We start from the raw sequence: 56027 nt of genomic DNA on the forward strand, positions 1-56027 counted from the left end.
GGTGCCGCCGCTAAGGGGAAGGCCACGGGCAAGGCGACGACCAAGGCCACGGGGAAGACGGCCAAGGCGGCCAGCTCCGGGAAGAGCGCGACCTCGAAGACCAAGGCCAAGGCCGCCAAGGCGTCCGAGGACGGGAGTGCGGACACCGACGGCACGACCGGGTCCGGTTCGCCGCGTGGTCGCAAGGCGGCGTCGGGGCGTTGATTCTGGCGGCGTTGATCTGGGGAGCGTTGATCTGAGCGGGGCGGGCGCCTGCGGTTCGGTCGCCTTTCAGAGGCGGTCGCCGGTGCCCAGTGGGCCGCCCCGCTTGCGTCGAGCGACCTCGGCCGCGATGATGGCGACCCCGCCCTCCCTATTCCCAGCCGCCGCAGGGTCATGGATTACCCGTTGCTTTTGAAGGGACTCGTGATCGGGTTCGCCATCGCCGCGCCTGTTGGTCCGGTGGGCGTGTTGTGCATCCGGCGTGCCCTGGCGGACGGTCGGGTGGCCGCCTTCGTCGCCGGGCTCGGTGCGGCGGTTGCGGACACGTTCTATGGCGCCGTGGCGGCGCTGGGGCTGACTCTGGTCACGGATTTTCTCACGGACCATCAGACCCCGCTCAGCCTGGTCGGCGGCCTGTTCCTGCTGTACCTGGGCTGGAACACGATCCGCGCCCCCTCCGACACGAATGTGGAGGCGGAGACGCACAACGGCCTCCTGCGCGACTTTCTGTCGACGTTCCTGATTACGCTGACCAACCCCGCCACCATTCTGGCCTTCATGGCCGTGTTCGCTTCGATTACGGCGGTGCAGATCAGCAATCCGATGTCGCTGGATGCCGGGCTGCTCATCGTCGGGGTGTTTGTCGGGTCGGCGGCGTGGTGGGGCCTGCTGTCGGCCGTCACAGGCTCGGTGCGGTCGCGGTTTTCGCCGCGCTGGCTTGTCTGGCTGAACAAGGGGTCCGGCGTGGTCCTGGTCCTGTTCGGCCTGGGTGTGCTGGTCAACGCGGCGCTCTGAACAGGGGTCGCCGCGATAGCGCCGGCATCGGTTCCGGTACACGTTTCGTGACCCGGCGGAGGCCCTTGAACGGACGAATCCGCTCAAGGGCCGATCCGTATCACGGGTTATCGGTTGTCCGGTTGGGCGCGTACGGCCAGCCGTCCCTCCCGCGAGATGCGGTAGGGCTGGCCGTTGACGGACGTGATCAGGCGCCGGGCTTTCAGTCGCTTGAACACCGGCAGGTCGCAATCGGCCAAGCCGTATCCGTCGCGGGTGAAGCAGGTGACGTGAACGATGCGCCCGGACGGGTCGCGGTCATGGCGGATGCACCCGCCCTGTGCCAGCACGTGCAGCACGCGCTGTTCGGTCCTTGAGATATTCATGGGGTGGGGTCTCGTGCGAGCTGTCGCCAAACGCGCACACACCCTCAGCGCCGCGCAAACGCGCGGTCGGCCGGTGTGATGCGGTGAGACGCCTCGCCGAGGCGAGGCGCTTAGCGGCGACCCGCAAGCTCTGACATAAAGACCCCACGAAAACGGCGACCGAAACGGCAGCGCAAACGGCGGCAAAGGGCCGCACAACGGACGTACGCTATACCCGCATTATGCGCGGGGTCAAGCGGGTCGCGCGTGTGCGTTCAGACGTCGTTGCGGACGTCTGTTCGCGCGACAGGCGGCGTTTCCACGGGGCACGCCGCCCGCCGTCGGTTTCGTGATGTCTGGTGGGCCGGAGCCCTCAGGCCACGACGTGGCTGAGGAGCTGCGACTGTTCCTCGGACAGGCCCAGAAGCCGGGCCGTGAACCGGCCGGTGCGGGGGTGGGAATCGGCCACCGTGATTTCGATCGGCTCGATTGGGTCCTGTCCCACCGCCTCATCCGGCGTGGTGACCAGTTCCAGCATGGCGCGCCGGCCTTTCGGCGGCAGAGGGACCTTCGCCCCCGCCACGGGAGTCACGGCCACCTGGCCGCTCAGAACGCTGTCCTCGGTCACCGAGACAAGGCACGGCAGACCATTCAGGCGCGCGCGCACGCGCCGGGCCTGTGACGGCGATTGGGACGGGTGGTTGGTGCGCGCGGAGCCATGCGTGGTCTCGGCGCGGCTGTCGGACTCCCGATGGTCGTCCATGCGGTGAACGGTGGCATCCATGGCTGAACCCTCTTGCCCCAACTGAACTCGCGTCGGCTCAGAGCCCGCCGACGCCCGTTTTTCTCCGACGTGGTGTGCTGTCGGTCCTCCGTCCCGCATCCGAATCCCCTCAAGACTCGGTGGGCGGCGGTTTCGACGACACGTCTGTTACGATACCAAGGCTGCGTTCGTCCAAGGAGTCCGAACGGCGGTCAGCATCGTTCTTTCGACTGTTGCGTCGCTGCATCGCGACCCGGTGCCCACAGGCACGCTGGCATCGCGAATGCGAGTCGACCACGAATTGGCCGTCCGTGGCAACTCGGCCAAAGGGCGATCTGACGTTTGGCAGGGGGGCGACCGGCCGCCGTCTGCGGTGTCGGCGCGGCGGCGCTGCGGTGAGCCTTAGGCGGCCGCGGACCCGTTCGGGTGCATAGTGGTCGTGCAGCCCTCGACGTCAATCAAGTCGCTGACGTGCGCCTGCTCCAGAATCGACCATGCCGCCGGTCCCACCCCGCGCAGGCGGCACTGCCCCTCCCGATGTTCGGTGAGTTCCTGGGCCATCAGCAGCATGCCGATGCCGCTGGAATCAATGAAGGTTACGTCCGTCATGTCGAGAACGACACATTCTGGCTCGGACTGGTCCAGTTGGTCGAGAACGGCACTGAATCGTTCGAAATCAGCGTGAGTCAGGGATCCACATAGGTGCACAAGTGCCGTTTCGTCCCGCTGTTTCACGATCATTGCGTTGCCCCTCAGCTCCAATCCTGCTCTCCACGGGTCGGTCCGGTTCGACCGTCCGTTAGAGTGCCGCATGTCGGTGCGACTCAGCAACAGTACCCGAGTGCCTTTGTGGCGCACGGCCATGGCGTGTGTCTGTGATACACTAAATTTAAAGGAACGCCTACTCCTTCGAAAGGCGCAGACTGGGGGGTGGGTGTGACGCGGCGGTCGACAGCGGCTCTGGAGTCGCGCCAAAGGTCCGCGCGACGGCACGCGAAACCGCGCTTTCGAGACCGACGGTGCCCGCGCGGCCTCGGGGTCCGGGTCACAGCACGCCCCATGCGCGGTTCATGCCGCACCTGGCGTGTCAACGACCGAGGTGCACGTCATGAGGGCGGTGGATACGCCAACGCGACCCGCGTGGCGCCCCAACCGCCCGCACGATTCGACGCGCGCCGGTGCATCGCCCTAAAATACGGCGCGGGCGAGGAGCTGGATCACGCCGGTCGCCTCGGGGGGGCGTGGAGTTGTGAGGGTCGCGCTGCGCGGATGGGGCGGATGGGGAAGAGCTGCCCGGTCGGGGGGGCTTCGATGGGCAGGAGTTGCCGGGACCGCGTTGGACGTCCAGGTTTCTTGGGCCGAAAGGTGGCCCTGTACGGTCCGATTCGACAGGCACGACCGTTGCATTGACCGAATGACGATTCTGTATCGTCCTGTGAGGAGCGATCATGTCCGTGACCCAGTTTGCTGATCTGGCCAGCCTGCGTGAGGCACGCCGCGCCCAAGCCGCCGCGTCCCGAGAGTCGGGTGCGCGCGAGTCCGACAGTCTTCCGACCGGACGGCTGACGACCAAGCAGTTCAACCGCCATCTCGCCCATGTGCTGGAGGAGCAGACCCGCTCGGCCATCGCGAAATATGTCGGCGACGTCCATCCGACCGAGGTGCTGGACCTTGCCCGGCGTGTGGCGAAGCTGCGTGCGCGCTATGTCGCCACGGCGTTGGCGGCGGGTGGGGCCAGTGCCGCGCCGACCAAGGCTGAGATCGAGGAAATGCGGTTCATGCGCGAGCGGATCGAAGAGCTTGAGTACGCGCTGGCGACGGTCCGCGAGGCCATTGCCAACGAGGTGGTGCAGGTCGAGAACGTGATTGCCGACTGATAGGGTAAGACGGGTGCGGCCAAAATAATCCGATCAGGCTGACCCGTCCGGGCGCGAGTCCCGGCCGTGTGGCGCGGCGGTCGGGTAAACAGGCCCGTGAGTCGCCCGATCGGCAAGTGCAGCCGAGCAGTCGTTTTGAAACCATAATCAACGGCCTTGCGGACTGTTCGGAGACGCAAGTTGAGGTTTCGTCGTCGTGTGTCGGGTTCCGATCGCGGCGGCCAAACTGTTACGGTGATACCCTCGCGGCGTTTCGGGACGTCACAGAAATGCCCAATCATGGGCATCGAAAACGCCGGATTGATCCCCATCCTCTTACTCAACAGGCCCGATGCGGTTCCTGCACCAGCCTGCAACAGAAGGAGGATGACATCATGCGTCGATCCACCACCGCGTTGACACGCACCGCCGCCGTGACCGCCCTCGCTTTCGCGCTGGGCGCCGGGGGCATGGTAAACTCGGCCTGGGCCCAGAACGACGCACCGGCACCGACGTCCGACGCCGGCTGGATCCCGGTCACCTTCACATCCGAAACGCCCGACGTGGGGCAGGCGGATCTGTGCCAGGGCGCGCTGGAGGCGGTTGCGACCGGCCAGCCGGTGCCCTTCGCGGCCGCTGGGTGCCTGCGCGCCTTCGTTCTTGAAGCGAACAGCGCGGCCACCGTGGCCATGCCTGCGCCGGAGGCCTGCGAGGCCCTTCTGCCAAGCCTCGCCATCGGCGAACCGGTCCGGATGGGCGCGGCCGTCCCCTGTGTTGAGGAGTACGTTCTGACCGGGGGCCGACAGGTGGCGCACCGCTAAGGGGGGCGCCCTCCCATAGCGGTGCGCCCATCCCATGATGCTGTGCTCAGAACGGGGCGCCCAAGGCCCGGTAAAAATACGCTGGGCTTTGACGCCTCGGAGACGGTGCTCGACTAGGCGGCGATGCCAGCCTGCGGTGCTCTCTTGAGATGTCGGGGCGCGCCGCAGGCTGGGGCCAGTGCGCCTCCCAAGCGGGGCGCCTATGAGCGAGTGTCCCCGGCTCGGTGGCGGACGGTAAGGCCGGACCGACAAGGCCGACGTTGGGGCCGGGGGCACACACCGGGGCCGGGTTCACACACCGATGTCTCTGTTCGCCTGGAGAGGTAGGGGCGAAACCCGTAGGGGTTGGGCCGGAGGGTGTCAGGTTCCCAAAAGAGCCGGCTGCGCGCGCCGCGACAGGCGAGCGGCGCCCGAGAGCCTTGCCGCCGCCGGTCCCCGAGGCTATGGTCCGCGCACCATGAAGGACACTCTTTTTCCCCACCGGGATCTCCTCGGCATCCAGGGTCTCACGCCCCCGGAAATCGGACATCTTTTGGATCTCGCGGATGGGCAGGTGGACCGCTGCCGGGGCCTCGAAAAGGCCACAGACGGTATGGCGGGCCGCACGGTCATCAACCTGTTCTTCGAGAACTCGACCCGCACCCGCACCTCGTTCGAACTGGCCGCCAAGCGCCAAGGCGCCGAGGTCATAAACATGCAGGTGTCGACCAGCTCGGTGTCGAAGGGCGAAACGCTCATCGACACGGCGGTGACGCTCAACGCCATGCACCCCGATGTGCTGGTGGTGCGTCATCCCGAATCGGGGGCGGTCAAGCTGCTGGCCGAAAAGGTGAACTGCGCCGTCGTCAACGGCGGCGACGGCAGCCACGAGCACCCCACCCAGGCGTTGCTTGACGCGCTGACGATCCGCCGCCGCCGGGGGCGGCTCGACGGCTTACGCGTGGCGATCTGTGGCGACGTGCTGCACAGCCGCGTCGCGCGCTCCAACATCATTCTGCTGACGACCATGGGCGCGGAGGTCCGGCTGATCGGTCCGAACACGCTGGCGCCGGGATCCTTCGCCGCCATGGGGGTGGAGGTCTTTACCAACATGCGCGAGGGCCTGAAGGACTGCGACATCGTGATGATGCTGCGGCTTCAGACCGAGCGGATGCGCGGCAACTTCATTCCGTCGGTGCGCGAGTACTTCCGGTTCTACGGCCTGGACCGCGACAAGCTGTCCCAGGCGCGGCCGGACGCGCTCATCATGCACCCCGGCCCCATGAACCGCGGCGTGGAGATCGACTCAGACGTCGCCGATGACTTCGAGCGCAGCGTGATTCGGGAGCAGGTCGAGATGGGCGTGGCCGTGCGCATGGCCGTTCTGGCGCGACTGGCGGACAACCTGGACCACGCCCGCCGCAACCAGCCGTTTGCCGGTCGGGGAGGCGTCTGATGGGAATCGGAGCGCCGGGCCGTGTCGCCTATGTGAACGCCCGCCTGCTGGACCCCGCCTCCGGCCTGGACGCGCCGGGCGGCCTGCTGACCGAGGGCGAACACATTGTCCACTTCGCGCCCGGCCTGTTCGACGACGGACCGCCGGTCGGGGCCGAGATCGTGGACTGCGGCGGGGCCTGCCTCGCCCCAGGCTTGGTGGATATGCGCGCCCAGTTGCGCGAGCCGGGCCAGGAGCACAAGGAAAGCTTCAAGAGCGCGGGCCGCGCCGCGGTGGCCGGCGGCATCACGTCGATGGTGGGCCTGCCGAACACGAACCCGGTGATCGACGACGAGGCGACCGTGGAGTTCGTCGCCCGCCGCGCCCGCCTGATCGGGCTGGCTAAGGTGTTCACCTACGCCGCCGCCACCAAGGGGCTGGCGGGGCAGGAGTTGGCCGAGATCGGCCTGTTGCGGCAGGCTGGCGCGCTGGCCTTCACCGATGGCGTGAAGGCGATCGCCGACGCCCAGGTCATGCGACGCCTTCTGGCCTATGCCGCCAGTCACGATCTGCTTGTGATCCAGCATCCGGAGGAACCGAGCCTCGCCACCGGCGCGATGAACGCCGGCGAGTTGGCGACACGGCTTGGCCTCTCCGGCATTCCGCGCGAGGCGGAAATCATCATGCTGGAACGGGACATGCGGCTGGTCGCTATGACCGGCGCGCGCTACCACGCGGCCCACGTCAGCACCGCCGAGGGTGTCGCCATCCTCCGCAAGGCCAAGGCGGCGGGCCTGCGCGTGACCTGCGATACGGCCCCGTTTTACTTTGCGCTCAACGAGTTGGAGGTGGGCGAGTACCGCACCTTCGCCAAGCTGTCGCCGCCACTGCGCGCGGAGGAGGACCGCCGCGCCATCGTCGCGGGGCTGGCGGACGGCACCATTGACGTCATCGCGTCCGACCATTGCCCGCAGGACCAGGATACCAAACGCCTGCCGTTCAATCTGGCGGAGTTCGGCGGCATCGGGCTGGAAACGCTGCTGCCGGTGACGCTGAAGCTGGTGCAGAACGGCGCGCTGTCGCTGTTGGAGGCACTGGACCGCGTCACCCGCGCGCCCGCCGATCTGTTGGGGCTGGAGGCCGGGCGGCTGCGCACGGGGGCGCCCGCCGACCTCGTGGTGTTCGATCCGGAGGCGCCGTGGAAGGTGGTGGCCGACACCATGCGCTCCAAATCCAAGAACTCGCCGTTCGATGGCCATCTGGTGCAGGGCAAGGTGATCCGCACCGTGGTGGACGGCCGCACGGTCTTCCCCGAACCCGCGCGCTGATCCTGGGAGGCTCCGCCATGGCCGACTTCACGCTGGCTCTGCCGTTGGCCGCCATCGCCGGGTATCTGCTGGGCGCGGTCCCCTTCGGTCTCGTGCTGACCCGTCTGGCCGGGCTGGGCGACATCCGGGCCATCGGCTCCGGCAACATCGGCGCGACCAATGTTCTGCGCACCGGGCGCAAGGATCTGGCGCTGGCGACCCTGCTGCTCGACTCGGGGAAGGGCGCTATCGCTGCCCTGGGGGCGCGTGCCCTGGCCGGCTGGGACGGGGTGGATCCGGCGCTGGCCGTGGTGGCCGGTGTCGCCGCCGTCATCGGGCACAACTATCCGGTCTGGTTGCGCTTCAAGGGCGGCAAGGGGGTCGCGACCACGCTCGGCGTGCTGCTGGCGACGGCGTGGCCGGTGGGCGGATTGGCCTGCCTGACGTGGTTGCTGATGGCCGTCCTGTTCCGCTATTCCTCTCTGGCGGCCCTGACCGCGCTGGCGCTGGCGCCGGCCTATGCGTGGGGTCTGGCCGAACCGGTGCATGTGACCGGCTTCGGTGTGCTCGCGGTGCTGGCGTGGTGGCGCCACCGCGACAACATCCGCCGACTGATCGCGGGGACGGAAACCCGCATCGGGCATAAGGCGAAGGCGTAAGGTTCGTCCTTCAATACGGGTGTGAGGCCCGGTGTGCGCGGGGTCGAACCAAGGGATCCCCTGCCAAAAGCCATGGATGGAGCGGTGAGCCAACGGCCTTGACTGGCCGTATGGTGGGGCGACGGCCCATGAATTACCGTGTAAAAAACGCTCATGGTTTCCACATCCCCCGCCGGTTACACGGCGCGACCGGCGGCGGTCCACGCGACCGCCGTCCGATGGCGCGCGGTAATCATGACTGTTTTGATCATCCTGATCGGCGTTACGGCCTGTGTCGGGGTGGTCGGCGGCGCGTTTGCGCATCCGGATCAGCGGGACACCACCGTCGCCGCCCCGCTGGTGCTGACGGAGCAGGAACAGGCGTGGATCGCCGCGCATCCGGAGATTCGGATGGGGATGGTGGGGGACAACGCGCCCTATTCGTTTTTTCACGACGGCGCATTCCAGGGGTTTTCGGTCGATCTGGTGCGGCGCGTCGAGGACTTGACCGGCCTGCGCATCACTGTGCGCATGGGAAGCTGGGCTCAGATCTACAACGAGGTCGTGGCGGGCCGCCTGGACGCCATCGAGGCGATGTCCTACACCGAGACCCGCTCCGAACACATTCTGTTCACGGAGCCGTACTACCTCCGCCGAACTATGGTGTTCCACAACCTGGACCACCCCATGCCGCCGTTGACCGATCCCGAGGCCTTCGACGGCCAGCGTGTCGGTGTGATCCGCGATATTTATTACGCCGAGGATCTGGCCGCGCGCGGCCTCAACGTGGTGCCCTATGACGGCTACCGCGACCTCGTCGCCGCGTTGGCGTTCGACTGGATCGACGCGGCTCTTGCGCCGGAACTGACCGGTCGGTTCTTTGCCCGGGAAAACGGGTTCTCGTCCGTGGATGTGGCCGGTCCGCTGCCATTGACCGATCTGGTGCTGGAGGATTTCCGGTTCGGTGTCCTGCGCACGGAGCCCGTTCTGCGCGACATCCTGGACAAAGCAGTGGCCGCGATTCCCGATTCCGAACTCAACGCCATGGTGGACCGGTGGCGCACGGCCCGGCCGGGGCTGACGCTGACCTCGGGGCCGCTGCGCCTGCTGCCGCAGGAGCGGGCGTTGATCGCGGAACGTCCGGTGGTTCGGGTCGGGTTCATGCCCGACTATTGGCCGTTCAGCTATCTGGAGGATGGCCGGGTCGCCGGGTTTGCGGTCGATGTGGCGCGCGAAATCGCCGAACGCGCCGGCATGACCATCGATCCGGTGTTCGATACATGGCCGCGTCTGATGGAGGGGCTGCGCGACGGCAGACTCGACATGATCTCCAACATCTCGATGACCGAGGAGCGATCGCGGTCCTTCCTGTTCACCGATCCCTACCATCAGGTCCCGGTCACGGTCTTTGTGCGCGCCGGCTTCGGCCGGTACCAGGATCTGTCGGATCTGGACGGATTGCGCGTGGGGGTGCCTCGGGCCGTCTACTTCCAGAAGCCCCTGGAAGCCCGCCTTGGGGCGGATTTGGTCGTGCCGTTCCCGCGCACGGTGGACATGATGCAGGCGCTGGCGGAGGGAGAGGTCGACGCCGTCGTGGCCTCGCTGAGCCATGGTCTGGCGCTGATCCGTATGCAGGGGCTGATGTCCATCGAGATCGGTGGCGAGTTCCGGCTGAATGGTGTCTCCACCGAGGATCTCCGTTTTGCTGTGACCTGGGACAAGCCGGTCCTGCGTGGTCTGTTTGGTCGGGTGATGGCGTCCATCCCGGCGGCGCGCTGGTTGGAGCTGGAGAACCGCTGGCTCGGCCCGAGACGGGCGGTGGAGCGCGCACCGATGGTGCCGCTCTCGCCCGAGGAGCGGGCGTGGCTGACCGAGCGCGGTGTTGTGCGCGTCTGCGGTGGGGCGGCCGTGGACCCCTTCGAACGCACGGGGGAGGGCGGCACGTATGCGGGAGTGGCCGGGGATGTGCTGCACGTGCTGTCGCGTCGGGTCGGGTTCGCCTGGGAGGTCGTGCCGGCCGACAGTCGCGCGGAGGCCCTGGCCAATGCCGAGGCGGGACGCTGTGACCTGCTGCCGTTCGTCGTGGGCGTGCCGGAGGAGCTGTCGGGCTGGTTGGCCACACGGCCCTATCTGCGCATGCCGACCGTTGCGGCGACCCTGTTGGACCGGCCGTTCATGAGCGGTATGGCCTCGCTGTCCGGCAAGACCGTGAGTGTGGTCGGGTACTCGCCACTGCGCTGGACGCTGGAGGCACGCTATCGGGATGTGAACGTCGTGTCTGTGGACACCGAAGAGGCGGGCCTGGACGCCCTCCGCCATGGCCGCGTGGATGCCGCGATCGGATCCTTGCCCCGGCTGGGCTATCTGATCGCCCGCCAGCGCACGCCGGAGTTCAAGATCGCCGGACAGATCCCCGAGGATCATACCGTCCGGCTCGCTTTGTCGGCCGATCTGGAACCGCTGGCCGCAATTCTGAACCGACTGATTGCCACTTCGGACGATGCGGAAATGCAGGCGATCCTCGACCGCTGGGTCAGCGTGCGGTACGAGCGGACCGTTGACCGCCGGGTCGTCTGGGGTGTGATCGCGGCCTCGGCTGTGCTGGTTCTTCTGGCGCTACTGTGGGTCCGGCAACTGCGCCGACTGAACGCGCGCCTGAACTCCGCAAACGCGAAGCTGCGTGAGCTCAGCGTGACGGACGGCCTGACGGGGCTGCCCAACCGTGGCTTCCTGGAAAACCGCATGGCGGAGACGTTTGCGGTCTGCCAGCGCAACCGGCTGCCGTTCGCCGTGGCCATGATCGACGTGGACCACTTCAAGGCCGTCAACGACGAGTTGGGACATGCGTTCGGGGACATCTGCCTGCGGCCCATCGCCGACCGCATGGCGGCCCATTTTCGGCGCGGCGGGGATACGGTCGGGCGCTACGGCGGTGAGGAATTCGTGGCGTTCTCCGCCGGCGCGGGTGCCGTGCATCAGCCGGAGCATCTTGAGGTCCTGCGCCAGACGATCGCCAAGCATGTGGTGGAGAATGAGGGGACGCGACGGGGCGTGACCATCAGTGTCGGGTGCCACGTTGCGCGACCGGATCAGGACGACACCCTGGCGGCGTTCCTGGCGGTGGCGGACCGCAATCTGTATCGGGCAAAGCAGGCTGGCCGGGACCGGGTGGTGTGCGGACCGGAGGGCGATGGAACGGCTGGTGCCGGTATCGACGGGGAGGCTGACGCGCGTGAAGAGCCGGTCGCGGACGCGCCGTGACACGCGACGCAGTTTCTTACGAAAGCGTCATGTCGTGGCAAATCTCCGGTCACATGCGCCGTGGCATAAAGGGATCATCAGAGGCGGACGGAACACCGCCGACGATCTCAGCCCAAGGGCCTCAGCAAAGAGCCTGACCCTCCGATCCGAAATCCAGCGTCCCGTTTTGGGTCCTACCGCTTCAGCCACGGTTCGATCCCGCCAAGAGCACCCTCCGAACCCCGCGCTTCAGCCACGCGACGGTTCACACCAACGAAGCAACGCCCGCCCCGCTTTCCCCGCGCGGCGGGCGTTTCGCTGTCCGGGTCCTGGCGTGCCGCTGAACATCGCTTTCTGACGAAAGCGTCATGTCGCGGCAAATCTCCGGTCACATGCGCCGTGGCATAAAGGGATCATCAGAGGCGGACGGAACACCGCCGATGATCTCAGCCCAAGGACCTCAGCAAAGAGCCTGACCCTCCGATCCGAAATCCAGCGTCCCGTTTTGGGTCCTACCGCTTCAGCCACGGTTTGGTCCCGCCAAGAGCACCCTCCGAACCCCGCGCTTCAGCCACGCGACGGTTCACACCAACGAAGCAACGCCCGCCCCGCATTTCCCCGCGCGGCGGGCGTTTCGCTATTTGGGTTTTGGCATACGGTACCGCCTGCCAGGTTACGCATGCGTTGCCGTGCTGCCCTGTTCCGTGTCGAGAAGGATGCGGCCGTCGGCGGTCAGCGGAAAGTCGGCTACCCACGTGATCTCCCACGGATGTCCCTCCGGATCGGCGAAGTAGGCGGTCACACCACCCCACGGCATGGTCCGAACCGGCCGCAATACACGGGCTCCGGCGGCCACGACCTCGGCGAGGCGGGCTGCGACGGCCTCCGGCGTGGCCACGTTGAGGGCCAAGGTGATTCCGCCGGGGCGCGGGTCCGTCAGACCGGTGTCGTGGGCCAGGTCCGCGCTTCCATACAGACTGAGGACGACTCCGCCCGCGTCCAGGAAGGCGACAGCATCGGTGCTGTCCGGCGTGGCTCGGAAGCCCAAGGCTTCATAGAACGCGCGGGCGCGTGCCATGTCGCTCACGGCAAGGGTGATGAGGCTGATGGCGGTCATGGTCATGTCTCTCCTCGGTGGGCCGGACGCGCGGACGCATGAGTCGGTCGGCCTAGTGAGGGATGGTGCCCCGACGTTTGGCCCGCTTCCCTGAATTCTTACGAAAGCGTCATGTCGTGGCAAATCCCCGGTCACATGAGGTCTGCATAAAGGGATCATCAGAGGCGGACGGAACACCGCCGATGACCTCAGCGAAGAAAAACCTGACCCTCCGATCCCGATAGCCAGCGTCCTGTTTTTGGGACTTACCGCTTCAGCCGCGGTTCGATCCCGCCAAGAGCACCCTCCGAACCCCGCGCTTCAGCCACGCGACGGTTCATACCAACGAAGCAACGCCCGCCCCGCTTTCCCCCGCGTGGCGGGCGTTTCGCTGTCCGGGTCCTGGCGTGCCGCTGAACATCGCTTTCTGAAGAAAGCGTCATGTCGCGGCAAATCTCCGGTCACATGCGCCGTGGCATAAAGGGATCATCAGAGGCGGACGGAACACCGCCGACGATCTCAGCCCAAGGACCTCAGCAAAGAGCCTAATCCTCCGATCCGAAATCCAGCGTACCGTTTTTGGGACTTACCGCTTCAGCCACGGTTTGCCCCGCCAAGAGCACCCTCCGAACCCCGCGCTTCAGCCACGCGACGGTTCATACCAACGAAGCAACGCCCGCCCCGCTTTCCCCGCGCGGCGGGCGTTTCGCTGTCTGGGGTGCGCTCTCACATTGAGGAAGAGGGGGGCGGCCAGCCGGTATCGTGCACCATTAGGTCGGCCACGGTTTGGGCGCGTCGGATCACATGGTCGCGACCCGCCGAATCCAGCATGACGACGGCCGGTGCCGGGCGGCCGTTGTAGGCCGTCACCTGATCGACTCCGTAGGCGCCGACGTCCAGCAGGCAGAGGACATCCCCGACGTCCGTGGTGGCCGGCAGGGCGCGGTGGCTGGGCAGGCGCACAAGCAGGCGCCGCAGCAGCGCGCTCTGGTCGGCCAGATCGGGCACGGCGTCGAGCAGGGCCGCGAACTGCGTCTCTCCGTCCACATCGAAAAACACGTCGCCGCCGTCGCACAGGGGGCCGCCGACGCGAAACGGCGTGTCGTGGGGGCGATCGGCGCGAGTCGCGTTGATCATGTGGAAGTACCACTTGTACGCAAATTGATCGCCCATGACGTTGAACCCCGCGTCGAGCAGCAGCCAGCGGGTGCCCTCCCGCGCCTTGGCGTTGACCACCCGGGTCAGCAGAACCGCCGCGTCGGCGACCAGGGACCGGCCCGGCTCGACGATCACGGTGACATCCGGTCCAAGGCCCTCGCGAATCGGCTGCAGCAGCGCGGCGGCCACGGCCTCGGCGTCAATCGCCGCGTGCAGGTAAGCCGGCACCGCGTCCGGCGCGGGGGCCGCGATATAGCCGACGGGAAGGCCGCCGCCGACGTTCACGCTGGGGACGCGCAGCCCGGTCGTGTGCGCCACGAGGCGTGCCAACTCCACCACACGGGCGCCGATGGCGGCGAAGGTCGCGGTGACCGTGATCTGCGAGCCGGCGTGGACGTGCACGCCGACCAGCGTGATGTCCGCGCCGGCATCCTTCAGCACGGCGGCCAGGGCCGGAAGCTCGCCTGGCGTGCAGCCGAACTTCGTGGCCGCACCGCCCGTCTCTTGCCCTGGAGCGGTGCCGCCGGTCAGGTCCGGGACCAGACGCAGGGCAACATTGGCCGCCCGTCCGATTGCGCGGGCGAGGGTGGCGACGCGCCGCAGCTCGTGCACCGAATCGATGTTGATCGCGCCCACGCCGCCGGCGATGGCCGTGGCCAGCTCGGCGTCCGTCTTGGCGACGCCGTTGAAGACGATCTGGTCCGCGTGGAATCCGGCGAGCCGCGCCTTTTCCAACTCCCCGCCGGAGTTGACTTCGATGTCGGCGCCCTCGGCGCGCATCAGCTCGAGCACCGCGCGTAAGCCACAGGCCTTGGCGGCAAAAGCGATTCGGGTGGCCGGATGGTGGCGGTCCAGCGCCGTGCGGAGCCGGCCCAGCGAGTCGGTTATACGGGCCGCGTCGTACACGAACAGCGGCGTTCCGTGGCGCTCCGCCAGGAATTGCCCCGTTTGGCCCCGGAGAGTGAGCTGTCCGCCGATGCAGGCAGGAAAGGGCGGGCGGGCCCAGGGCTCCCCCGGAACGACGGTGGGGGCCAGGGTGCGCGGGGTGGGTCCGGTCATGGAGATGCCCCCGGGGCGACGGAACACAGGGTCCGACCATAGAACACGTCTAGTGGCCGAGAATGGTGTCGATTTCGGACTGATCCATAGTCGTTTGGGCACCATGGATGATGGCGCTGGCCATGTCCATCAGCCGCTGCAACGCCCGGCTCGCCAGCCGGGCGGTCTGGGTCACGCTGTCGGTGTTGCCCTCGGCCAGGGCCGTCTGCATCTCGGAGACCGTCGTCAGCGCCAAATCCTCCATTTGCGCGATGGTCGCGTCGAACGGCTCGCGGAAGCGCGCGGGACAGTAGTCATAGGCCTCGATGGCGAGGTCCTTGTCCCGGAACGTGCTGTCGGCGAAGTGCGCCGGGTAGGATTTCGGCTGCCATTCCGCGCAGTCCTCGACCAGATCCGGCATATCCGGAACCATGTCGAGCATCATGATGATCTCGTTAAAGTGGTTGAGATAGTCGGTCGCCAAAAGGGTGTCCGGACTGATATTCGTTCCCCGAACGCGCGCCTGCATCGCCAGGAACGCAGGGTCGTCATCGTCCGCCATGGTGCCGGTCTCCACTCCGGACGTGGGTGCGTCCGCCTTTGCGGCGCCCGGTTCCGTCATGCGTGCTATCCCCGCTTTGTGTCCGCAGGTTGTGTGTCCGCACCGTGTCACCGTTGATCCTATCACCATCCCCGCGCCGTGGGAAACGACCGCCGTGGGTCGGATAGGGAGCGTTGGGCGCCAAAAATTGTGCGCTGCACAAAATACCGTTGACACGGACGCGAAACGGCGTAGATTAGGGATATACCGCAGTGCAGCAAAGCCCGGAACCCGAAGACCTCCGAAGCGACTGCCCGGCGGACGAAACAGACAAACGCCCATAGGACGGGCGCTTATCCACCTGGGGGCCGGCACTTGCCGGTGTGGGGCTCCCACCGGACGACCCAGAGACAGGAAAGGTCAAGGCCATGATCCGCTCTTACGAAGATCTGATGACGTTCAACAAGGACAACCTCGACGCCGCGACCGCCGCCAGCAAGCTCCTGGCCAAAGGGTTCGAGGATATCAGCAAGGAAGCCGTCGCGTTCTCGTCCAAGTCCATGGACGGTGCGGTGGCCGCCGGCAAGCAACTTGGCGCCTGCAAGACCCCGGCCGACTTCACCAACCTTCAGACCAAGCTGGTCAAGGACAACTGGGACGCCATGATCGCCCAGTCGAAGAAGATGGTCGAGCTGTCGAACACCGTCATGCGCAGCGCGATGGAACCCGTTCAGGCCCGCACCAAGGTGGTGCTCGACGGCTTCGCCCGCGCCTGATCGAACGGCGAGGGCCGGACAGCCAAGGCGTGATGCCTCGGCGGACACGCAACAAAGCCCCGCGTCGACGTGACGCGGGGCTTTTTGTGTTCGGTGTCACGGTGTGCGGCGCGGCAGAAAAAGGCCGGTCGTGCCGTGTGGTGTTATGCCGGATCGCCGGTGTCGGCCTTCAGGCCAGCCGCCTCAATGGCGTGCACGGCGCAGAGCTCATCGTTTTCGGACACATCGCCGGTCACCCCGACGGCACCCAGGATTCGGCCCTCTGCCGAGCGGACCAGCACGCCCCCCGGAACCGGTACGGCCAGACCGCCCGCCAGATCGGACAGCGCGTTCATGAAGCCCGGCATCTTTTGCGAGCGCCGCGCCAGTTCGCGGCCCCCCATGCCGAGGGTGAGCGCGCCGAACGCCTTGCCCATGGCGATCTCCGGCCGCAGCACGCTGGCGCCGTCGCCCCGCTTCAGCACCTTCAGCCGGCCGCCGTCGTCCAGCACGGCGACCGTGAGCGGCTGAAAGCCTTCGGACTGGCCCTTCTCCAGGGTGGCGGTGGCGATGGCGTCGGCCACGGCGAGGGACAGGGAATGCTCGAACATCATCGGAGTCCTTTTTCAGCGATCACAGGTCAGCGGGGTGACGGAGCCGGTCGTGCGCGTCAGGCGGCCAGGGTCGGCTGGCGCGCCTTGGCGGTGCGGCGATGCCGGTGCAGCAGCGGTTCGGTGTAGCCGCTGGGCTGGCGCGAGCCCTCGAAGATCAGGTCCCGCGCGGCCTGGAACGCCACGCTGTCGTCGAAGTCCGGGGCCATCGGTTGGTAGGCGGGATCGCCCGCGTTCTGGCGGTCCACCACGGCGGCCATGCGGCGCAGCACCTCCAGAACCTGCTCCGACGAGCAGACACCATGGTGCAGCCAGTTGGCGATATGCTGGCTGGAGATGCGCAGGGTCGCCCGGTCCTCCATCAGACCGACGTCATTGATGTCCGGCACTTTCGAGCAGCCGATACCCTGGTCGATCCAGCGCACGACATAGCCCAGGATGCCCTGGCAGTTGTTTTCCAGCTCCTGGCGGATTTCGTCCTCGGACCAGTTCACGCCCGCCGCCAGCGGCAGCGTCAGGATGTCGTCAAGGCTGGCGCGCGGGCGCTGGACCAGCTCCGCCTGCCGGGCCATGACGTCGATTTCGTGGTAGTGCAGGGCGTGCAGGGTGGCGGCGGTGGGGGAGGGCACCCAGGCCGTGTTCGCGCCCGCCTTCGGGTGCGCGCCCTTGGCCGCCAGCATGTCGCCCATGCGGTCGGGCATGGCCCACATGCCCTTGCCGATCTGGGCGCGGCCGGGCAGCCCCAGGGCGAGTCCCACGTCGACGTTCCAGTCCTCGTAGGCCTGGATCCACGGCGTGCCCTTCATGTCCGCCTTGCGGATCATCGGGCCGGCCTCCATCGATGTATGGATTTCGTCCCCGGTGCGGTCGAGGAAGCCGGTGTTGATGAAGACCACGCGCGACCGCGCCGCCGCGATGCAGGCGGGCAGGTTGACGGTGGTCCGCCGCTCCTCGTCCATGATGCCCATCTTGATGGTGTTGCGCGCGAGGCCAAGGGCATCCTCCACCCGGGCGAACAGGGTGTCGGCGAAGGCGACTTCGTCCGGGCCGTGCATCTTCGGCTTCACGATGTAGATGGAGCCGGCGCGGCTGTTGCGGAACGTGCCGTTGCCCTTCAGGTCATGCAGCGCAATCAGGCTGGTGAACAGCGCATCCAGGATGCCTTCCGGCGCCTCCGACCCGTCCGGCAGCAGCACCGCGTCGCTGGTCATGAGGTGGCCGACATTACGGATGAGCATCAGGGAGCGGCCGGGCAGGATGACCTCGCCGCTGCCGTCGGCGGCCGTGAAGATGCGGTCCGCGCTCAGGCGACGCTCCACGGTGCGCCCTCCCTTGTCGAAGGAAGCGCTCAAGGTGCCCTTCATGAGGCCGAGCCAGTTGCGGTAGGCGGCCACCTTGTCCTCGGCATCCACGGCGGCGATGCTGTCCTCGCAGTCCTGGATGGTCGTGATGGCCGATTCCAGAACCACGTCGGCGACGCCGGCCGGGTCGTCCGCGCCGATGGGATGTTCGCGGTCGATCACGATCTCAAGGTGCAGCCCATGGCGGCGCAGCAGGATGGCGGCCGGGTCGTCCGGGGTGCCGGTGTAGCCCACCAACGCCTTGGGATCGGCCAGACCGGTGCGCGTGCCGTCCGCCATCACGGCGGCGAGCTGCCCGCCCGCGAGGGTGTAGCGCACGACGTCGGCGTGCGACCCCCGGCTCAGCGGCACCGTCTGGTCCAGCCGCCGGCGGGCTTCCGCGATCACGGCGGCGCCCCGCTTCGGATCATACGCGCGGGACGCGGCGGCGGGCGCATCGGGCAGCGCATCGGTGCCGTACAGGGCATCGTACAGGCTGCCCCAGCGGGCGTTGGCGGCGTTGAGGGCAAAGCGTGCGTTCATCACCGGCACGACGAGCTGCGGCCCGGCGACGGTGGCGATTTCCGGATCGACGCCTTCCGTGGTGACGCGGGCCTCCTCCACCGGCGGTTCCGGCTTCAGGTAGCCGATCTCGCGCAGGAACGCGGTATAGGCGGCGGGGTCGTGCGGCTGGCCCCGACGCTCCCGGTGCCATGCGTCGATGGCGGTTTGCAGCCGCTCCCGCTCCGCCAGAAGCGCGCGGTTCTGCGGCACCAGGTCCACGAGGATGGATTCCAGGGATGCCCAGAGCGCTTCCGCGTCGATGCCTGTTTGCGGCAGGATATCGCGCGACACGAACCGGTCCAGGGCGTCGGCCACGCGCAAGCCACCCCTGTTCTGGTATCCCGTCATGGTTCCAGCGTCCTCCGTTGTGTGATAGCGGCCGGGCCAGCCGGTCGCGCCTCCGTGGTGTAAATCCGACATAGCAAGCTGATATGGCGAGGCGCGGGGGGCGGCGAAACCGGTGTTTCCGTATGACGGAAAGCCTTGCCGCAGATTCAATCCGGCGGCTCCGGCCGATCCACGCGGCGCCGCTGCGCGTACCGTGCCCGTATCCGTCACGCCTGTCCCCTGCGTTCCACCCCTGATCGGGAGCCCATACCCGCCATGACCGAGTCTTCGACTGCTCCCGTCCTGCTCTGGTTCCGTCGCGACTTGCGGCTGGCCGACCATCCCGCGCTCACGGCGGCCGTCGCAACGGGACGGCCGATCGTGCCGGTCTACCTTCTGGACGGGGACGACCCGGGCGGGCGGCCCCTGGGCGGCGCGGCCCGCTGGTGGTTGCACGAGTCCCTGGCGGCGCTGGGGCATGCGCTGGAGGCGCGGGGATCCGCGCTGATCCTGCGGCGCGGTCCGCCGGGTGAGGCGTTGGTCGCCCTGGCGCGGGAGACCGGGGCGGATACGGTGTACTGGAGCCGCACCGTGGGCGTGGACGAGGCCGCCCTGGCCGCTCGGTTGGAGGATCAGGGGGTGGCGGCGCGCCGGTTCGGGGGCTGTCTGTTGTTCGATCCGGACGCCGTCCGGACCCAGCAGGGCCGACCCTTCCAGGTGTTCACGCCGTTCTGGAACCGCGTGCTCGCGCTCGACCCGCCGCCGCGCCCGGAGCCCGCACCGTCCCACATTCCAGCGCCCTACGACTGGCCGGCGGGGGATGCGCTGGAGGACTGGGCGCTGCAGCCCACACAGCCGGACTGGGCCGGGGGCCTGCGGGCCACCTGGGCGCCGGGGGAAGAGGCGGCGAACGCGGTGCTCGACGGGTTCCTGGACGGCCCCATTGATTGCTATGCCGAAGCCCGGGATGCCTTGGGAGTCGATGGGACCTCGCGCCTGTCGCCCTACCTGCGCTTCGGCGAGGTCGGGCCCCGGACCCTCTGGCACGCCGTGCGCGACCGGCCGAACGATCCCAGCGCCGAGGTGTTCCTGCGTGAACTCGGCTGGCGCGAGTTCTGCCACCATCTGCTGCACGAGCATCCCGCAATGGCCGAGACGCCGTTGAAGGAGTCCTTCGCCGCCTTTCCCTGGCGGGACGATCCGGCGGGCCTGGAGGCCTGGCAGACCGGCCGCACGGGCTATCCGGTCGTGGACGCTGCCATGCGGAAGCTCTGGCGCACCGGGTGGATGCACAACCGGGCCCGCATGATCGTGGGCTCGTTCCTGGTCAAGGATCTGCGTATCGACTGGCGCGAGGGCGAGCGCTGGTTCTGGGATACGCTGGTGGACGCCTGTCCGGCGAACAATCCGTGCTCCTGGCAATGGATCGCCGGCTGCGGGGCCGACGCCGCGCCGTATTTCCGCATCTTCAATCCCGTGCTTCAGGGGGAGAAGTTCGACACCACCGGCCGTTATGTCCGGCGCTGGGTGCCGGAACTGGCGCGCCTGCCCGACCGGGTGCTGCACAAGCCCTGGAGCGCGTCCGCGCCGATCCTGCGCGAGGCGGGCGTCCAGTTCGGCGAGACCTATCCCGGCCGCATCGTGGACCACGGAGAGGCGCGCGATGCCGCCCTGAAGGCCCTGGCCACCATCACGGACCGCGTGTCAGGGTGAACGGCCCGGCGTCGTACACCGCGCGCACCGCCGCCAGAGCCCCCCGCAGGCGGTCGAGGTCGGGTTCCCCGCCCACGCAGAGCCGCACACCCTCCGGCATCCGCCCCGGGCCCACATGGAACACGGCGGCCGGCTGCACCAGCACGCCGCGTGCGGCGAGGATGTCGCGGAAAGCCTCCGCCCGCCAGGGGGCGGGCAGGGTAAGCCACAGGTGCAGCGTGTTCGGTCCGCCGTGCCACGGCAGATCGCCCAGTTCCTCCGCCGCGATGACCAGCCGTTCCGCCACCGCGCGCCGCTGCGCCGCCACCAGCGCGTCGGCCGTGCCGTCTTCGATCCAGCGGGTTGTGATCTCCACCATCAGCGGTGCGGCCATCCAGATCGTGGCCCACACGGTGGCGACGAATTGCGCGCGCAGGGTGGGAGGGACCTGGGCGAACCCGGTGCGCAAGCCGGGCGCCAGCGCCTTGGCGGTTCCGGTCAGGAATACGGTCCGGTGGGGGATCAGCGTGGCGAGTGGGGCCGGGCGTTGCTCCGGCAACAGGCCATAGATGTCGTCCTCGATCACCGTCAGGTCGCGGCGCTCCGCCACCTCGGCCAGCGCCGCCCGGCGCTGCGGCGACGACACCGCCGCCGTCGGGTTCTGGAGCGTCGGGATGCAGAACAGGGCGCGTGCGCCGGTGCGGGCCGCGGCCTCGTCCAGGGCGTCCGGCACCAACCCCTCCGCGTCGAGCGGAACGCCGACCAGATCCACGCCGTGGCGGTGGGCCAGAAGCTTGATGCCCGGATAGCAGATGTCTGCGCACAGGGCGGTCTCGCCCGGCCGCAACAGGGTCAGCATGGTGACCGCGATGCCATGTTGCACGCCGCCGGTAACCACCACCGCGTCCGGGTCGTCCGGCATGCCGGCTCGCGCCATCCAGGTCGCCCCGGCCGCTCGGTAGCGCGGCGCCGCGTCATGCAACTGGTAGGCCGCTAGCGGTTGCAGGGCCGCCGGATCGGTGGCCAGTACGGCCAGCGTCTCCGCCAGCCGCTGCTCCGCTCCCACGGCGGCCGGATGGTTCGGTCCCAGGTCGACCGGCCGGACGGCGGGGCCGACCGTGCCATTGCCGGTCCCGTCATCGAAATCGAAGGTCAGCCGGGCTCCCCCGCCGACGTGGCCTCCAGGACCCGGCCCCGGGGCGCGGACGAACGTGCCGCGTCCCACGGTGCCTTCCACGAGTCCCCGGCGCGTCGCCTCCGCATAGGCGCGGCTGACCGTGGTGACGGTCACGCCGAGCGAGTCCGCCAGCGCCCGGTGCGTGGGCAGGCGCTCGCCGGGCGTCAAACGACCGGCCGCGCGGTCAGCGGCGAGGGCGTCGGCGATGGCGCGGTAAACGGGGACGCTCGGTGACAGGGCGCGTGGGCGCCAGGCGGATCGGGTCATGCGGGCCTTCAGTACACTTGTGCGGAAACCGCCGAACGATCGGCGGCATTGTCTTACTGACAATGTATGCATTGACAGACAAAGCCTGTCAAAGGAACACTTGTGAGGGATACAATCCTCACATTGTTAGCCATGGGAGGTAGGACAATGTGTCGGCTGCCGCTGTACCATGTGGACGCGTTCGCGGATCGGCTGTTTGCCGGGAACCCCGCCGCCGTCGTGCCGCTTCCGGCGTGGCGCGACGATGCGACTCTGTTGGCCATTGCCGCTGAGAACAACCTGTCGGAGACCGCGTTCCTGATCCCGGAGGCGGAGGGCTTCGCGCTGCGCTGGTTCACGCCCGCCGTCGAGGTGGACCTGTGCGGCCACGCCACGTTGGCGGCGGCCTGGGTCGTGTTCCACCACCTGCGGCCCGAGTGGCAGAGCGTGCGGTTTACCACCGCCAGCGGCCCCTTGACCGTTCACCGTGTCGGCGATGCGCTGCGTATGGACTTTCCCGCGCGACCGCCGCGGCCCGCTCCGGTGCCGCCGGGCTTGTCCGAGGCCCTGGGAACAGCGCCGGCCGAGATGTTCGAGGCCGACGGTGAAAACGTGCTGGTCGTGCTGGAAACCCCGGCCGCGTTGCGGGCGCTGCGTCCGGATGTTCGGGCGCTGGCGGCGGGATTGGGGCACGGCGTGATCGTCACCGCGCCGGCCGGCCCCACCGACGGCGCGGATTTCCTGTCACGCTATTTCGCGCCCGCCTACGGCATCGACGAGGATCCGGTGACCGGGTCGGCCCATTGCACGCTGGCGCCCTATTGGGCCGCGCGTCTCGGTCACCCGGAGGTCACCGGGTTTCAGGCCTCCGCCCGGGGTGGGTGGGTGGCGTGCCGTCTCGACGGCGACCGGGTCCATCTGACCGGGACCGTGATTCCCTATCTCATCGGAGAAATAACGCCATGACCGCGCTTCCTACCCGCCATCCCCTGGACCGCTCCCCTAGCGCGCTGGTCGGGCGCGTGGGCCTGGAGGCGGCCCGCGATATGCTCTCCGGCCTGCTGACGTCCACCGCGCAGATCGAGTGGCCGTTGCTCGCCGAGGCCACCGGCACGCGTGTGATCGTGAAACACGAGAACCACAATCCGACCGGCGCCTTCAAGGTGCGGGGGGGGCTCGTGTACATGAGCCACCTGAAGGCCGAGCGTCCCGCCGTCGAGGGGGTCGTGTGCGCCACCCGGGGCAATCACGGCCAGTCTGCCGCCCTGGCGGCTGCGCGGGTCGGATTGTCGGCCACCATCGTCGTGCCGCATGGCAACAGTCCGGAGAAGAACGCCGCGATGCGGGCCTATGGCGCCGAGTTGGTCGAGCATGGCGACGATTTCATTCAGTCGTGTGACCACGCCAAGGCCCTGGCGGCGGCGCGGGGCCTGCATCCGGTGCCGTCGTTTCATCCGTGGCTGGTGGCGGGCGTCGGGACCTACGCGATGGAGCTGTTCACCCAGGCGCCCGATCTCGAGGCGGTGTTCGTGCCGATCGGGCTGGGGTCCGGGATTTGCGGGGTCATCTCGGCGCGCAACGCGCTCGGTTTGAGCACCAAGGTGTATGGCGTCGTGACGGAAAACGTCGACGCCTACCGGCGTTCGTTCCTGGCCGGCGCGCCGGTGGCGTGCGAGCGGTCCGATACGGTGGCGGACGGCCTGGCCGTGCGCGTTCCCAATCCGCAGGCGCTGGAGGCCATTCTCGGCGGCGCCGAGGATGTCCTGACCGTCTCCGATTCCGAGATTGTGGACGCCATGGGCCTGTATGTGAGGGCGACCCACAACATCGCGGAGGGGGCCGGCGCGGCGCCGTTGGCCGCGTTGTGCCGGTACCGCGATTCTCTGGGGTTGGCCGACAAGCGCGTCGGGCTGATCCTGTCGGGCGGTAACGCGGACCGGGATCAGCTCGGTCGCGCGCTGAACCTGACCGAGAGTGCATGAGGACCGGACGATGACCGAGGATCTGTTCCGCACCGATTCCTATCTCGCCACCTGCACCGCCACCGTGATCGCGGCGGGGCCGGAGGGCATCCGCCTTGATCGCACCGTGTTCTATCCCATGGGGGGCGGGCAACCGGGGGACACCGGCCGCCTGACCTTGGAGGACGGCGGCGCGGTGGTCATCACCGACACACGCAAGGACCCCGAGACCGGGGACATCGTGCATGTTCCCGAGGCGGACGCGACCCTGCCCGCCGTGGGCGCGACCGTGACGGCGGCGATCGACTGGGACCGCCGCCATCGGCTGATGCGGATGCACACGCTGCTGCATCTGCTCAGTTCTCTGGTCGCGGGCGGAGTCACTGGCGGCAGCGTGGGCGACGGCAAGGGGCGGTTGGATTTCGACCTGCCGGACAAGACCGTGGACAAGGAAAGCCTAACCGCCGCCCTGAACGACCTGATCGCCCGGGACGCGCCGCTCTCCATGCAGTGGATCACCGATGCGGAGATGGAGGCGCAGCCGGATCTGGTCCGCACCATGTCGGTGAAGCCGCCGATGGGCACCGGGCGCGTGCGGCTGGTGGCGATCGAGGGCGTCGATCTTCAGCCTTGCGGCGGAACGCATGTGGCGCGCACCGGCGAGATCGGGCCGGTCACGGTGACCAAGATCGAGAAGAAGGGCAAACACAACCGGCGCATCAATCTGGCCCTTGCCGAGCCGGCCTGATTCGTCGTGAGCCGTTGGGGCGGGAGGGCCGCGTGTCCGTCTTCAGTCGTCGGGTAGCGGCTCCCCCTTCTTGTCGCGCAGGTTGGCCATGGAGCGGAGCAGGGTCAGGGACTTGCGCTGAATGTCCTCGGGCAGCTTCCGGTAGGCCGTCAGCAGATCGATCTCATCCGTCGGCGGGCTCGACGGCGCGGCGAGTGCGGGGGGCGGCGGTTCGCCCAGGCCCGGCAACCGCTCCGCGATGCGCGGGCCGTCGTCCTCCATGTGATCGAAAAAGTAGTTGATCGGAACCTGCAGCATGAGTGCGATGTCGTACAGCCGGCTGGCGCTGATTCGGTTGGCGCCGCGTTCGTATTTCTGCACCTGCTGGAAGGTGACGCCCACGGCACGGGCCAGCATTTCCTGGCTCATGCCAAGGGCCTGCCGTCGGGCGCGGAGCCGCCGCCCCACATGAACATCGACCGGATCCGGCTGGCCGCGCCGCCCGTTGTCCTCCGCGTACACTGGACTTGTCACTGATTGCGTTCCCCTCGTCGCACCGCGCCCGGTTCGGCGGTCTGTGCCGTGTCGTCTCCCACCGAGCGGAATCCTAAAAGGGTGCAGCCCGTGCGTCGAGACCCATGAGCGGTTCGCGTCCGATCTCACTCCGCGTCGGGTAGGGGTTCGCCTTTCTTATCCTTCAGACCCGCCATGGAGCGCAGAAGCGCCAGCGCCTTGCGCCGGATGTCGTCAGAGGGAAGCCGCCAGTACGCGGCGATCAGGTCGAGCTGTTCGCTAGGCATGGACGGCGCGCCGTCGAGCGGCGGCGGGGTGGGTTCAGCGACGCCGGGTATATGCGCGTCGGCCCGCCCGGCGATGTCGTCGTCGATGTGGTCGAAGAAAAAGCTGATGGGCACGCCCAGCACTTTGGCGATGTCGAACAGCCGGCTGGCGCTGATGCGGTTGGCGCCGCGCTCGTACTTCTGGATCTGCTGGAAGGTTACGCCCACGGCCCGGGCGAGCTGCTCCTGGCTCAGGCGCAGCAACACCCGCTGTTTGCGCAACCGCCGGCCAACGTACACATCGACGGGGTCGGGATGCGACCGCCGCCCCTCCGGTCCGTCGGGTCTCGGTGACGCCGGTGTCGGCGCCTCGGTCTTGACTGCTGTCACCGTCCCTCTCCCCCCTCTTATGTGACTCCGCCCCCTCCGATGTCCCTTTTCCGGACGGTCCGTCTTGCCCATGCTTGAAGAGGCCGCCCGAGCGCCGGCCCCGGCTTGGCGCTGGCATCGTCTTGGCGCCAGCGTCGGGGGGCTGCTACAACGGCGGTTCTCGCGCCCCCACTTGCAGGACCAGACCATGCGTGAAGCAAGCCTTCAGCGAAACACAAAAGAAACCCGGATCTCCGTGGCCGTCAATCTGGACGGAACGGGCCAATACAATATTTCGACCGGGATCGGATTTCTCGACCATATGCTGGAACAGCTTTCGCGCCACAGCTTGATCGACATTTCGGTGCAGGCCGACGGTGATACACACATAGATTATCACCATACGGTCGAGGACAGCGCCTTGGCGCTGGGCGAGGCCGTCTCGCAGGCTCTGGGGGACCGCAAGGGCGTCACCCGGTACGGCGAGGCCACCATTCCCATGGACGAGACCCTGACCCGGGTTGCGCTCGATCTGTCAAACCGACCCTACCTCGTGTGGCGGGTGGCCTTCAGCCGCGACAAGCTGGGCACCTTCGACACCGAGCTGTTCAAGGAGTGGTTCCAGGCGTTTGCGCAGATGTCCGGGGCCACGCTGCACGTCGAGACCCTGTATGGCGAGAACAACCACCACATCGCGGAAAGCAGCTTCAAGGCGTTGGCGCGGGCGCTGCGCCGGGCGGTGGAGATCGATCCGCGCAAGGCCGATGCCGTGCCCTCGACCAAGGGGGTGCTCGGCGGATCGCTGTAAGCCACCCCGAATGCGTGGCGGACTTTGGCTCGGTTGTTTCGGTTTCGTGGTGGCATAGCGCGGCATCCCTCCCCACATCCAAGTAAGGGAGTCGGGGACGTCCGAAGGCCTCTCATGGTTGTCGTTTCGGTGTTGCGCTACGACAAAGTCGGACGTATTTTATGGATAAGCGCGTCAAATCGTCCCTAAGCGGGGGCGTGTTGGCGGGGTGTCCATTCCGGAAGGTTCCAGCGTAGGGAGGCAGGGACCCCATGCTGTCGCCCGTAGCCATACAGCCGGCCACGCCGGACTACGTTCTGAACCTCGGCCCCCGGGCCGTAGAGGGAGCTTCTGCGCGCTTCAGCCGCCAGGGTCCACCCTCTTCTGCCGGACCGGGCGCGCGCGGACCGGCGGCGCCCGCCTCGGATGGCCAGCGTCGGCCCCCGATGACGATTGTCGGCAGCGCGCCCTCGCTCTCGACCGAGATGATCGGTGTGTTCGGGGGGCTGGATGGAGACGGTGGGGCGCCAGCGTCTCAAACCAAGGACCAGAGCCGCGCGACACGTCGCCCGATTGATCCGCTGACCGGTCGGCCGGTGGAGATCGATCCGTTCACCGGAAAGCCCGTGTTCACCGATCCGGCGGATGTCGAGTTTGAAACCCCGGCCGCCGGCAGCCGCGAGGGCGGGGAGGACGCCACCGGTGCGGACGGCCTGACGGACGCCGAGCGGGCGGAAGTCCGGCGACTGGCCGCCCGCGATCGCGAGGTTCGCCAGCACGAGGCGGCGCACAAGGCCGCCGGCGGCGGTGTGACCGGCCCGGCGACCTATACCTTCGTGACCGGTCCCGATGGCAAACAATACGCGGTGGCAGGGGAGGTGCCCATCACCGTCAACACCGCCAGCGGCGACCCGGAACAGGTGATCCGCGATATGGAGCAGGTGCGCCGGGCCGCCCTGGCGCCCTCCGATCCGTCCCCGGCGGATCGGGCGGCCGCCGCGTCCGCACAGGCGGCCATCACCCAGGCGGAGCAGGACCTGCGGAGCGAGGAACAGGCCGCCGAGGCTGAGGAGGCCGCCGAGGATGCGGCCGCGGACACCGGCGCACGCGAAGTCGGTGCGTCCGGTGCCGCCGATACCGCCACGGCCACCTCCGCTGCCTCCGGTGGCAGTGCCAACCCGGGCGCTTTGACGGCGGCCATTGAGGCCTATCGCGGCAGCCAAAGCCTTCCGGAACGAGGCGCCGTTCGTCTGATGGCGTAGACCCGTCGGGCCGGAGGGCCGCGCTGCGGTCGTACGCGGGGCGTTTCTCTCATAAGGCGTGCGGAAGAGGGGTTCCAAACCATAGGTCACGCGGGATACTCCGGTTTGCGGCGGAGGGCCGTGCGCAACGGGCTTAGAGCGGACAGCGGGAGCCACGATGGTGCAAAGGCGGAAACCATGGCGCGTCTCTTGTCGTCCCTGCGTGTATCGACTCGGCTTTATCTGATTCTTGTGGTGCCTCTGATGGGGCTTTTGGTCGTCGTCAGTCTGAGCACGGTGAGTCGCTATCAGGCAGTAGTCAACGGCGATAAGCTGATTCGGCTGGCCGCACTGGCCCCTTCGGTGTCTGAACTGATCCACATGCTGCAGCGCGAACGCGGCAGCAACGCCGGGTTCCTTGGCAATCCGGACGGCGCGTTCGGGTTCCGACTGCAGGCCCTGCGGCTGGACACGGACGGCGCTCTCGGGGCGCTGGAGGTGCAATTCAGTCCGGCCACTCTAGAGCGCTTCGGGGCTGAGTTGCAGCAGGCGTATGGCGAGGCCAAAGCAGCCCTGGACCACTTGGCCACGAACCGCGAGGCCGTGGATGCCCTCACCGTGTCGGTCACGGACATGGCCGCCTACTACACCGGCACCATATCCGACCTTCTCGATATTATCGAGCAGATGCCGCGCTTGAGCGAGGACGTCGCGGTCTCCCGCGAAATCACCGCATACATCGCGCTTTTGCATGCGAAAGAGCGGGCCGGTCTGGAAAGGGCTATGGGGGCGGCCGGCTTCGGCGCGGGCGGGTTTCAACCGCCCATCTACCAACGATTCCTGACGCTCCGGGGGGAGCAAACGGCCTTTTTAACCCTTGTCGACGTCCAGGCCGATAACCGAGGCGGCGAGTTGGACGCCCTGCACGCGGCGCTCTCCGGCGAGGCCTCGCGCGAAGTGGACCGCCTGCGCGATATCGCCGCGGCCAGCATGGCCACGGGGGACACGGCGGGCATCACCGGGGCCGTCTGGTTCGACGCCATCACCGAGAAAATCGATGCCCTCAAGGCCGTGGAGGATCAGTTTGCGGACACCGTGATGGAGGAAGCGCAGCGGGCTAGTGCCCGCGCGTGGGGCGGACTGTGGATCACCCTGGCCGTCGCGGGGATCGTTGTGGCGCTGTCCGTGCCGGTTGCGCTGCGCATCTCCGCCAGCGTCAGCGCGTCTATCCGGGCCATGACGGGCGTCATACGCCGGTTGGCCGCGAAGGACGTCGATGCGGTCATCCCCGCCCAGGACATGACGGATGAGTTCGGCGCCATGGCGCGGGAGCTGGGCGTGTTCCGGGACGCCATGATCGCGGCCGATCGTCTGGTCCGGGATCAGGCCGAGAGTGCCCGCCGGCGGACCGAAAACCTTCATCGGCTGGAGGATACGACCCGCACGTTCGACCAAGGCGTCCGCGCGGTGCTTCGTAAGATCGCGGTGACGACCCAAACGCTTCAGGAGGCTGCGACGTCCATGTGCACCATCGCGGAGCAGACCCACGATCGGGCCTCCACCATGGCGTCGGAATCGGATCGCGCGGCCGGCAGCATCGCGTCCCTTGCCGAGGCGTCGGAGACGCTGTCGACGTCGGTGGGCAATATCGGGCGTTTGGCTCGGCAGTCCAGTGAGATCGCCGGGCAGGCGGCGGCGGAGGCCGAACGGACGACCACTGTGGTCTCGGGTCTCTCCGACGCGGCACAGAAGATTGGAGAGGTCGTGAGCCTGATTACCGACATCGCCGCCCAGACCAATCTGCTGGCCCTCAATGCCACCATCGAGGCGGCGCGTGCCGGGGACGCCGGCAAGGGGTTCGCGGTGGTGGCCAATGAGGTCAAGAGTCTCGCCACCCAGACCGCCCGTGCCACGAAAGACATCGGCGAGCAGATCGGGGCCGTGCAGGCCGAGACGCAAACCGCCGTCACGGCCATCGCTGGGGTTGCCGAGATTATCGGGACCATCAACACGGTGGCGTCCGAGATCGCGGCCGCCATGGGCGACCAGGACAGCGCGAGTCGGGCGATTGCGACGAGCACCCAGGAGGCCGATAAAGGCACACGGATCGTGTCGCGGACCATCGCGCAGGTCACGGACTCGGCACAGCACAGCGACGAGGCCGCCGCCAATGTGATGGAGGCGATCGAGGATCTGGACCGGCAGTCTCACGTGCTGACCGATCTGGTCTCGACCTTCCTGCGCGACGCGCGGGCGGACGGTTCGTCCGCTTAGGGTCGGGGCGCGGGGCCGGAGGGTTTACGGCGTCCGCGACGCCTTTTCCTCCAGGCCGGAGGTGCCGAACCGGCGCGCCAGCTCCGCCCACACCTGGTCCGGGGCGACGCCCGTCTGTGCCCACAGCACCGACAGGTGATACAGAAGGTCGGCGCTTTCGGTCACCACGGCCTCGGGTCCCTCGACGAGGGCGGCGATGACGACCTCGGTGGCCTCCTCGCCGACCTTCTGGGTGATCTTCTTGGGACCCTTGGCGAACAGTTTGGCGGTGTACGAGGTGTCCGGATCCGCGCCCTTGCGCCCCACCACCACCCGATTCAGATGGTCGAGCACCCGGGCGTCGGGGTGGTCCTCAGGTCCGGGTGCTGTCATTGGAATCCTCTCGCATCGGAATGCCGGCGGCCCGCATGTGGGCCTTCGCCTCGCCGATGGTGTGTTCGCCGAAATGGAAGATGGAGGCGGCCAAAACCGCCGTTGCGTGGCCATCGCGGATGCCCTCGACCAAGTGGTCGAGCGTGCCGACGCCGCCCGATGCGATCACCGGCACCGACACCGCATCGGCGATGGCGCGGGTTAGCGGCAGGTTGAAGCCCTGGCGCGTGCCGTCGCGGTCCATGCTGGTCAGCAGGATCTCGCCTGCGCCCAGCTCCACCATGCGGCGGGCCCAGCCGATGGCCTCGATCCCCGTCGGGGTGCGGCCGCCATGGGTGAAGATTTCGAACCGGTCGTCGCCGACGCTCTTCGCGTCGATCGCGACGACGATGCACTGGGTGCCGAACTTCTCGGCCGCCTCGCGCACGAACTCGGGGTGATGCACCGCCGCCGTGTTGATGGAGACCTTGTCGGCCCCGGCCAGCAGCAGCCGGCGGACATCCTCCACGGTGCGCACGCCCCCGCCCACGGTCAGCGGCATGAAGCAGCGTTCGGCCGTGCGCGCCACGACGTCGTACAGGGTCTCGCGGTTATCGCTGCTGGCGGTGATGTCCAGGAAGCACAGTTCATCGGCGCCGGCGGCATCGTACACCGTGGCCTGCTCGACCGGGTCGCCCGCGTCGCGTAGGTTCACGAAGTTGACTCCCTTGACCACGCGGCCGTCCTTGACGTCCAGGCAGGGGATGATGCGCATCTTCAGCATCAGGCGGAGCCCTCCGTGTCGGCGGCGTGCAGCATCGCGACGGCGGCGTGCAGGTCCAGGCGGCCGTCGTAGAGCGCGCGCCCGCTGATGGCGCCGATGATGCCCCGGTGCGCTTGCGCGGCGACCGCGCGCACGTCCTCCAGCGAGGAAATTCCGCCCGACAGGATCACGGGCGTGGTCAGACTTTCCGCCAACGCGGCGGTGGCCTCCAGGTTCGGCCCCTTGAGGACGCCGTCGCGGTCGATGTCGGTGTGGATGATCGCGTCCACGCCTGCGTCCTCGAACCGCAGCGCGAGGTCGAGGGCCGTGACCCGCGAGGTCTCCGCCCAGCCCTCCACGGCGACCATGCCGTCGCGCGCATCGATACCGACCGCGATGCGGCCGGGGAACTCGGTGCAGGCCTTGCGCACCAGTTCGGGATCCCGCAGCGCCACGGTGCCGAGAATGACCCGGGCGACGCCCTTCTCCAGCCAGAATTCGATGGTGGAGAGGTCGCGGATGCCGCCGCCCAACTGCACCGGGGTCTCCCCGGCGGCGGTGATGATCGCCTCCACGGCGGCTTCGTTGACCGGCTGGCCCGCGAACGCGCCGTTCAGGTCCACCACGTGCAGCCAGCGGCAGCCGGCGGCGACGAACAGACCGGCCTGACGGCCCGGGCTGTCGTTGAACACGGTGGCTTTGTTCATGTCGCCTTTGAGCAGGCGGACGCACTGGCCGTCCTTCAGGTCGATGGCGGGAAACAGAATCATGGGGTCACGGAGCCCAGCGCAGGAAGTTGGTGATAAGGCGCAGTCCGGTGGCCTGGCTTTTCTCCGGGTGGAACTGCGTGCCCACCATGGTATCGCGGCCGACGATGGCGGTCACGGGACCGCCATAGTCCACGGTCGCCAGCACCTGCGCCGGATCGGCCATGGTCATGGCGTAGGAGTGGACGAAATAGGCGTGCTGGCCGGTGCCGATGCCTTCCAGCACCGGGTGGCCGGTGGCACTCACGCGCAGGTCGTTCCAGCCCATATGCGGGATCTTCAGCGCGGGATCGTCCGGGGTGATCGGCTCCACGATGCCGTCGACCCAGTCGAGGCCGGGGTGCGTACCGTGCTCCCGCCCCTCTCGGGCCATGAGCTGCATGCCGACGCAGATGCCCAGGAACGGGCGGCCGCGCCCATGCACGGCTTCCGCCAGCGCGTCGATCATGCCGTCCACGGCGCCCAGGCCGCGCCGGCAATCGCCGAAGGCGCCGACGCCGGGGAGAACGACGCGGTCGGCGCGGGCGACCTCGTCCGGCCGATCGGTCACCCGGACGGTTTGAGCGGTCTGGGCTTCCAGCGTCGCGCGCTCGAACGCCTTGGCGGCGGAACGCAGATTGCCGGACCCATAGTCGATAATGGCAATGGTCATGGAGCCGTCGTTGGTTGCGGTCGCCGGTCGCGGGCGGCCGGGAATCAGAGGATACCTCGCCTTTTAGCAGGATGCGACGGAGCGACAAAGGGCTTCCGCAAAAGGCGTCCGCCGCGCGCTTCCCAGGGACCCGTGCCGGCGCCGGGTCTGGGGTCGGTTCCGTCCGGGGGCTCCGCCAGGGCTGGTTCAGGTTATGAAACCGGGCGCACCAGTCGCCCGTTAAACAGAAACATGAGCCACCGCGAGTTTTTAATAATCCCGTGGTGAATGGCTAAGCCGATCACGATGGTGGATAGCGAAACAAAAATAAAAAGGACATCATCATTCGTAATATAGGGCTCTATCGCTGTGGCAAGAGCGTATATTACCAAGTAGTGAAAAAGATAGACGGTGTATACGGATTCGGACACAAAACGGAGTGGGCGGCTTGGTCCGGTAATAACATACTGAAACAGGCTGAGAATCAGTCCAATCACACACAGATTCGTGAATCCTCGCGTAAAGTGATACAGGGCTTTCTCAAGGTTTCCACCGTTCAAGCCATTGGTTTGAGAGAGAACGATCAGAAGGGCAGCGGAACAGGTCAGCGCTGGGAGTGAAATCCGGTGAATCCGATCAAAGAAGGCTTTGCTTTTGAAGGCCAGCAGCCCCAGGAAGAAGAAGGGAATATAGGCCATCGTTGTCCATAGAATCCACTCCAATGGATTTGGTGGCAAAAATTCCTTGAACACGAACGTAAACGACGTGCGCACGAGGATTTGATAGGCGCCCGTAAGGGCCGCAAGGAGAATAAGAACGGCCCCACCAAACCTCTGGTCCAGGTTCTCATACAAGTGGTCAAGGTTGCCATGCCGTATAAGCCAAAGACACGCTGGCGTCAGCGCAACGTAGATCATAAGCGAAAAAAGGAACCAAAGATGAAGGTGCCAGACCATCGGCCCCTTCGGATCCGGCGGAATGTCGCCAAAGAAAAATGTATTGATGCCCACAAAACCGTTATGGTAGATATACACGAGATAGTTGCTTCCCGGGTTCAGAAGGATCAGGCAGACAGCCAAAGGAACCCCTAAAGCAATGAGGCGGGATTTTAGGAACCCGCCTGTGCCACGCCGAAGAAAGAGCATGGTCGCAAAGTAACCGGAAATAAGGAAAAACGTCGACATTCGAAAAAGACTCGACGTTATGCCGATTAGATCATAGGGCTTGACGTCGGGTATTAGGCTCGCTGTGTGAACAAAGATGCCAAAAAGCATGCAGAAACTGCGCACAGCATCCAGATAATAAATTCGTTGTTCACTCATGCACAACCAACCTGCCCATTTGGTGCGAGTCCTACAACCGTAGCTCTTGCCATGAATCGAACAGTAGGTCGAGCAAAAATGGGTTCCGAGCAGAAAAGGCGGGGTGCGCACGCCCGCAAGGGATTGTCGGAGTCGACCTCAGGGGCAGCGCTGCACCACGATGGGCGCACCAATAGAGTGCGGCGGGGCTGGCGTGGCGGTGTGCTGGCGGCGGCGTTACTGGCCGCCTGCGCCGGTCCGGTACCGCTGCACGAGGTACCGCCCCGGCCCGAAGTGCCGCCCCTGACCCCGGCGCAGCAGGCCGCGGTGGGGACGGTCGCGCTGGCCGATGTTGCGGTGTCCGCCGATGCTGAGACCGGCCGGTGCCGCCTGGATGCGGTGTGCGGGCCGGGCGGACCGGTCCGGCCCTGGTCCGAGAGCCGTGATGTGACGGAGCCGCTGCGCACCGTGTTCCGGGCGACGCTGGGGGAGACCCTGGGCTTCCGCGTCGCCGGGGATCCGGACGACCTGTTCGGCTATGCCCGCGCCCATGCGGATGCGGAGTTCCAGCTCGCGGCGCGCTTTCGCTCCGTGCGGTACGACCTGTGTCGCGAGGTGAACCTCCTGGGCTTTCCGGTGGGCACGTCCGGGGCCGCTAGCGCGGACATCGCGGTCCAGCTTCTCGACCAGAAGACGGGGCAGGTGGCTTATCAGACCCGGGTGACCGCCCGCGCCACCCTCGACGATCCGTTGGGCTCCGGGGCGGAAGAGCGCCTGCGCGCGGCGGTGTTTGCGGACGCGCTGCATCGGCTGGCGGCCGACAACGGGTTCCGTCGGGCGCTGGTGAGCGGCATTCCCAGCCACGACGCCTTGCGCCGCGCCGAAGGCGTGCCGGCGCCCGGACCGTATGGGGCGCTCCCGAGCACCGCCGACGGATGGGGTGCGGCGTGGTCGGCGGGGGCGTCGCCTGGGGTACACCCGACGGCCTCATACGGGACGCCCACTGCGTATGCCGGATTCGGGGGAGGGGGGCTGAGTGCGCCCTCCGCCGCGTTCGCCACCGGGTCCCCGGGCGGGCTCACGCTGTCCGGGCCGCCGTTGTTCGCGGAGCCGTTGGCGCTCAATGTCGAGCAGGTGCGCGCGGCCACCGTCACCGTTCTGGGCATGGCCGGCCACGGCAGCGGCTTTTTTCTGACCAGAGACGGGTGGGTCCTGACCAACGCACATGTCGTGGCGGGCGGCGATGTGTTCCGCCTCCGTCTCGTGGATGGCCGCGAGGTTTGGGCCCGGGTCGAGCGGCGCCATCCTCGCCGTGATGTCGCGCTGCTGAAGGCGATCGGGCAGGGGTTTGCGGCCCTGCCATTGCGGCCGACCCTGGCTCAGGCGTCGGAGACCGCCTATGCGATCGGTACGCCCCGCAACCGGGGCCTCGGGCAGAGCGTCAGCCAGGGCATCATCAGCGCCTACCGGCCGCAGGGACTGGATGGCCTGGACGTGTACCAGGCCACCACGCCGATCCACCCCGGCAACAGCGGGGGCCCACTGGTGGACGCCTGGGGCAATGTGGTGGCGCTGGCCGTGGCCATGCTGTCCGACAGCCGCCAAGGAGTCGGGTTCTTCATACCGGTCCACGACGCCGTGCGGCATGTGGGGGTGCGTGTGATCAACCCGATGCCGGGGCAGATGCGGGGCCCGGCGGTCGCGGTCGCGCCGCCGGTCGGGTTCGCCGGGCCGCCGCCGTCGTCCGCCGCGCATCCCGGCGCCTCTTATCCGGGCCCGTCATATCCGGGCGCGGCTCCGGCCGGGTATCCTGCCGGATCGCCATACCCGTCTCTGCCGCCCTCCGCCGGAGCCGGGCCATGTGGCGGCGGCCCTTGTCCGAGCGGCGCGTATGGGGCCGGATACGCCCGATATTAGGCCCTGGCTTTTAGGCTTCGGTGCGGCGGCTGGCCTTCTTACGCTCGTTCGGATCCAGGATCTTCTTGCGCAGGCGGATGGACTTCGGCGTGACCTCCACCAACTCGTCGTCCTGGATGTAGGCCAGCGCGTCCTCCAGCGTCATCCGGCGCGGCGGGGGCAGCAGGATGGCGTCGTCCTTGCCGGCGGCGCGGATGTTGGTCAGCTTCTTGGCCTTGAGCGGGTTGATCTCCAGATCGTTGCCGCGGTTGTGCTCGCCGATGATCATGCCCTCATAGACCGCCTCACCCGGCTCGATGAACTGCGGCCCGCGATCCAGCAGGTTGAACAGGGCGTAGGCCACGGCCTCGCCGCCCGCGTTCGAGATCAACACGCCCTCGCGCCGGCCCTCAATGGTGCCCTTCCACGGCGCGTAGCCATAGAACAGCCGGTTCATGACGCCGGTGCCGCGCGTGTCGGTCAGGAACTCACCGTGGTAGCCGATCAGTCCGCGCGACGGCGCGTGGAACACCACGCGCGTCTTGCCGCCACCGGAGGGCCGCATCTCCACCAGATCCGCCTTGCGCTGGGTCATCTTTTCGACCACCGCGCCGGCGTATTCCTCGTCGACGTCGATGTAGACCTCTTCGATCGGCTCCATCTTCTGGCCCGACTCGTCGGTCTGGATCAGCACGCGGGGGCGCGAGATGGCCAGCTCGAAGCCCTCGCGGCGCATGGTCTCGATCAGCACGCCAAGCTGAAGCTCGCCGCGCCCGGCGACCTCGAAGGCATCCTTTTCGGCCGTTTCGGTGATCTGGATGGCCACGTTGCCCTCGGCTTCGCGCTCCAGGCGGGCGCCGATCACGCGGCTGGTCAACTTGCTGCCTTCGCGGCCGGCCAGCGGGCCGTCGTTGACCGAGAACGTCATGGCCAGCGTCGGCGGGTCGATCGGCTGGGCGGGCAGGGCTTCCGTAACGTCGGTGGCGCACAGCGTGTCGGCCACGGTCGCTTCGGTCAGGCCGGCGATGGCGATGATGTCGCCCGCCTCGGCTTCCTCGACCGCGACGCGCTCCAGGCCCCGGAAGCTCAGCAGCTTGGACGCGCGGCCCTGCTCGATCAACGAACCATCGCGCGACAGGGCCTTGATCGCCTGATTCAGCCGGATGCGGCCGGTGGCGATGCGCCCGGTCAGGATGCGGCCGAGGTAGGGATCGGCCTCCAGCGTCGTCGCCAGCATGGAGAACGGCGCGTCCAGCACGCGCTCCGGCGGCGGGACGTGGCCGAGGATCAGGTTGAACAGCGGCTCCAGCGTCAGGCCTTCGGTGCCGGTCTCGATCACTTCGGGGTTCGGCGCGGCCCAGCCATCACGGCCGGAGGCATACAGCGTCGGGAAATCAAGCTGGTTGTCGTCGGCGTCGAGGGCGGCGAACAGGTCGAACACCTCGTCATGGACGGCATGGGCGCGCGCGTCGGAGCGGTCGACCTTGTTGATGACGCAGATCGGCCGCAGACCCTTCCGCAGGGCCTTCGACAGCACGAACTTGGTCTGGGGCAGGGGCCCCTCCGCCGCGTCCACCAGAAGAACGACACCGTCGACCATGGACAGGATGCGCTCGACCTCGCCGCCGAAGTCGGCGTGGCCCGGCGTGTCCACGATGTTGATGCGGACCCCTTCCCAAGCGACCGAGGTGCACTTGGCAAGGATGGTGATGCCGCGTTCGCGCTCCAGATCGTTGGAGTCCATGGCGCGCTCGGCGACCTTCTGGTGCTCGCGGAAGGTGCCCGATTGCTTGAGCATGGCATCGACCAGGGTGGTCTTACCGTGGTCAACGTGGGCGATAATGGCGATATTGCGCAGATCCATGGCGTGCGTAGTCCTGTGGCGCCAGCGGCGTCGCGGGCGGATTCAAAGGGGGTTTCCGGGAGGTCGTGCGACGGCTTACACCAGAAACGCCCGGGCGTCACGGCCTATGGCGTCCCCATGATGCGTTGGGGACGGGGTGTGGCCGGACAGGACCATTCCATGACCGTTCCATGACCGATCCATGACGATACGATGATGGGGAACGGACAGAGTGCGGACCGCTGGGCTGGGCAGACGTGACGGCCCGATCGGCGTTGGCGCCCATTGCTCCCGCGCGCGCGCTGCGATAGAAGGGGCACCATCCGAATCGGATACCAGAAAACCGGCCCGTGCCTTCCGGCGCGGCGCCGGTGTTCGTGTCCGCCCATCGTTCTGCCCCTCCCGGAGGAGCCCATGGCCGCCTACCAGTACATCTACACCATGAAGAACCTGTCCAAGATCTACCCTGGGGGGCGGGAGATCCTGAAGGGCCTGACCCTCTCGTTCCTGCCCGGCGCCAAGATCGGCGTGCTGGGCCCGAACGGCGCCGGTAAGTCCACCGTGCTGCGCATCATGGCAGGCGAGGACCACGACATCGGCGGCGAGGCCTGGGCGGCGGACGGCGTGCGCGTCGGCTACCTCGCGCAGGAGCCGCATCTGGACCCGGCCAAGGACGTCATGGGCAACGTCATGGAGGGCGTCGGCGAGATCAAGGCGCTGATGGACCGGTTCGAGGAGGTCTCGGCCAAGTTCGGCGAGGTCACCGACGACGACGAGATGAACGCGCTGATGGCCGAGCAGGGCGAGCTTCAGGAGAAGATCGACGCCGCCGACGGCTGGGATATCGAGCGCCACGTCGAGATCGCCATGGATGCATTGCGCTGCCCCCCGGGTGATGCGGACGTCTCCAAGCTGTCCGGCGGTGAGAAGCGCCGGGTGGCGCTGTGCCGCCTGCTGCTGTCCAAGCCGGACATGCTGCTGCTGGACGAGCCGACCAACCACCTGGACGCGGAATCGGTGGCGTGGTTGCAGCGCCATCTGGAGGAGTTCCCGGGCACCGTCGTGGCTGTCACCCACGACCGCTATTTCCTCGACAACGTCACGAGCTGGATCCTGGAGGTCGACCGCGGGCGCGGCATTCCCTACGAGGGCAACTACTCCACCTATCTGGAGCAGAAGGCCAAGCGCCTGGAGCAGGAGGCTCGCGAGGAGAAATCCCGCCAGCGCGCCATCAGCCAGGAACTGGAGTGGATCCGCTCGTCGCCCAAGGCCCGCCAGTCCAAGAGCAAGGCGCGTATCACGGCGTTCGACGATCTGGTGAGTCGCGCCGCGGATCGTGGGCCGGAGCAGCTTTCGATCACCATTCCGCCCGGCGAGCGTCTGGGTGCCCGGGTGATCGAGGCCGAGGGCCTGACCAAGGGCTTCGGCGACCGCCTGCTGGTCGAGGACCTGAACTTCAAGCTTCCGCCCGGTGGCATCGTCGGCGTCATCGGCCCGAACGGCGCCGGTAAGACCACGCTGTTCCGCATGATCACCGGCCAGGAGATGCCGGACGCCGGCACTCTGACCATCGGCGACTCGGTCAAGCTGGGCTACGTGGATCAGAGCCGCGACAGCCTCGACGCCAAGAAGACGGTGTGGGAGGAGATTTCCGACGGCCTGGACGAAATCGATCTGGGTAAGCGCAAGATCCCGTCGCGCGCCTATGTCGGCCAGTTCAACTTCAAGGGTCCGGACCAGCAGAAAAAGGTCGGCCAGCTCTCCGGTGGTGAGCGCAACCGCGTGCACCTCGCCAAGATGCTGAAGAGCCATGCCAACGTCCTGCTGCTCGACGAACCGACCAACGACTTGGACGTGGAAACCCTGCGCGCCTTGGAAGAGGCGTTGCTGGAGTTCCCGGGCTGCGCCGTTATCATCTCGCACGATCGGTATTTCCTCGACCGTTTGGCGACGCACATCCTGGCCTTCGAGGGCGACAGCCACGTCGAGTGGTTCGAGGGCAACTTCGAAAGCTACCTGGAAGACAAGAAGCGCCGGCTGGGCGCGGACGCGGCCGAGCCGCACCGCATCAAGTACAAGCCGATCACACGATAGGGGCGGGGACGGCGGGCGCGGGCCTGTGGCATCCTGGGGCGGTTGATCGTTTCACCGCCGCAAGGAACTGCGCCCCGCCATGCCGTCCGATCCCCCCGATAGTCCGTGGACGACGCAGTCCGAACGGGCGATCTACGCCAACCCCTGGATCACCGTCACCGAGTACGGCGTGCTCACGCCGGCCGGCACGCCCGGCATTTATGGGGTGGTCCGCTTCCGCAACGTGGCGGTCTGCGTGTTGCCGGTGGCCGCCGACGGCACGGTGACGCTGGTCGGCCAGTTTCGCTATCCGCTTCAGGCCTATAGCTGGGAGCTGCCGGAGGGGGGCTGCCCGGTGGGCACCGATCCGCTCGACGCCGCGCGGCGGGAGCTGCGGGAGGAGACCGGGCAGATCGCCGGCGGCTGGTCCGAAATCCTGCGTCTGCACCTGTCCAACTGCGTCAGCGACGAGGCGGGCGTCTCGTTCCTGGCCTGGAACCTCGCCGAGGGCCCCAGCGATCCGGATGAGACCGAGCGCCTGGAGGTGCGCCGCGTGCCGTTCGTCGAAGCCGTGCGCATGGCCGAGACCGGCGCCATCACCGATGGGCACAGCATCGCGACCCTGTTTCGGGCCCGCCTGATGGCGCTGGAGGGGCGGCTGCCGCCCGCCGTGGCGGACGCCCTTGCATATTAGCAAACATTAATGTAGTGGACTCTTAACACGATCGCGGGGCGCGGTTTCAAACCCCCAGGCGATCACGATCGTCCGAACAGGACTCGAGCCGATCAAGGAGTCTGCTCCCATGAGCGAGGCAAGCGCGACGTTTTCTCCATCTCAAACCCCGCACCCCTCTTCGGCAGCGCCCGCCGATGCGGCGCGGGTCGGCGGCAACTGGCTGATGCATGTTCCCATACCGCTGTTCGCGCTGGTGATGGGCACCGCCGGCCTCGGTATCACTTGGCGGAAGGCGCACGAGGTCCTGGGCGTGCCCTCCGTCATCGGCGAGGCGGTGCTGGCGCTGGCGGCGGCGTGCTTCGTGGCCATCGTTCTATTGTACGGGCTGAAGGCGGTGCTCCACCCCAAGGAAGCCATGGTGGAGTTCAACCACCCCGTCCGGTCCAGCTTCTTCCCTGCGGTGTCCATCAGCCTGCTGTTGTTGGCGCTGGCCGCCGGTCCCTACTCGCATCACCTGACGCTCGGCCTGTGGGGTGTCGGTGCGGCCCTTCACCTGACCTTCACGTTGCGGCTGATCGGGCGCTGGATTGTGCACAATCAGCAGATCAATCACTCGAATCCCGCTTGGTTTATTCCTGTGGTCGGCAACGTTCTGGTGCCGCTGGCGGGGGTGCGGCTGGGCTTCACCGAGATCTCGTGGTTCTTCTTCGCCATCGGCATGGTGTTCTGGATCGTGCTGTTCACGATCGTGTTCTACCGGATCGTGTTTCACGATCAGCTTCCGGCCAAGTTCATGCCGACGCTGTTCATCCTGATTGCGCCGCCCGCGATCGGGTTCTTGTCCTATGTGGCGCTGAACGGCGGCGTCGTGGACGGATTTGCGCGCGTGCTGATCTACGTGGCGCTGTTCATCACCATGCTGAACTTCACGCTGGTGAGGCAGTTCCTGCGCGTGCCGTTCTACGTGTCCTGGTGGGCTTATACGTTCCCCATGGCGGCGGTCAGCGTGGCTTCGATGGAGTTCCACCGCCTGAACGGTTACGACGAGATGTCGTTTATCTGTATGGGGCTCGTGACGGTGACCACGCTCGTCATCACCACCGTGTTCTTGCGCACCCTGGTGGCGCTGGTGCAGGGCAAGCTGTTCGTGCCGGACTGACGCCGTCCGCGAACACTCCAGACCGTATCCCGGACATGGACACGGCCCCGGCGCGAATGGCGTTGGGGCCGTGTGCTGGTCACTGTGGGCGGATGAGGGCGTTGGGGCAGAGCGGGCCGGACGATGACGGCGCGCGCGTCGTGCTTACACCGAGGTCGCGCCGAGGGGCGTGTGGGGCGGCGGCGTGGGATCGACGGCCGGCTGCTGGTCCTTGAGGCCGGCGGCGAGATTCCGGTTGATGGAAATCAGAATGTCGAGGTCGGCCGGATCGACCGAACGCAGGGCCTTGGACGTCTGTTTGTCCACGAAGATCGACAGGCTCATGATGTTGCCCTTGATGTCGCTGGGCAGCGCGTTGTTCGGGTCCATGATATCGGCCTGGAGGATGGTCCAGAACAACTGATTGAATCGCAGGGCCTGGGATCGCAGCGCAACGTCCTCAGAATTCCTTTGGGATTCCTCCATCATCGCCGAGGCCTTGATGAACGCCATGGCCTCCGCTTCCCGAGGCGTCATCTGCTGACGCTTCTGCGCCGTCTGGTAGGCCTTCAATTGTTCGTTGGCCATCGTTCGCCGTCTCCGCTTCGTACTCGATCAGCTTCTTGCAGATCTTGAGGGCCTTGTAGTGGTCCCCCTCGATGATCCGCTTCGACATCTCCGTCGACAATTCGACCCCGCGCTCATCAACAGCCATGTCCAGAATATGATTCAGGAGCGGGACGTAAAAGTCATGGAACCGAACCTGCTGCTCGGGGTGCAGATACATGTCCAGGATCAGGTAATAGATCTGCTTGGCAGGGGTGTCCGCATCTTCCTTTTTCAGTACGTCTTTTTGGCGCACCACGGGAACGCGATTATGGATCACCAACTCCGCTTTGCCCGAGCCGTTGGAGATGACTGCTGACCCAATGATAACTTTCTCATTGGGTTTCAAGGTGATCTTGAGAGGCATGGTACCGCACGCAGGTTGACAGATCGTTACCGGCGGGACCGGACCGACGCAGAAGGAGCGACCGATCCCCAGACTATGCACCAACCGGGGATAACGCACCAGCGCTACGGGCATCCATACGCGATCCCACCTCCGTATGGGGGATCGTACGCCAAACGCCGCCGGCCGCGGTCGGCGGCGACGAGGGTCAGACGATCCGGCAGACGTCGGCGAACGCCGGGCGCGGCGAGCGGGGAAACAGCGGCGTCGGATCGCCGTAACCCAGGTTCAGGAGGAAGTTCGATCGCCACGTCGTGCCCTCCAGGAACGTCGCGTCGACCTTCGCCTGATCGAAGCCACTCATCGGGCCGCAGTCCAGACCGAGCGCGCGGGCCGCCAGGATCAGATAGCCGCCCTGGAGGGTCGCGTTCCGGAACGCCGTTTCCTCGGTGAACGCCGGTTTGCCGTCGAACCAGGCTTTGGCGTCCGCGTGCGGGAACAGCGTCGGCAGCGTCTCGGGGAACGCCAGGTCCTCGCACACGATCACCGTCACCGGCGCTGTCATGGTCTTGGGCCGGTTGCCCTCCGTCAGGCAGGGCTCAAGCTTGGCCTTGGCCTCTGGGCTCTTGATGAACACGAACCGGGCGGGCTGGCAGTTGGCGCTGGTGGGCGCCATTTTCACCAGGGTGTGCAGCCGCTCCAGTGTGCTGTCGTCGACCGCTCGATCCTGCCATTGCCAATGCGTGCGCGCTTCCAGGAACAAGGCGTCGAGTGCGGTCGCGTCGAGAGCCGACATGTACGAAATCCCTTCTGGTCAAGGAAGCGCGGGGTGCGGGGCAGGGGGGCGTGGTCAGAGAACGGCCTCGACCGCCTCCACCTCGGGCACGTAGTGGCGCAGCATATTCTCGATGCCGTGCTTCAACGTGGCCGTCGAGCTTGGGCAGCCGGAGCAGGCGCCGCGCATGTGCAGGAACACCACGCCGTCGCGGAAGTCGTGGAAGATGATGTCTCCGCCGTCCTGCGCCACGGCCGGCCGCACGCGGGTGTCGAGCAGCTCGCGGATCTGGCGCACGACCGGGCTGTCCGCCTCGGGCGCGTCCTCGTCGTTGGCGCTGTCCAGCAGCACCGCCTCGCCGGCGGTGAAGTGGTCCATGATCGCGCCCAGTACCATCGGCTTGACCACCTGCCAGTCGGCCGGATCGGCCTTGCTGACGGCGATGAAGTCCGCGCCCAGGAACACCGCCGCCACACCGTCGATTCGGAACAGCCGCGACGCCAGGGGCGAGCGCGTGGCCTCCTCCGGTGTGTCGAACTGCGCCGTGCCCGATCCCAGCACAGTGCGGCCGGGCAGGAACTTCAGGCTGGCCGGATTCGGGGTCTGCTCGGTCTGGATGAACATGGAAACGGGTCCTCCTCGACGAAACGCGCGCGGCGGAATGAGGCACGCGACCGGAACCGGGCAAAACGCCCGTGTCGGACCGGACATAAGACGCCGGTCGGTTTCAATCAAGACCAGATTGGTCGGGTATTGCGGGCTGGGGCCGGTGCCCTCACGGATCCCGAGATTTGCCCGCCCGGGTCAGGTCGGCGAGGTAGCCTTCCCACCGCGCGTTGCGGGTTTCCGCCAGATCCCAGAGGTAATCCCAGCTGTAGATGCCGGTGTCGTGCAGGTCGTCGAACAGGATGCGAAGGGCGTAATGGCCAATCGGTTCCAGGTCCATGATGCCGACGTAGCGCCGGCCGCCCACCACCTGCCGCTGGTCGGGCGAGTGGCCCTGGACCTCGGCCGAGGGGCTGAACACCCGCAGATACTCGGCGGGCAACACATGCACCGTCCCGTCGCCGTAGGTCAGCGTCAGGGTGCGGTCGGCCCGGCTGACGGCGATGTCGGCCGGGACCCGCCGCGACCCGGTGTGCGCGGCGGAGTCCGTCATGCCGCCGGCTCGCCCGGACTGGTGTCGGCGCCGTCGAGGCGACGGGCCTCGTCGATCAGCATGATCGGCACGCCGTCGCGGATCGGGTAGGCGAGACCGGCCTGGCGGCTGATCAGCTCGCGGCGCTCGCGGTCGTATTCCAACGGCCCCTTGCCGAGCGGACAGACCAGGATCTCCAGCAGGCGCGGGTCAATCGAGGTGTCATCGCCGTCGGCCAGCGGGGCGGTGGTGGCGTTGGGGGGGGTATCGGTCATGCCGTGTCCTCGGGATAGGGTCGCGATCGGCCCGGACCATACACCGCCGAACGCGCGGCGACTACCAGGGAGCCGCGAGATGGGAGCTGCGGGAGACTCGCCGGGTTTCGGGGCGCGGGCTACTGGGGTGCCGTGCCGCCGGACGACGACTCCATGGCGCCCATTTCCAGCAGCGCCAGCAACAGGTCCGCCCGATCCTGAGGGGTCTCCGCCTCCAGCAACGCCTGCTTCTCGCGCGGCTCGAACGGGCAGACCATGGCCAGCGACGTCAGCAGGGGCCGTGTTTCGACCTCGCGCATGATGTCCCAGTTGAAGGATAGACCGTGGCGGCTGGCGAACGGCTTGAGCACGGTGAACAACCGGTCGCGGTCGATCTCCGCCGTCTTCGAGTCGTCTAAATCTTGGGCGAACCCACTGTAGTCCGCGGTGACCCGACGGTAGCCCCGGTGTAGCGGGAGCTCCTGGGTGATGCGAAACCGGTTGAGCCCCAGCAGGGTGATGGTCAGTCGTCCGTCCGGCGTTTCCTCATAGGCGACGATGCGCCCCAGACAGGCGATCTCGTACACGTCCGGCTCGGATTCCTCGGCCTCGCCAGAGGCCGCCCGCGGCTGCACCATCGCCATCATGCGCCCGTTCGCCAGCGCGTCCTGCACCAGATTGAGGTAGCGGGGTTCGAAGATGTTGAGCGGGAGCCGCCCGCCCGGGATCAGAAGCACCCCGGTGAGCGGAAACACCGCGACCGTCTCGGGCAGTTCGTCGAAGCGGGGCTGAAAAGCACGCACCATGCCGTCGTCCTTACGGTGGCGTCCTCGCGGTGGTTAGACGGGCGGGTCAGGCAAACACCAGCGACGACAAGCGCCGCCGGCCGGATGCGGCCACGGGATCGCCGGGGCCGAGGGCCTCGAAGATCTTCAGCAGGCGCTGACGGGCGGCGTCCTCGCTCCATGTGCGGTCGCGCCAGAACAGCTCCAGCAGTTCGTCGACCGCCGCCTCGACCTGATCGGCCGCGTACAGCGCGTTGGCGAGGTCGTAGCGGGCCTGATGGTCGTTCGGGTCCGCGTCGACCTTGGTGCGTAATTCGGCGACGGGGCCGGCCGTCTCCTGTGACAGCTCCAGCTTCATCTTCGCGGCCGCGATGTCCGGATCCTTCAGGTAGTCTTCCGGCAGCTGGGCGATGATCTGGGCCGCTTCGCCGTTCTGACCGTTGGCAATCAGGGCCCGCAGATAGCCCCCGATGGCCTTGGCGTTGCCCTGGTCGTGCTCCAGAATCTGACGGTAGGCAACCAGGGCGCCCTCGAAGTCCCCGCCGTCGAGGATCTGCTTGGCCTCCTCCAGCGCCGCGTCGATCGGGTTGGAGGCGCCGCCGGTCAGGCCGGACAGGAACTGTTTGAGCTGGCTTTCCGGCAGCGCCCCGGCAAACGCATCGATCGGCTGGCCCTGCTTGAAGCCGTAGACCGTGGGAACCGACTGGACCCGAAGCTGCGCCGCGAGCTGCTGGTTTTCGTCCACGTTGATCTTCACCATGCGGACGGCGCCGTTCATCTGGCGCACCAGCTTTTCCAGCATGGGGCCGAGCGTTTTGCAGGGTTCGCACCAGGGCGCCCAGAAATCGACGACCACCGGCACCGACTTCGATGCCTCGATCACGTCGGTCATGAAGGTTTCGGTGGTGCCCTCCTTGATGAGGTCGCCGCCGTCCGTTGGGGCCGAGGTGCTGACGGTGGTGCCCTCGCCGTCGAGAATCAAAGCCATCGGTCTGTCCGTCTCATGCGTTCGGGTGATCGTGGTCCGGGTGATCGTTATCCGGCTGTCGTGGTTCGGGGCGCCCACCGCGGTGTTGGGGCCCGGCCCGTGTGCGCTCATACTTGGTTCGAAGCGGGCGCGGAAGCAAGGGCGGAGGCGCTGTCCAGGGCGTTAACGGGGCGGGGGGCGCCGTCGCGAACCGGCTGAGGCGGTTTTTTTGCCCAACCCGCAAATTCGGTGTTGCAATGCCGCGAGCGCTGAGTATAGTCGCGCTCCTCGACGGGGCACGGCGCTCCACGGCGCCGCCACCCAGCCTCGTCGACCCTGTGAAAAGCTCTTGAAAAACCTCTTGAAACGCGGACCTTCCGCAGGGTAATTAAGGGGCCAACACAGGAACGGATGCGGGCGTAGCTCAGGGGTAGAGCACAACCTTGCCAAGGTTGGGGTCGTGAGTTCGAATCTCATCGCCCGCTCCAGTTTTAAGGCCTGATAAGGCTTTCGAAAACGGCTCCCGAAAGGGGGCCGTTTTTGCTTACATGAGCCAGTAAGAAGGGCTGTGTAAGCGCGGTGTACGCAGGGGCGCCAAACAAAAATGCGCCAACCCGACTGCACCTCGCCGCGCATGTGGGCGCGCGCTGGGTCACTCGGCCGCCGACAGATCCCCGAAACATGCGTTTGCTGATCTCGTCCCAGACGTATCATCAGGCCAACGGCGCGGCAGGCGATGCTGCCAGCCTGATGAGGCCGGGGCATTACTGCCGCGGAAAGGTCATCAAACGCCTAACCACATCCGCCCGCATTGTTGTGCTTCAATGAGGCCGGGGCATTACTGCCCCGGAAAGGCGTCGAATACGGTACCAACGAAGTTTACCGGTTTTAGCTTCAATGAGGCCGGGGCATTACTGCCCCGGAAAGCACACGACGATCGGGACGAGGTGCATATTTCCCCGCTGGCTTCAATGAGGCCGGGGCATTACTGCCCCGGAAAGTCTCATCGCGGGCAGAATAGCGGGGGTGTCAGAATGCTTCAATGAGGCCGGGGCATTACTGCCCCGGAAAGGGCACGGCCGAGACCGTGGTCACGCCCGACCGGATCGCTTCAATGAGGCCGGGGCATTACTGCCCCGGAAAGCGCTGGCCGCCGACAAGGACCAGGCCAAGATCGTGTTCACGCTTCAATGAGGCCGGGGCATTACTGCCCCGGAAAGGTTTTTTTGTGTCTGGTGGTCACCGGCTGTGAAAGCCTGCTTCAATGAGGCCGGGGCATTACTGCCCCGGAAAGGCGTTGTCGTTGCTCGACGCGGCAGCCTGCACGGCCGCGCTTCAATGAGGCCGGGGCATTACTGCCCCGGAAAGGCATTCGCGGCCGTGACCACAGATGGCGCCCAGCCTGGCTTCAATGAGGCCGGGGCATTACTGCCCCGGAAAGGATGTGGCTGGACTGGACGGACGAAGCCGACCCGGCCGGGGCTTCAATGAGGCCGGGGCATTACTGCCCCGGAAAGCTCCGTTTCTCTGGGACTGCAATATGGTGTTCCCCTTGCTTCAATGAGGCCGGGGCATTACTGCCCCGGAAAGAACACGGTGAGCCCGCTCTCCTGTGCCACCGCGCGCAGCTTCAATGAGGCCGGGGCATTACTGCCCCGGAAAGGGCGCAGAGGGCGGGGTTTCGGCCGAAGAGATCGCCGCTTCAATGAGGCCGGGGCATTACTGCCCCGGAAAGCCAGCGACCAACGGGCCGGCTCTATCGGCCAGTCCTCATGCTTCAATGAGGCCGGGGCATTACTGCCCCGGAAAGAGCTCGGCTGTAACCGGCGGCTCTAGTTGGGATTTTACCACCGTTTTCGAGCGCTCGCCAGAGCCCCGAGTCGATACGGCTCCCACGGTGCTCAGGAACTGCGCCGCGCACCTGCTACCGCTTTGTTTTACAATGTCAAAAAGCGTTTGCGAGCGCTCCCCGAGTCGCGAGCGCCACAGGAGCGCTCGCAGCGGCCGGGCGGCTCGCGCCTCACAGCAATCCGAGTGAAGGTTACACGATGATCGGTGTGCGTTCCACCACCGCCACGGTCTTTCCCAGGCTTTCCAGGCGGGGCTTCACGGTCTCGGCCGGGCCCAGATCAAGGATGAGCACATGGTCGGCGCCGTCGTGGATGGCCTCGGTCAGCGCCCCGCGCAATTGGACGAGACGTTTGCGCGACAGGCGGCACTGGAATACGGACAGTTGCAGCCATTCGCCGTAGCCGTTCATGACCTTCCACACCCGACGCCAGCGCTTCGGGTCGGCGATGTCGTAGGTGATGATGTAGAGGTGCTCGTCGGTCTGCGCTGGCATGGTGGGAGTCTTTCTTTTGTCTGATCGCCGGAGCCGCCGCGCGGCCCGGCTCCGTCCCTGCGGGACGCCGGCGCGGTCGCGCCGGTCTGGTGGGCCTTGTCTGATCGCCGGAGCCGCCGCGCGGCCCGTCTCCGTCCCTGCGGGACGCCGGCCCTGCGTCCCTATCGCGGTGTGACCCAGGGGAAGGTGTCGATCTCCCCTTGCAGGTGCCGGCACAGCAGGCGGGCCTGCACCTCGATCAGACGGCGGTAGCTGATCTGATAGCCGAACACGGGGTGAGTCAGGTCCTGCTCCAGGCGGCGTTCGAAGGCGGCGATCAAGGCCTTGCGCGCCGTCGGCGCCATGGCGCAGCCGCCCGCCGCGCGTACGAAGTCGCCGGGCGCGACCTCGCCATTGTTGATGACCGTCAGCACGGCGGAGTCCGCGATCAGTGGGCGGTCGGGCTCCATCAGGTCCAGGGCGAGGGCCGGGCGGCCGTGGCGGACGGTGTGGTAGAAGCCCCGGTACGGGTCCAGCCCCACGCCCGACAGCGCCACATGCCACGTGCGCACCAGCAGGGCATAAGCGAACGACAGCAGGGCGTTGACCGGATCGGCCGGCGGGCGGCGGTTGCGGTGCCGGAAATCGAAGCCGGCCGGGCCATCCGCCTTCAGCATGACGGGAAACGCGCCGAAATAGGCTGCGGCCGCCGCGCCCTCAATGCCCAGCAGAGTAGCGGTGTCCGGGGCGCGCCCGGCCTCCTCGGCGAGACGCTTCAGGGCCAGAAGAGGCTCGGCGACGGCCTCGGGCGGGTGCGCCTCGCGGCGGTTGCGACGTAACAGAGTGCGGGCGTTGCGGATCTTGGCCGCCACCAGCCCGCGCGCGAATCGCAGCGACCAGCCGGTGTCGAAGGCGCAGCGGTATTGGGCCTCGCGCGCCGCCACGGTGCGGTGGCCGAGGCCCACCGTATGCCCCAGGAACCAGCCGCCGTAGCTGTACCAGGACACGGGGATCTCGCGGCGCATCAGCTCGTGCAGGGCCGGGGCGGTGACGGAGACGTTGCCGAACAGCACGAGTTGGGAGATCTCGGTCAGGCGGGCCTTCACCGGCGGGGCGTCGTCGATGCTGACCTGGAGTTGCTCGCCGGTTTTGCCAACCTTGCCGTGGCCGGCTTGCACGACCAGCGGCAAGGCCTCCGGCCGCGCGGCGGCCAGCGGGCGCGGGGCCGGAGCCGCGCCGAGCGCGTGGCCGATCTCGTCGGGCAGACAGATCCCGACCAGGGCGCAGCGCGGGCATTTGGGGCTGTCGATCAGCGGTGGCGGCGGGCGGGCCTGGGCCGCCGCCAGCCGCAGGCCGTGGACCGCGTGCAGGGCGGCGTGGCGCAAGGCGTCGTCGAAGGGTACGCGCACCCGCTCCCGGCTGGCGCGATAATACAGAAAGCCCTCGTCGCAGCGGTAGCCGTGGTCCTCCAGAAGCAGACCTTGCAGGCACACCTGGATCCGCTCCGGGTCGTAGGCCCCGGTGGCGACGTGTGGCCGCTTGCCGCGCTTGGTGTCCACGGGGCTGACGCGGCCGCCGTCGCCCTCCACCAGGTCCAGGACGCCGGTGATGCCCAGGCGCTCCGACGTCAGGGCAACGGAGCGGGCCTGGATGTCCTCGGTATCGTCCTCGGTTGGCGGGGATTCCGGGAGGTGTCCGCCGCCCGCATCGACCCGCTTGTGGACCTGGCGGCCTTCCTCGGTGTCGGCGCTGTCTGCCCAGGCCCCGTCCACCCACATCAGCCACGCCAAACGCGGGCAGTAGACGAACTCGTTGACCATCCGCACCGGGACCAGCGCCGCGCCCTCCGGGACCTGTGGAGGCGGTAAAGGGAGTTCCGGTTCACGGTCCGGATCGGGGCGCGGTGTCATGGCGGTTGCCTATGGAATGGACTCGAACAGGCCGAGGCCGAAATGGCTGCCGAAGCCAAGGGCCAACGGGCCGGCTCTCTCCGACGGAAAGACCACGGTCAGGAAGGTCCCCTGACTGTCCGGCTGGCGCTCCCCCTGCCGCGACCGGAAACGGTGGAAGTGGATGGGACGAAGGGTCTTGCCACCCTTGAGGTGGACGGTGGGTTCCACTTCGACGTGAACGGCCTCCGCGTCTTCCTTGCTCAGGATACCACGCCGGACCAACAGGCGGCGCACCTCTGCGGGATAGCCGCCCCTTTTCAGATGTCCGGCGGCCAGGAACGGGGTGATGCTGGTCCAGGTCCGCGACGGACCGAATAGGCGGCTGACCGGCGCGAAGTCGGCTGGCCGACCAAAGCCTTCAAGAGCCAGATGCCATTCCTTGGCGGCGCGGGCGTGGGCCTCCGTGTCCTCCGGGTCGCGCCGCGTCGGGTTGAGCCACAGCTTGCGCAGGCCGGACAGTCTGGCCTGGGCAGAGCCATCAAATCCCCCCGGCAGCCAGACCGCGATGTGGTCGATCCAACCGTCACGATCCACGTCTTCCGGCAGCCAGAAGGCATGGGCATGGCCGGGGTCGTCCCGCAGGGCGCCGTTGTCGCCGCCATGGCCGGAAATCTCCGGCGGGGCGTTGAACCGGCCCGTCTCCGTGTCCCGGCCGAAGGTGCTCATGGCCGCGAGGCGCGCCAGTTCGCCGATGCGAATGGTGTCCTCCACGCGCGGGCGCGGGCGGCCCGTCAGCACCCAGCGGGCGACGGTGGGACGTGCTGCGTTCGTGTGGATCGCCGGCCCGGCGGGGCGGTGACGGCGACGGGCCGTGGGGGAGAGGGGCGGGCGGACATAGACGACCTCCCGCGATGCCGGCGGACGGGTCCACCCGACCCTTTGCAGATCACCCGTGTCCAGCGACAGGGCGTCGAGCAGGGACTCGGGGAGAGTGCCACCCAGGTCCTTCTCGACCTTTTTGGCCAGGGCTTTCGCCGTCGGCGCCGTCTTGCCGGCGTCGGTCTCCGCCGTGCGACGGCGCGCCTCGGCTTCGGCCACCAGGCGGGCCCTTTCGTCGGCATAGAGGGCTGCCGGCAGGGGCACCAGCACGCGCACGGGATCGCCCTCCGGCGCGGTGTGCCCGGTGCCGTTGGTGGGCCGGCAATTGGCCGTCTCGGCGGGCCAGTCGGTGGTGACCGCGGCCTCCACCCAGCTTTCCGCCCGACCGAGGTAGCCGAGCCCGTCCGCCAGATCCCGAGCCAGGGCCAGCAGGTCGTCATCCAGGGTCACGTCAGGCCACGCGGCGACGATGGCGCTGTCCCGGGGCAGATGGGCGAACGCATCGAAGACGAGCGTCGTTTTCACCGGGGCCGGCATGTAGTGGCGGGTGTGGCTGTGGACCGCATCGTCCGGCAGGCGGAAGACGGGCGGGGTTTCGGCCAGGGCCTCGATCAGGCGGGCCAGCGTGTCACGCGGCCAGCGGTCATGGTCACCCTTGCGCCACCAGGTGGCGACAAGCGCGCGCAGTAGCCGCCACGGCTCCGGCGGCCACGCCACGTCGGCCTCGTTGACGTTCCGCCCCCAGGGCGTGGCGTGATACCGCCCGGCCGGGAAGCGCAGGATCAGAGCGAACATGGGGGCTATTTCTTCTCGTAGGTGACGGTCAAAACGCGGTCGGCGCCGAACAGGCCCTTGGTGCCCACGGCTTCGATCAGGCCGGGCAGAGCCGCTTCCAGGTCCGCGAGCGGGGGGAGGGTAAAGGTGTCGGGTCGGGTCACCTTAGGGGCGCCGGCTGGTTCCAGGTCGCAGGCTGTGCGCAGGCGCAGCCCGTCGATGAGGACGCGGCGGATCTTCAACAGGGCCAGGGCGATCAGCAGGTCGGCCACATCGTCGCCGAGACCGAAGGCACGAATCTGGCGCAGGTCGAGGTTGAAGAAGGCCGTGATGGCCGGAGAGGTGTATTCGTCGCGGGCGAACGGCACGTTGCCGAATCCCTTGGCCTGCGTTTCCTGATCGCGAATGCCGGTCTTGATCTTCTTGCCGGTGGCCGGGTCCTTCTCGTCGCTCTTTCGCTCCTGGTAATAGAACCCGCTGCCCGCGTTCCATGGCGCCACGATGGGTGATGGGGCATAGTCCTCCAGGAAGAAACGGGTCAGGGCCTCCCGGTCCAGGCGGGTTTCCAGGTGAAAGGCCTCGTCCTTCCAGAAGCCGCGCGCTTCGGCATCGGCCGCGTCGCCCGTCACGCTGTTTTCGGGTGAGGAGATCAGGCGCAACACCCCCAGGGCCTTAAGGTATCCGGCCAGCGGGGTCGGTGTGCATCCATGCAGGCCGTGGGTGTGGAGGGGTGGTGCAGGTGCGTCAGTCATCGTGGGACCCCTTCTGCTCGGTTTCCGACGCACGCCAGTCGGCCAGCCGCACCAGCGCCTCCAGCCCACGCCAGCCGGAACGGGCCGTACCGGTCCAGCAGCGCGCGGGTGCGCTCGGTCCAGCTGGCGCCGGTCACGTCGTCCCGCCCCAGATCCATGATCGAGAGAACCAGCGTGCTTGCCGGCGACGTCATGCCTTTATCCAGGTCCACGGTTGGGAGGACATCCCCCTCCCACACGCCCCGGGCGAAGCGGCGCCCGTCCGTGGCCGGTGCTTCCTTGGGCAGGGCACGCAGCGACAGCCGCACCTTGCCGTGGTGGGCGGCGATCAGATAGGCGGCCAGATCGGCCTCGCGCGACCATTGATGATGGGCCAGGAACGCCAGGGTGGAGGCCAGTTCATGCCGGAAGTGCGCGCGGCCCGTGTCCCGGTGGTAAGCGGTGGCCTTGGCGAGAAGCTGAGCCTGATCGGCGTTGCCCAGCCGCGCCTGAAATGCCGCGTGCGCCTTGCCGACATCGTGCCAGCAGGCGGCGGTCACCACCGCGTCGCGCTCCGCTCCGGTCACGCCCAGCGTGTCGCACAGCGCCTCGGCCTCGGCGGCGACATGGCCCAGGTGCGCGGTCAGCGGGACCGGGTGATTCTGGCGTGTGTCCTGGTCGTCGTCGGCAGTCTCGGCGCCGGCCTTGGGGGCGTCCGCCCCCTTGACCGCCGTCACCGCCGCCGTGCTGTCGGGATCAAAGCCGCCGTCCGTCGTGTAGCCGCCCGCCGACGCATCCAGCATCAGCACCAGTCCGGGCCACGGATCGCCGTCCAGTTGCCGCCATGTCGGAAACCGACTGGTATCGTGCCCCTTTCGGTTCCGCCCGTTCTGGCCCTGCGGGTCGATGTGCCAGGGCCGACGCGCCGCCGGATCCAGTTTGTCCTTCTTGCGCAGGACTTGGAGCCACGCCTTCGCCCGGCCGATGGGGACGGCGCACAGTTCGTCGCGCGTCGGCGCGGGCTGGGTGTCCAGGGTGTTTGGAGCATCCTCGCGCCATAACACGCGCACGTCGGTGTCCTCGGCGTCGCGGACATAGGGCGAGATGTCCACGTCGAAGCCGGTCAGGTCCGGGTCGGTGTCGAACAGCTCGACCAGGTCCTTGCGTCGCAGTACGCGGCGGGCAGGCGGTAAGTTCCCGGGATCGCCCAGAGCCGACGGGGCGGCGTCGGACAGGCTCGGAAGGCGGGCGCGCGCGGCCTCAAGCTCCGCCGTCGTATAGGGCGCGGCGCGGGATGTGGCGTCTTTGTCGTCGGCGTCGCCCATGACGTCGATCCAAAACACCGGGGCGCCGCCATCGGCACTGTACTCGCCCCGGCGATTGATGCGGCCAAAGCGCTGCACCAGTGAAGCCCACGGCGCCAGTTCCGTGACCAGGACGGCGGCGGACAGGTCCACGCCCGCCTCGATGGCCTGGGTGGCGACGATGATGACATCCCGCGGGGTGCCGGGCGCGGGCAGGCGCTCAACGACCCGGGTCCGATCCGACGGCCGGAACCGCGAGTGGATCAGCAGGGTTTCAGGACCGGCGACGGCCTTCAGAGTCTTGTGAACCGCCTGGGCGCGGGCCACGGTGTTGACAATGACCAGGGTGGGATGGCCGGGCCGGTGCCGGTCCAGCGCGGCGCGGGCCAGCGCTTCCGCGTACGCCTTCGCGTCATCCTTTTTCTGGCCGGGTTTCGGCATCTCGATGGGCGCAACCGGTTTGTGCGCCGAAACGATAGCCTGGATCCGTGTGTCGGCGGCATCCTCGGGAACGTCGTCGGGCACGCGCAGGACCTTGGGCGGCGCCCTGAAATCCACGGTGGTGAGCCAGTCTCCCCTGAGTGTCGCCGAGACCCATAAACTGCGTGCGGGTCGCGGACCGCCCACGGACCGGCGGAACGCCTCAAGCTGGGCGGAGGTCGGGCGCGCCGCGCCCATCGCCTGAACCTCGTCGAACACCCACAGGGCGTCCGTGTGTAGCAGAGCGAAGTCCACCGGCCAGCGAAACCGGCTCATTGCGTACCCGCGCATCAGGGCGCGGCTGACCAGCATGTCCTGGGTGCCGATCAGGATGGTGGGGCGGTCCGGGTGCTTGAACCATGGAGGCTCGTCGGTGCCGCCCATCAGGACGTGGACGTCTTCGGGGTGCGGCACGCCGGGAATCTTGGCAAGGGCCATCATCCAGGCTTTTGCCGCAGCTTCCGTCTGTTCGACCAGGGTGCGCATGGGCAGGCAGTAGACCAAACGGCGCGGCACGTCCGGATCGCACTGGGCATGGCGCCACGCCCACGCGAGAACCACGCCGGCGGTCTTTCCCAGACCGGTCGGCGCGATCAGGGCGTCTGGCCAAGTGGGCGTCTCGGCAGGGACGTCCGAACAACAGGGGCGCTCGGCCAGGGCCGATTGCCAGGCAGCGGGTGTGCCGGTTCCCCGAAAGGCCGTTTTGAAAAAAGCTCTATACGTCATGCTTTCCCCCAAGCAGCCCCCGGCCATGCAATCCATGCAAGCATATGCCCCACCCGGAACCCGAATACTCATGCGGGCCAAGCCACAACGCAAGGGGTAGGCGTGCCATGCGGCACGGCATTTGATTGCCAAGTTCCACGGTAACGCGGACTCGTTCGCTCCCCTTGCCGAATTCCATTCGTCTCATAGCAGGATGCCAGAAACGGTCACAGCACGAGTCGGCACTGGATGGACAATGGGCCGGTGTCGTTACTGGATTGACATGAAGCGGGGCTCTCTGCCCTTTTGGGGTGGTCGGTGTGAACAGAGACGGCGTCGGACGAAGTGTTATTGTCTTTACCGACACCCTCCCTTTTTTCTCATAAATTTCAATGCCTTAAATGAGATCTGCTCACAGATAAGGGAGGGCGCTCCTAAAAAACGATGTGCAGGCAATGGGGTGGACGACATCGGAGGCTCTCTTTTATATTGCCCTTTTAATCGGTATAATCTCGGCCTTCTTCCCCTTCATGGCCTTTTCTTCATTCTATTACTCCATAGCACGCC

50 protein-coding genes, 1 tRNA gene and 1 CRISPR repeat array (1 of these 52 only partly in view) are annotated in these 56027 nt (G+C 67.3%); of the genes, 21 read left to right on the forward strand and 30 right to left on the reverse strand.

Annotation, left to right across the window (positions count from 1 at the left end):
- Positions 1-204: the 3' end of a type I DNA topoisomerase gene (gene topA / locus GGD82_RS07860; protein WP_150062215.1), read on the forward strand. Its footprint begins 2631 nt before the window's first position; 204 of the gene's 2835 nt are visible here — the last part of the coding sequence; the start codon falls outside the window, past its left edge; its stop codon occupies positions 202-204.
- 171 nt (positions 205-375) lie between these two features.
- On the forward strand, positions 376-996 hold the full coding sequence (locus GGD82_RS07865; protein ID WP_150062216.1) for a LysE family translocator: 621 nt from the start codon (positions 376-378) through the stop codon (positions 994-996).
- A gap of 107 nt (positions 997-1103) precedes the next feature.
- Here the strand turns inward: GGD82_RS07865 and GGD82_RS07870 are convergent, their stop codons facing one another.
- The 3 genes from GGD82_RS07870 to GGD82_RS07880 all read right to left on the reverse strand — a co-directional run bounded on the left by GGD82_RS07870 (position 1104) and on the right by GGD82_RS07880 (position 2844).
- On the reverse strand, positions 1104-1361 hold the full coding sequence (locus GGD82_RS07870) for a YjhX family toxin (RefSeq protein ID WP_150062217.1): 258 nt from the start codon (positions 1359-1361) through the stop codon (positions 1104-1106).
- A 352-nt stretch (positions 1362-1713) separates the two neighbouring features.
- Positions 1714-2124 carry a hypothetical protein gene (locus tag GGD82_RS07875; protein ID WP_150062218.1) on the reverse strand — a complete coding sequence of 137 codons (411 nt, stop codon included), beginning with the start codon at positions 2122-2124 and terminating at the stop codon, positions 1714-1716.
- Positions 2125-2505: 381 nt separating this feature from the next.
- Positions 2506-2844 (reverse strand): STAS domain-containing protein, encoded by a 339-nt coding sequence (locus GGD82_RS07880; RefSeq protein ID WP_170284264.1) that lies wholly within the window; start codon positions 2842-2844, stop codon positions 2506-2508.
- A 713-nt stretch (positions 2845-3557) separates the two neighbouring features.
- Between GGD82_RS07880 and GGD82_RS07885 the strand changes: the two genes are divergently transcribed.
- The 6 genes from GGD82_RS07885 to GGD82_RS07910 all read left to right on the forward strand — a co-directional run bounded on the left by GGD82_RS07885 (position 3558) and on the right by GGD82_RS07910 (position 11400).
- Positions 3558-3980 (forward strand): hypothetical protein, encoded by a 423-nt coding sequence (locus GGD82_RS07885; protein ID WP_184013250.1) that lies wholly within the window; start codon positions 3558-3560, stop codon positions 3978-3980.
- Positions 3981-4354: 374 nt separating this feature from the next.
- Positions 4355-4780, forward strand: a complete 426-nt coding sequence (locus tag GGD82_RS07890) for a hypothetical protein (protein WP_150062221.1) — start codon at positions 4355-4357, stop codon at positions 4778-4780.
- Between the two features lie 457 nt (positions 4781-5237).
- Complete coding sequence (locus GGD82_RS07895; protein WP_150062222.1) at positions 5238-6215, forward strand: aspartate carbamoyltransferase catalytic subunit; 978 nt, start codon at positions 5238-5240, stop codon at positions 6213-6215.
- The gene (gene pyrC / locus GGD82_RS07900; protein WP_150062223.1) at positions 6215-7522 is read left to right on the forward strand and encodes a dihydroorotase; all 1308 of its coding nucleotides are present in this window, start codon (positions 6215-6217) and stop codon (positions 7520-7522) included. Before GGD82_RS07895 ends, pyrC begins: the two co-directional genes overlap by 1 nt.
- Before the next feature lie 17 nt (positions 7523-7539).
- Positions 7540-8160 carry a glycerol-3-phosphate 1-O-acyltransferase PlsY gene (gene plsY / locus GGD82_RS07905; protein WP_150062224.1) on the forward strand — a complete coding sequence of 207 codons (621 nt, stop codon included), beginning with the start codon at positions 7540-7542 and terminating at the stop codon, positions 8158-8160.
- A gap of 234 nt (positions 8161-8394) precedes the next feature.
- Positions 8395-11400, forward strand: a complete 3006-nt coding sequence (locus GGD82_RS07910; RefSeq protein ID WP_170284265.1) for a transporter substrate-binding domain-containing diguanylate cyclase — start codon at positions 8395-8397, stop codon at positions 11398-11400.
- A 652-nt stretch (positions 11401-12052) separates the two neighbouring features.
- Here GGD82_RS07910 and GGD82_RS07915 read toward each other — a convergent pair.
- The 3 genes from GGD82_RS07915 to GGD82_RS07925 all read right to left on the reverse strand — a co-directional run bounded on the left by GGD82_RS07915 (position 12053) and on the right by GGD82_RS07925 (position 15233).
- Complete coding sequence (locus GGD82_RS07915) at positions 12053-12496, reverse strand: VOC family protein (RefSeq protein WP_150062244.1); 444 nt, start codon at positions 12494-12496, stop codon at positions 12053-12055.
- A gap of 705 nt (positions 12497-13201) precedes the next feature.
- Positions 13202-14692 (reverse strand): diaminopimelate decarboxylase family protein, encoded by a 1491-nt coding sequence (locus tag GGD82_RS07920; protein ID WP_170284463.1) that lies wholly within the window; start codon positions 14690-14692, stop codon positions 13202-13204.
- Between the two features lie 49 nt (positions 14693-14741).
- A complete protein-coding gene (locus tag GGD82_RS07925; protein ID WP_150063996.1) occupies positions 14742-15233 on the reverse strand; it encodes a hypothetical protein in 492 nt (163 codons plus the stop codon).
- 407 nt (positions 15234-15640) lie between these two features.
- On the opposite strand from GGD82_RS07925, the gene GGD82_RS07930 reads away from it, so the two are divergent.
- The gene (locus tag GGD82_RS07930; RefSeq protein WP_150063961.1) at positions 15641-15988 is read left to right on the forward strand and encodes a phasin family protein; all 348 of its coding nucleotides are present in this window, start codon (positions 15641-15643) and stop codon (positions 15986-15988) included.
- A gap of 143 nt (positions 15989-16131) precedes the next feature.
- Here GGD82_RS07930 and GGD82_RS07935 read toward each other — a convergent pair whose 3' ends face one another.
- Both GGD82_RS07935 and GGD82_RS07940 read right to left on the reverse strand, forming a co-directional pair.
- Positions 16132-16578 carry a GlcG/HbpS family heme-binding protein gene (locus GGD82_RS07935; protein WP_150063997.1) on the reverse strand — a complete coding sequence of 149 codons (447 nt, stop codon included), beginning with the start codon at positions 16576-16578 and terminating at the stop codon, positions 16132-16134.
- A gap of 59 nt (positions 16579-16637) precedes the next feature.
- Positions 16638-18830, reverse strand: a complete 2193-nt coding sequence (locus GGD82_RS07940) for a malate synthase G (RefSeq protein WP_150063962.1) — start codon at positions 18828-18830, stop codon at positions 16638-16640.
- Between the two features lie 255 nt (positions 18831-19085).
- On the opposite strand from GGD82_RS07940, the gene GGD82_RS07945 reads away from it, so the two are divergent.
- Positions 19086-20522, forward strand: coding sequence for a cryptochrome/photolyase family protein (locus tag GGD82_RS07945; protein ID WP_150063963.1), 1437 nt, complete (start codon positions 19086-19088; stop codon positions 20520-20522).
- On the opposite strand, the gene GGD82_RS07950 is transcribed toward GGD82_RS07945, so the two are convergent.
- Positions 20500-21945, reverse strand: coding sequence for an aminotransferase-like domain-containing protein (locus GGD82_RS07950; RefSeq protein WP_170284464.1), 1446 nt, complete (start codon positions 21943-21945; stop codon positions 20500-20502). The two genes, GGD82_RS07945 and GGD82_RS07950, sit on opposite strands and share 23 nt — an antisense overlap.
- Positions 21946-22092: 147 nt before the next feature.
- On the opposite strand from GGD82_RS07950, the gene GGD82_RS07955 reads away from it, so the two are divergent.
- The 3 genes from GGD82_RS07955 to GGD82_RS07965 are packed head-to-tail and all read left to right on the forward strand — an operon-like array spanning position 22093 to position 24633.
- On the forward strand, positions 22093-22890 hold the full coding sequence (locus GGD82_RS07955) for a PhzF family protein (RefSeq protein ID WP_150063965.1): 798 nt from the start codon (positions 22093-22095) through the stop codon (positions 22888-22890).
- Positions 22887-23906 carry a threonine dehydratase gene (locus tag GGD82_RS07960; RefSeq protein WP_150063966.1) on the forward strand — a complete coding sequence of 340 codons (1020 nt, stop codon included), beginning with the start codon at positions 22887-22889 and terminating at the stop codon, positions 23904-23906. Before GGD82_RS07955 ends, GGD82_RS07960 begins: the two co-directional genes overlap by 4 nt.
- 10 nt (positions 23907-23916) lie before the next feature.
- Positions 23917-24633 carry an alanyl-tRNA editing protein gene (locus tag GGD82_RS07965; protein ID WP_150063967.1) on the forward strand — a complete coding sequence of 239 codons (717 nt, stop codon included), beginning with the start codon at positions 23917-23919 and terminating at the stop codon, positions 24631-24633.
- A gap of 42 nt (positions 24634-24675) precedes the next feature.
- Here the strand turns inward: GGD82_RS07965 and GGD82_RS07970 are convergent, their stop codons facing one another.
- Together GGD82_RS07970 and GGD82_RS07975 are read right to left on the reverse strand one after the other, a co-directional pair.
- On the reverse strand, positions 24676-25146 hold the full coding sequence (locus GGD82_RS07970) for a helix-turn-helix domain-containing protein (protein ID WP_150063968.1): 471 nt from the start codon (positions 25144-25146) through the stop codon (positions 24676-24678).
- 125 nt (positions 25147-25271) lie between these two features.
- Positions 25272-25781, reverse strand: coding sequence for a helix-turn-helix domain-containing protein (locus tag GGD82_RS07975; protein WP_246164008.1), 510 nt, complete (start codon positions 25779-25781; stop codon positions 25272-25274).
- Positions 25782-25968: 187 nt separating this feature from the next.
- Between GGD82_RS07975 and hisB the strand changes: the two genes are divergently transcribed.
- The 3 genes from hisB (at position 25969) to GGD82_RS07990 (ending at position 30062) form a co-directional block, all read left to right on the forward strand.
- Positions 25969-26568 carry an imidazoleglycerol-phosphate dehydratase HisB gene (gene hisB, locus GGD82_RS07980; protein WP_150063970.1) on the forward strand — a complete coding sequence of 200 codons (600 nt, stop codon included), beginning with the start codon at positions 25969-25971 and terminating at the stop codon, positions 26566-26568.
- Between the two features lie 251 nt (positions 26569-26819).
- Positions 26820-27809 (forward strand): putative metalloprotease CJM1_0395 family protein, encoded by a 990-nt coding sequence (locus tag GGD82_RS07985; RefSeq protein WP_150063971.1) that lies wholly within the window; start codon positions 26820-26822, stop codon positions 27807-27809.
- 177 nt (positions 27810-27986) lie between these two features.
- Positions 27987-30062, forward strand: a complete 2076-nt coding sequence (locus GGD82_RS07990) for a methyl-accepting chemotaxis protein (protein WP_150063972.1) — start codon at positions 27987-27989, stop codon at positions 30060-30062.
- Between the two features lie 24 nt (positions 30063-30086).
- On the opposite strand, the gene GGD82_RS07995 is transcribed toward GGD82_RS07990, so the two are convergent.
- The 5 genes from GGD82_RS07995 to GGD82_RS08015 all read right to left on the reverse strand — a co-directional run bounded on the left by GGD82_RS07995 (position 30087) and on the right by GGD82_RS08015 (position 33896).
- A complete protein-coding gene (locus GGD82_RS07995; protein ID WP_150063973.1) occupies positions 30087-30434 on the reverse strand; it encodes a phosphoribosyl-ATP diphosphatase in 348 nt (115 codons plus the stop codon).
- Positions 30415-31197, reverse strand: a complete 783-nt coding sequence (gene hisF, locus GGD82_RS08000) for an imidazole glycerol phosphate synthase subunit HisF (RefSeq protein ID WP_150063974.1) — start codon at positions 31195-31197, stop codon at positions 30415-30417. Before hisF ends, GGD82_RS07995 begins: the two co-directional genes overlap by 20 nt.
- Positions 31197-31946, reverse strand: a complete 750-nt coding sequence (gene hisA, locus GGD82_RS08005) for a 1-(5-phosphoribosyl)-5-[(5-phosphoribosylamino)methylideneamino]imidazole-4-carboxamide isomerase (RefSeq protein WP_150063975.1) — start codon at positions 31944-31946, stop codon at positions 31197-31199. The genes hisF and hisA overlap by 1 nt, the downstream gene beginning before the upstream one ends.
- Before the next feature lie 4 nt (positions 31947-31950).
- The gene (hisH, locus tag GGD82_RS08010; protein WP_150063976.1) at positions 31951-32595 is read right to left on the reverse strand and encodes an imidazole glycerol phosphate synthase subunit HisH; all 645 of its coding nucleotides are present in this window, start codon (positions 32593-32595) and stop codon (positions 31951-31953) included.
- 191 nt (positions 32596-32786) lie between these two features.
- Positions 32787-33896: an acyltransferase family protein gene (locus GGD82_RS08015; protein WP_150063977.1), complete on the reverse strand. Its 1110-nt coding sequence runs from the start codon at positions 33894-33896 to the stop codon at positions 32787-32789.
- A gap of 78 nt (positions 33897-33974) precedes the next feature.
- Here GGD82_RS08015 and GGD82_RS08020 point away from each other — a divergent pair, with 78 nt between their 5' ends.
- The gene (locus GGD82_RS08020) at positions 33975-35792 is read left to right on the forward strand and encodes a S1C family serine protease (protein WP_184013251.1); all 1818 of its coding nucleotides are present in this window, start codon (positions 33975-33977) and stop codon (positions 35790-35792) included.
- Between the two features lie 10 nt (positions 35793-35802).
- Here GGD82_RS08020 and typA read toward each other — a convergent pair whose 3' ends face one another.
- A complete protein-coding gene (typA, locus tag GGD82_RS08025) occupies positions 35803-37635 on the reverse strand; it encodes a translational GTPase TypA (protein ID WP_150063979.1) in 1833 nt (610 codons plus the stop codon).
- A 393-nt stretch (positions 37636-38028) separates the two neighbouring features.
- Between typA and ettA the strand changes: the two genes are divergently transcribed.
- The 3 genes from ettA to GGD82_RS08040 all read left to right on the forward strand — a co-directional run bounded on the left by ettA (position 38029) and on the right by GGD82_RS08040 (position 41522).
- Positions 38029-39708, forward strand: coding sequence for an energy-dependent translational throttle protein EttA (ettA, locus tag GGD82_RS08030; protein ID WP_150063980.1), 1680 nt, complete (start codon positions 38029-38031; stop codon positions 39706-39708).
- 79 nt (positions 39709-39787) lie between these two features.
- On the forward strand, positions 39788-40381 hold the full coding sequence (locus GGD82_RS08035; RefSeq protein WP_150063981.1) for an NUDIX domain-containing protein: 594 nt from the start codon (positions 39788-39790) through the stop codon (positions 40379-40381).
- A 109-nt stretch (positions 40382-40490) separates the two neighbouring features.
- On the forward strand, positions 40491-41522 hold the full coding sequence (locus GGD82_RS08040) for an SLAC1 anion channel family protein (RefSeq protein ID WP_150063982.1): 1032 nt from the start codon (positions 40491-40493) through the stop codon (positions 41520-41522).
- A 144-nt stretch (positions 41523-41666) separates the two neighbouring features.
- On the opposite strand, the gene flaF is transcribed toward GGD82_RS08040, so the two are convergent.
- The 8 genes from flaF to trxA form a co-directional block, all read right to left on the reverse strand.
- Positions 41667-42038: a flagellar biosynthesis regulator FlaF gene (gene flaF, locus GGD82_RS08045; protein WP_246164009.1), complete on the reverse strand. Its 372-nt coding sequence runs from the start codon at positions 42036-42038 to the stop codon at positions 41667-41669.
- Positions 41962-42588, reverse strand: a complete 627-nt coding sequence (locus GGD82_RS21030; protein WP_150063984.1) for a flagellar biosynthesis repressor FlbT — start codon at positions 42586-42588, stop codon at positions 41962-41964. The genes flaF and GGD82_RS21030 overlap by 77 nt, the downstream gene beginning before the upstream one ends.
- A 73-nt stretch (positions 42589-42661) precedes the next feature.
- A complete protein-coding gene (locus GGD82_RS08050; protein WP_150063985.1) occupies positions 42662-43249 on the reverse strand; it encodes a malonic semialdehyde reductase in 588 nt (195 codons plus the stop codon).
- Between the two features lie 54 nt (positions 43250-43303).
- On the reverse strand, positions 43304-43852 hold the full coding sequence (locus tag GGD82_RS08055; RefSeq protein ID WP_150063986.1) for a NifU family protein: 549 nt from the start codon (positions 43850-43852) through the stop codon (positions 43304-43306).
- 151 nt (positions 43853-44003) lie between these two features.
- On the reverse strand, positions 44004-44387 hold the full coding sequence (locus tag GGD82_RS08060) for a gamma-butyrobetaine hydroxylase family protein (protein ID WP_150063987.1): 384 nt from the start codon (positions 44385-44387) through the stop codon (positions 44004-44006).
- Positions 44384-44641: a Trm112 family protein gene (locus GGD82_RS08065; RefSeq protein WP_150063988.1), complete on the reverse strand. Its 258-nt coding sequence runs from the start codon at positions 44639-44641 to the stop codon at positions 44384-44386. Before GGD82_RS08065 ends, GGD82_RS08060 begins: the two co-directional genes overlap by 4 nt.
- Positions 44642-44760: 119 nt before the next feature.
- Complete coding sequence (locus GGD82_RS08070) at positions 44761-45426, reverse strand: LON peptidase substrate-binding domain-containing protein (protein ID WP_150063989.1); 666 nt, start codon at positions 45424-45426, stop codon at positions 44761-44763.
- A 46-nt stretch (positions 45427-45472) separates the two neighbouring features.
- Positions 45473-46393, reverse strand: a complete 921-nt coding sequence (gene trxA, locus GGD82_RS08075; protein WP_150063990.1) for a thioredoxin — start codon at positions 46391-46393, stop codon at positions 45473-45475.
- A 392-nt stretch (positions 46394-46785) separates the two neighbouring features.
- On the opposite strand from trxA, the gene GGD82_RS08080 reads away from it, so the two are divergent.
- Positions 46786-46860, forward strand: a tRNA-Gly gene (locus tag GGD82_RS08080).
- Between the two features lie 256 nt (positions 46861-47116).
- Positions 47117-48182: direct repeats of the CRISPR family, unit length 36 nt; unit sequence GCTTCAATGAGGCCGGGGCATTACTGCCCCGGAAAG.
- A gap of 231 nt (positions 48183-48413) precedes the next feature.
- Here GGD82_RS08080 and cas2 read toward each other — a convergent pair.
- The 5 genes from cas2 to cas3g all read right to left on the reverse strand — a co-directional run bounded on the left by cas2 (position 48414) and on the right by cas3g (position 55553).
- Positions 48414-48716 carry a CRISPR-associated endonuclease Cas2 gene (gene cas2, locus GGD82_RS08085; protein WP_150063991.1) on the reverse strand — a complete coding sequence of 101 codons (303 nt, stop codon included), beginning with the start codon at positions 48714-48716 and terminating at the stop codon, positions 48414-48416.
- Between the two features lie 161 nt (positions 48717-48877).
- Positions 48878-50605: a CRISPR-associated endonuclease Cas4g/Cas1g gene (cas4g/cas1g, locus tag GGD82_RS08090; protein ID WP_150063992.1), complete on the reverse strand. Its 1728-nt coding sequence runs from the start codon at positions 50603-50605 to the stop codon at positions 48878-48880.
- 9 nt (positions 50606-50614) lie between these two features.
- Positions 50615-52261, reverse strand: coding sequence for a type I-G CRISPR-associated protein Csb2 (gene csb2 / locus GGD82_RS08095; protein ID WP_150063993.1), 1647 nt, complete (start codon positions 52259-52261; stop codon positions 50615-50617).
- A gap of 5 nt (positions 52262-52266) precedes the next feature.
- Positions 52267-52992 (reverse strand): hypothetical protein, encoded by a 726-nt coding sequence (locus GGD82_RS08100; RefSeq protein WP_150063994.1) that lies wholly within the window; start codon positions 52990-52992, stop codon positions 52267-52269.
- The gene (gene cas3g, locus GGD82_RS08105) at positions 52989-55553 is read right to left on the reverse strand and encodes a type I-G CRISPR-associated helicase/endonuclease Cas3g (RefSeq protein ID WP_150063995.1); all 2565 of its coding nucleotides are present in this window, start codon (positions 55551-55553) and stop codon (positions 52989-52991) included. The genes GGD82_RS08100 and cas3g overlap by 4 nt, the downstream gene beginning before the upstream one ends.
- Between the last annotated feature and the right edge of the window lie 474 nt (positions 55554-56027).

Origin of the sequence: Roseospira marina, from assembly GCF_014197855.1 — a bacterium.
Taxonomy (GTDB): Bacteria; Pseudomonadota; Alphaproteobacteria; order Rhodospirillales; family Rhodospirillaceae; genus Rhodospira; species Rhodospira marina.

Bases quoted from the DNA above. Each gene is read 5' to 3' on its own strand.
- GGD82_RS07865 (WP_150062216.1), top strand. From the start codon at position 376: ATGGATTACCCGTTGCTTTTGAAGGGACTCGTGATCGGGTTCGCCATC.
- GGD82_RS07870 (WP_150062217.1), bottom strand. From the start codon at position 1,361: ATGAATATCTCAAGGACCGAACAGCGCGTGCTGCACGTGCTGGCACAG.
- GGD82_RS07875 (WP_150062218.1), bottom strand. From the start codon at position 2,124: ATGGATGCCACCGTTCACCGCATGGACGACCATCGGGAGTCCGACAGC.
- GGD82_RS07880 (WP_170284264.1), bottom strand. From the start codon at position 2,844: ATGATCGTGAAACAGCGGGACGAAACGGCACTTGTGCACCTATGTGGA.
- GGD82_RS07890 (WP_150062221.1), top strand. From the start codon at position 4,355: ATGCGTCGATCCACCACCGCGTTGACACGCACCGCCGCCGTGACCGCC.
- GGD82_RS07895 (WP_150062222.1), top strand. From the start codon at position 5,238: ATGAAGGACACTCTTTTTCCCCACCGGGATCTCCTCGGCATCCAGGGT.
- pyrC (WP_150062223.1), top strand. From the start codon at position 6,215: ATGGGAATCGGAGCGCCGGGCCGTGTCGCCTATGTGAACGCCCGCCTG.
- plsY (WP_150062224.1), top strand. From the start codon at position 7,540: ATGGCCGACTTCACGCTGGCTCTGCCGTTGGCCGCCATCGCCGGGTAT.
- GGD82_RS07910 (WP_170284265.1), top strand. From the start codon at position 8,395: ATGACTGTTTTGATCATCCTGATCGGCGTTACGGCCTGTGTCGGGGTG.
- GGD82_RS07915 (WP_150062244.1), bottom strand. From the start codon at position 12,496: ATGACCGCCATCAGCCTCATCACCCTTGCCGTGAGCGACATGGCACGC.
- GGD82_RS07920 (WP_170284463.1), bottom strand. From the start codon at position 14,692: ATGACCGGACCCACCCCGCGCACCCTGGCCCCCACCGTCGTTCCGGGG.
- GGD82_RS07925 (WP_150063996.1), bottom strand. From the start codon at position 15,233: ATGGCGGACGATGACGACCCTGCGTTCCTGGCGATGCAGGCGCGCGTT.
- GGD82_RS07930 (WP_150063961.1), top strand. From the start codon at position 15,641: ATGATCCGCTCTTACGAAGATCTGATGACGTTCAACAAGGACAACCTC.
- GGD82_RS07935 (WP_150063997.1), bottom strand. From the start codon at position 16,578: ATGTTCGAGCATTCCCTGTCCCTCGCCGTGGCCGACGCCATCGCCACC.
- GGD82_RS07940 (WP_150063962.1), bottom strand. From the start codon at position 18,830: ATGACGGGATACCAGAACAGGGGTGGCTTGCGCGTGGCCGACGCCCTG.
- GGD82_RS07945 (WP_150063963.1), top strand. From the start codon at position 19,086: ATGACCGAGTCTTCGACTGCTCCCGTCCTGCTCTGGTTCCGTCGCGAC.
- GGD82_RS07950 (WP_170284464.1), bottom strand. From the start codon at position 21,945: ATGACCCGATCCGCCTGGCGCCCACGCGCCCTGTCACCGAGCGTCCCC.
- GGD82_RS07955 (WP_150063965.1), top strand. From the start codon at position 22,093: ATGTGTCGGCTGCCGCTGTACCATGTGGACGCGTTCGCGGATCGGCTG.
- GGD82_RS07960 (WP_150063966.1), top strand. From the start codon at position 22,887: ATGACCGCGCTTCCTACCCGCCATCCCCTGGACCGCTCCCCTAGCGCG.
- GGD82_RS07965 (WP_150063967.1), top strand. From the start codon at position 23,917: ATGACCGAGGATCTGTTCCGCACCGATTCCTATCTCGCCACCTGCACC.
- hisB (WP_150063970.1), top strand. From the start codon at position 25,969: ATGCGTGAAGCAAGCCTTCAGCGAAACACAAAAGAAACCCGGATCTCC.
- GGD82_RS07985 (WP_150063971.1), top strand. From the start codon at position 26,820: ATGCTGTCGCCCGTAGCCATACAGCCGGCCACGCCGGACTACGTTCTG.
- GGD82_RS07990 (WP_150063972.1), top strand. From the start codon at position 27,987: ATGGCGCGTCTCTTGTCGTCCCTGCGTGTATCGACTCGGCTTTATCTG.
- GGD82_RS07995 (WP_150063973.1), bottom strand. From the start codon at position 30,434: ATGACAGCACCCGGACCTGAGGACCACCCCGACGCCCGGGTGCTCGAC.
- hisF (WP_150063974.1), bottom strand. From the start codon at position 31,197: ATGCTGAAGATGCGCATCATCCCCTGCCTGGACGTCAAGGACGGCCGC.
- hisA (WP_150063975.1), bottom strand. From the start codon at position 31,946: ATGATTCTGTTTCCCGCCATCGACCTGAAGGACGGCCAGTGCGTCCGC.
- hisH (WP_150063976.1), bottom strand. From the start codon at position 32,595: ATGACCATTGCCATTATCGACTATGGGTCCGGCAATCTGCGTTCCGCC.
- GGD82_RS08015 (WP_150063977.1), bottom strand. From the start codon at position 33,896: ATGAGTGAACAACGAATTTATTATCTGGATGCTGTGCGCAGTTTCTGC.
- GGD82_RS08020 (WP_184013251.1), top strand. From the start codon at position 33,975: ATGGGTTCCGAGCAGAAAAGGCGGGGTGCGCACGCCCGCAAGGGATTG.
- typA (WP_150063979.1), bottom strand. From the start codon at position 37,635: ATGGATCTGCGCAATATCGCCATTATCGCCCACGTTGACCACGGTAAG.
- ettA (WP_150063980.1), top strand. From the start codon at position 38,029: ATGGCCGCCTACCAGTACATCTACACCATGAAGAACCTGTCCAAGATC.
- GGD82_RS08035 (WP_150063981.1), top strand. From the start codon at position 39,788: ATGCCGTCCGATCCCCCCGATAGTCCGTGGACGACGCAGTCCGAACGG.
- GGD82_RS08040 (WP_150063982.1), top strand. From the start codon at position 40,491: ATGAGCGAGGCAAGCGCGACGTTTTCTCCATCTCAAACCCCGCACCCC.
- flaF (WP_246164009.1), bottom strand. From the start codon at position 42,038: ATGACGCCTCGGGAAGCGGAGGCCATGGCGTTCATCAAGGCCTCGGCG.
- GGD82_RS21030 (WP_150063984.1), bottom strand. From the start codon at position 42,588: ATGCCCGTAGCGCTGGTGCGTTATCCCCGGTTGGTGCATAGTCTGGGG.
- GGD82_RS08050 (WP_150063985.1), bottom strand. From the start codon at position 43,249: ATGTCGGCTCTCGACGCGACCGCACTCGACGCCTTGTTCCTGGAAGCG.
- GGD82_RS08055 (WP_150063986.1), bottom strand. From the start codon at position 43,852: ATGTTCATCCAGACCGAGCAGACCCCGAATCCGGCCAGCCTGAAGTTC.
- GGD82_RS08060 (WP_150063987.1), bottom strand. From the start codon at position 44,387: ATGACGGACTCCGCCGCGCACACCGGGTCGCGGCGGGTCCCGGCCGAC.
- GGD82_RS08065 (WP_150063988.1), bottom strand. From the start codon at position 44,641: ATGACCGATACCCCCCCCAACGCCACCACCGCCCCGCTGGCCGACGGC.
- GGD82_RS08070 (WP_150063989.1), bottom strand. From the start codon at position 45,426: ATGGTGCGTGCTTTTCAGCCCCGCTTCGACGAACTGCCCGAGACGGTC.
- trxA (WP_150063990.1), bottom strand. From the start codon at position 46,393: ATGGCTTTGATTCTCGACGGCGAGGGCACCACCGTCAGCACCTCGGCC.
- cas2 (WP_150063991.1), bottom strand. From the start codon at position 48,716: ATGCCAGCGCAGACCGACGAGCACCTCTACATCATCACCTACGACATC.
- cas4g/cas1g (WP_150063992.1), bottom strand. From the start codon at position 50,605: ATGACACCGCGCCCCGATCCGGACCGTGAACCGGAACTCCCTTTACCG.
- csb2 (WP_150063993.1), bottom strand. From the start codon at position 52,261: ATGTTCGCTCTGATCCTGCGCTTCCCGGCCGGGCGGTATCACGCCACG.
- GGD82_RS08100 (WP_150063994.1), bottom strand. From the start codon at position 52,992: ATGACTGACGCACCTGCACCACCCCTCCACACCCACGGCCTGCATGGA.
- cas3g (WP_150063995.1), bottom strand. From the start codon at position 55,553: ATGAGTATTCGGGTTCCGGGTGGGGCATATGCTTGCATGGATTGCATG.